Annotated in this window: 34 protein-coding genes and 1 pseudogene; 19 read left to right on the top strand and 16 right to left on the bottom strand. The window is 71.2% G+C overall.

The genetic code is table 11. The annotated features are described in order from the left end of the window. The first annotated feature begins 269 nt into the window (after positions 1-269). The gene (locus tag CIK71_RS13895; RefSeq protein ID WP_009883830.1) at positions 270-569 is read left to right on the top strand and encodes an antibiotic biosynthesis monooxygenase family protein; all 300 of its coding nucleotides are present in this window, start codon (positions 270-272) and stop codon (positions 567-569) included. A 145-nt stretch (positions 570-714) separates the two neighbouring features. On the opposite strand, the pseudogene CIK71_RS13890 reads toward CIK71_RS13895, so the two are convergent. The 4 genes and pseudogenes from CIK71_RS13890 to CIK71_RS13875 form a co-directional block, all read right to left on the bottom strand. Further along, positions 715-1,194: pseudogene (locus tag CIK71_RS13890) on the bottom strand (ABC transporter ATP-binding protein); the annotation flags it as partial. Next, positions 1,191-1,406 carry an MbtH family protein gene (locus CIK71_RS13885; RefSeq protein WP_096166273.1) on the bottom strand — a complete coding sequence of 72 codons (216 nt, stop codon included), beginning with the start codon at positions 1,404-1,406 and terminating at the stop codon, positions 1,191-1,193. The pseudogene CIK71_RS13890 and the gene CIK71_RS13885, both read right to left, overlap by 4 nt. A 56-nt stretch (positions 1,407-1,462) precedes the next feature. Continuing rightward, a complete protein-coding gene (locus CIK71_RS13880; protein ID WP_096166272.1) occupies positions 1,463-11,923 on the bottom strand; it encodes a non-ribosomal peptide synthetase in 10,461 nt (3,486 codons plus the stop codon). 57 nt (positions 11,924-11,980) lie between these two features. Next, positions 11,981-12,190, bottom strand: a complete 210-nt coding sequence (locus CIK71_RS13875; RefSeq protein WP_096166271.1) for a hypothetical protein — start codon at positions 12,188-12,190, stop codon at positions 11,981-11,983. 353 nt (positions 12,191-12,543) lie between these two features. On the opposite strand from CIK71_RS13875, the gene CIK71_RS13870 reads away from it, so the two are divergent. Further along, entirely contained in the window at positions 12,544-13,866 is a 1,323-nt protein-coding gene (locus tag CIK71_RS13870) for a CoA transferase (RefSeq protein WP_096166270.1), read from the top strand. A gap of 79 nt (positions 13,867-13,945) precedes the next feature. Here the strand turns inward: CIK71_RS13870 and CIK71_RS13865 are convergent, their stop codons facing one another. Further along, entirely contained in the window at positions 13,946-17,320 is a 3,375-nt protein-coding gene (locus CIK71_RS13865) for a DEAD/DEAH box helicase (protein ID WP_096166269.1), read from the bottom strand. Between the two features lie 147 nt (positions 17,321-17,467). Here CIK71_RS13865 and glmM point away from each other — a divergent pair, with 147 nt between their 5' ends. After that, the gene (gene glmM, locus CIK71_RS13860; RefSeq protein WP_096166268.1) at positions 17,468-18,814 is read left to right on the top strand and encodes a phosphoglucosamine mutase; all 1,347 of its coding nucleotides are present in this window, start codon (positions 17,468-17,470) and stop codon (positions 18,812-18,814) included. A 543-nt stretch (positions 18,815-19,357) separates the two neighbouring features. Here the strand turns inward: glmM and coaA are convergent. Further along, positions 19,358-20,314 (bottom strand): type I pantothenate kinase, encoded by a 957-nt coding sequence (coaA, locus tag CIK71_RS13855; protein ID WP_096166267.1) that lies wholly within the window; start codon positions 20,312-20,314, stop codon positions 19,358-19,360. A gap of 119 nt (positions 20,315-20,433) precedes the next feature. On the opposite strand from coaA, the gene CIK71_RS17785 reads away from it, so the two are divergent. The 8 genes from CIK71_RS17785 to CIK71_RS13815 all read left to right on the top strand — a co-directional run bounded on the left by CIK71_RS17785 (position 20,434) and on the right by CIK71_RS13815 (position 28,031). Further along, complete coding sequence (locus CIK71_RS17785; RefSeq protein ID WP_176485655.1) at positions 20,434-20,727, top strand: hypothetical protein; 294 nt, start codon at positions 20,434-20,436, stop codon at positions 20,725-20,727. 124 nt (positions 20,728-20,851) lie between these two features. Next, positions 20,852-22,729, top strand: a complete 1,878-nt coding sequence (gene glmS, locus CIK71_RS13845; protein ID WP_096166266.1) for a glutamine--fructose-6-phosphate transaminase (isomerizing) — start codon at positions 20,852-20,854, stop codon at positions 22,727-22,729. Positions 22,730-22,947: 218 nt separating this feature from the next. Then, the gene (locus CIK71_RS13840) at positions 22,948-23,553 is read left to right on the top strand and encodes a holo-ACP synthase (RefSeq protein WP_096166265.1); all 606 of its coding nucleotides are present in this window, start codon (positions 22,948-22,950) and stop codon (positions 23,551-23,553) included. Further along, positions 23,550-25,037, top strand: coding sequence for an NAD(P)H-hydrate dehydratase (locus CIK71_RS13835; RefSeq protein WP_096166264.1), 1,488 nt, complete (start codon positions 23,550-23,552; stop codon positions 25,035-25,037). Before CIK71_RS13840 ends, CIK71_RS13835 begins: the two co-directional genes overlap by 4 nt. A gap of 13 nt (positions 25,038-25,050) precedes the next feature. Continuing rightward, positions 25,051-26,223: an alanine racemase gene (gene alr, locus CIK71_RS13830; protein WP_096166263.1), complete on the top strand. Its 1,173-nt coding sequence runs from the start codon at positions 25,051-25,053 to the stop codon at positions 26,221-26,223. After that, the gene (gene tsaE, locus CIK71_RS13825; protein WP_096166262.1) at positions 26,220-26,786 is read left to right on the top strand and encodes a tRNA (adenosine(37)-N6)-threonylcarbamoyltransferase complex ATPase subunit type 1 TsaE; all 567 of its coding nucleotides are present in this window, start codon (positions 26,220-26,222) and stop codon (positions 26,784-26,786) included. The genes alr and tsaE overlap by 4 nt, the downstream gene beginning before the upstream one ends. Further along, positions 26,786-27,478, top strand: coding sequence for a tRNA (adenosine(37)-N6)-threonylcarbamoyltransferase complex dimerization subunit type 1 TsaB (tsaB, locus tag CIK71_RS13820; protein ID WP_096166261.1), 693 nt, complete (start codon positions 26,786-26,788; stop codon positions 27,476-27,478). The genes tsaE and tsaB overlap by 1 nt, the downstream gene beginning before the upstream one ends. Before the next feature lies 1 nt (position 27,479). After that, entirely contained in the window at positions 27,480-28,031 is a 552-nt protein-coding gene (locus CIK71_RS13815) for a GNAT family N-acetyltransferase (protein WP_096166260.1), read from the top strand. 201 nt (positions 28,032-28,232) lie between these two features. Here CIK71_RS13815 and CIK71_RS13810 read toward each other — a convergent pair whose 3' ends face one another. After that, complete coding sequence (locus CIK71_RS13810) at positions 28,233-29,945, bottom strand: hypothetical protein (protein ID WP_096166259.1); 1,713 nt, start codon at positions 29,943-29,945, stop codon at positions 28,233-28,235. Beyond that, positions 29,930-30,826, bottom strand: coding sequence for an ABC transporter ATP-binding protein (locus tag CIK71_RS13805; RefSeq protein ID WP_096166258.1), 897 nt, complete (start codon positions 30,824-30,826; stop codon positions 29,930-29,932). The genes CIK71_RS13810 and CIK71_RS13805 overlap by 16 nt, the downstream gene beginning before the upstream one ends. A 146-nt stretch (positions 30,827-30,972) precedes the next feature. On the opposite strand from CIK71_RS13805, the gene CIK71_RS13800 reads away from it, so the two are divergent. After that, positions 30,973-32,487 carry an AI-2E family transporter gene (locus CIK71_RS13800; protein ID WP_096166257.1) on the top strand — a complete coding sequence of 505 codons (1,515 nt, stop codon included), beginning with the start codon at positions 30,973-30,975 and terminating at the stop codon, positions 32,485-32,487. A gap of 229 nt (positions 32,488-32,716) precedes the next feature. On the opposite strand, the gene greA is transcribed toward CIK71_RS13800, so the two are convergent. Together greA and CIK71_RS13790 are read right to left on the bottom strand one after the other, a co-directional pair. Further along, on the bottom strand, positions 32,717-33,205 hold the full coding sequence (greA, locus tag CIK71_RS13795; RefSeq protein ID WP_096166256.1) for a transcription elongation factor GreA: 489 nt from the start codon (positions 33,203-33,205) through the stop codon (positions 32,717-32,719). 329 nt (positions 33,206-33,534) lie between these two features. After that, positions 33,535-33,927 carry a DUF4307 domain-containing protein gene (locus CIK71_RS13790; RefSeq protein ID WP_096166255.1) on the bottom strand — a complete coding sequence of 131 codons (393 nt, stop codon included), beginning with the start codon at positions 33,925-33,927 and terminating at the stop codon, positions 33,535-33,537. 206 nt (positions 33,928-34,133) lie between these two features. Here CIK71_RS13790 and mca point away from each other — a divergent pair, with 206 nt between their 5' ends. Together mca and CIK71_RS13780 are read left to right on the top strand one after the other, a co-directional pair. Continuing rightward, entirely contained in the window at positions 34,134-35,045 is a 912-nt protein-coding gene (gene mca / locus CIK71_RS13785; protein WP_096166254.1) for a mycothiol conjugate amidase Mca, read from the top strand. Next, a complete protein-coding gene (locus tag CIK71_RS13780; RefSeq protein WP_096166253.1) occupies positions 35,042-35,584 on the top strand; it encodes a hypothetical protein in 543 nt (180 codons plus the stop codon). Before mca ends, CIK71_RS13780 begins: the two co-directional genes overlap by 4 nt. 203 nt (positions 35,585-35,787) lie before the next feature. Here CIK71_RS13780 and trhA read toward each other — a convergent pair whose 3' ends face one another. After that, on the bottom strand, positions 35,788-36,786 hold the full coding sequence (gene trhA, locus CIK71_RS13775; protein WP_338022885.1) for a PAQR family membrane homeostasis protein TrhA: 999 nt from the start codon (positions 36,784-36,786) through the stop codon (positions 35,788-35,790). A gap of 216 nt (positions 36,787-37,002) precedes the next feature. Here trhA and CIK71_RS13770 point away from each other — a divergent pair, with 216 nt between their 5' ends. From CIK71_RS13770 to CIK71_RS13760, 3 genes are all read left to right on the top strand, one after another. Next, positions 37,003-37,761: an isoprenyl transferase gene (locus CIK71_RS13770; protein WP_096166252.1), complete on the top strand. Its 759-nt coding sequence runs from the start codon at positions 37,003-37,005 to the stop codon at positions 37,759-37,761. 231 nt (positions 37,762-37,992) lie between these two features. Beyond that, on the top strand, positions 37,993-39,468 hold the full coding sequence (locus CIK71_RS13765) for a PhoH family protein (protein ID WP_158541967.1): 1,476 nt from the start codon (positions 37,993-37,995) through the stop codon (positions 39,466-39,468). 556 nt (positions 39,469-40,024) lie between these two features. Next, positions 40,025-40,945 carry an endonuclease domain-containing protein gene (locus CIK71_RS13760; protein ID WP_241964073.1) on the top strand — a complete coding sequence of 307 codons (921 nt, stop codon included), beginning with the start codon at positions 40,025-40,027 and terminating at the stop codon, positions 40,943-40,945. Between the two features lie 523 nt (positions 40,946-41,468). On the opposite strand, the gene CIK71_RS13755 is transcribed toward CIK71_RS13760, so the two are convergent. Together CIK71_RS13755 and CIK71_RS13750 are read right to left on the bottom strand one after the other, a co-directional pair. After that, a complete protein-coding gene (locus CIK71_RS13755; protein WP_096166251.1) occupies positions 41,469-42,881 on the bottom strand; it encodes a class II fumarate hydratase in 1,413 nt (470 codons plus the stop codon). 111 nt (positions 42,882-42,992) lie between these two features. After that, entirely contained in the window at positions 42,993-43,904 is a 912-nt protein-coding gene (locus tag CIK71_RS13750) for a carbohydrate kinase family protein (RefSeq protein ID WP_096166250.1), read from the bottom strand. Positions 43,905-44,054: 150 nt separating this feature from the next. On the opposite strand from CIK71_RS13750, the gene CIK71_RS13745 reads away from it, so the two are divergent. Beyond that, positions 44,055-44,801 (top strand): DUF4245 family protein, encoded by a 747-nt coding sequence (locus CIK71_RS13745; protein WP_096166249.1) that lies wholly within the window; start codon positions 44,055-44,057, stop codon positions 44,799-44,801. Between the two features lie 80 nt (positions 44,802-44,881). Here CIK71_RS13745 and CIK71_RS13740 read toward each other — a convergent pair whose 3' ends face one another. Together CIK71_RS13740 and xseA are read right to left on the bottom strand one after the other, a co-directional pair. After that, entirely contained in the window at positions 44,882-45,211 is a 330-nt protein-coding gene (locus CIK71_RS13740) for an exodeoxyribonuclease VII small subunit (RefSeq protein ID WP_338022884.1), read from the bottom strand. A gap of 137 nt (positions 45,212-45,348) precedes the next feature. Continuing rightward, positions 45,349-46,650, bottom strand: a complete 1,302-nt coding sequence (gene xseA / locus CIK71_RS13735) for an exodeoxyribonuclease VII large subunit (RefSeq protein WP_096166248.1) — start codon at positions 46,648-46,650, stop codon at positions 45,349-45,351. 277 nt (positions 46,651-46,927) lie between these two features. Between xseA and CIK71_RS13730 the strand changes: the two genes are divergently transcribed. Next, positions 46,928-47,932, top strand: coding sequence for a 4-hydroxy-3-methylbut-2-enyl diphosphate reductase (locus tag CIK71_RS13730; RefSeq protein ID WP_176485654.1), 1,005 nt, complete (start codon positions 46,928-46,930; stop codon positions 47,930-47,932). Between the two features lie 137 nt (positions 47,933-48,069). Here CIK71_RS13730 and CIK71_RS13725 read toward each other — a convergent pair whose 3' ends face one another. Then, positions 48,070-48,819: an ABC transporter permease gene (locus CIK71_RS13725; protein WP_096166246.1), complete on the bottom strand. Its 750-nt coding sequence runs from the start codon at positions 48,817-48,819 to the stop codon at positions 48,070-48,072. Positions 48,820-48,842: the final 23 nt, after the last annotated feature.

Here is a 48,842-nt window from a genome sequence, read left to right as displayed (position 1 = left end):
CTTCGACGCTATGACACCACCGAGGGTCAAGACTGAGCGCGTTGCCTACAGTCTCGGTCGCACATCCGCGGGCTTCGGGGTGCGTCGTCACTGACGCGCAACGGGGTCGCTCTAGCCCGCTCTGACCGTCGAAGAGCAGCGAGACGTCCTACACGCCTCACACTCTCGTCAGCTAGCTCGCCTGTCTACTAGGCACGGAAGCAGTGCCCCCGGAACTCGGCTCCATGTGAGTCGACTCCGGTCGAACTCGAACCCAACGGAGGATCGCAATGTCCAATCCAGTCACTTTCGTCAACGTCATCGACGTCGAGCCGGAGAAGCAGCCGGAACTCGTCGAGCTGCTGAAGGAGGGTACCGAGAAGGTGATGAAGCACCGGCCCGGTTTCATCTCTGTCACCCTGCTCGCCAGCGCCGACAAGACGCGCGTGCTCAACGTGGCCCAGTGGGAGTCTGCCGATGATGTCAAGGCGACCCAGTCCGACCCGGAGGCGGCTGAGTACGCGAAGAAGACCGCGGGCATCGCGAAGGCGAGCCCTGGTCTTTACCAGGTTGTGGGTGAGTACAAGTAACCCAGCCACCGTCGAACCCGGGGTGTGAGCGACACATCGCTCACACCCCGGGCTTCGCACAGCTCAACTGTCTTCGTCATGCCGCCAGCTTGAAGTCGGTACACTGGAGATACGAAGTACGATACGTATCACCCTTGAGCATGTTCGGCTCGTCGAGGATCACGACCGGGGGCCGGGCGATGATGGCGCCCGCGAGGTCGAGGCGTCGGCGCATCCCGCCGGAGTACTGACCTGCCAGGAGCGTGGCCGGCACGTCCTCGAGGCGGAAGTCGCGCAGCAGCTCGCGGGCTCGGGCTGCGGCGGTCCGCCGCGGCATGCCGTACAGCCGGGCGACCATGCGGAGGTTCTCGAAGCCGGTCAGCTTCTCATCGACGGCCGCGTACTGGCCGGACACCCCGATGCTGCGACGCACGCCGTCAGGATCCGTCCGCACGGAGCGGCCCGCGACCAGGGCGTCCCCGGCATCCGGCTCGAGGAGCGTGGTGAGCACCCGCACGATCGTCGTCTTGCCGGCGCCGTTGGGACCCAGCAGGCCCTGCACGGTGCCCGCGGGCACCTCGAGGTCGATCCCGGCCAGGGCTGTGCGGTCGCCGTAGTGCTTGACGACGCCGCGCAGGGAGATCACGAAGCGGCCCGTGCTCCGTCGTCCAGACGACGGGGAGTGATGTCGGACCACGAGGCGTCGACGTAGCGGAGGCAAGCGGCGTGGTCATCGGGTCCGAAGACGACGACCCACCCGCGCGGCAGGTCCGCGGAGTCCGGCCACAGAGAGTGCTGTCCGCGCTCGTTCACGAGGACGCGGAAGGTGGCGTCGGTGTCGTCGAAGGGGTTCATCATGGTGCGTTCCCGTTTCCGTCGTGGATGCGTTGCTGCCAGTGGTTCGGAACGGACGGTCATTCGGTTTGGTCGGATCTGCGCAGGATCGCAGAGGAGTCCAGCTCGGCGGCGACGGTTCCTGCCGCCGGCTCGTCGAGCAGGTCCGCATGACGGGCGTCGACCCGGTGGACGGTGAGCTCGCCGGTGAGATGCGGGATCCACGCCGCCGGATCCGGACGGTCCGTCGGAGCATCCCTGGTGGCCTCCATAACGATGAGGTCGCCCTCGACGACGGGGGTCTGTGCGGCGTCCAGGAGTGTGCCGAGATGGGCGAAGCGCGAGGCCATGCGCTCGGCGGTCGTCGCAGGGAGCTGGCCGAGCGAATTCCCGGCGGTGCGCAGGGCGGAGACCACCGTCGCGGCGTCGAGGGGGCCAGCGGGCACCGGGATGTCCTGGGCCTCCAGCAGGGACCGCCACCGGGAGCCGTCGTCCTCGGCTCCCTGCAGCGACCCGCTGAGGCGCGGGTAGGAGTCGAGCACGGCGAGGAAGGCGACCACCTCGCCCGCGGCCTGCAGGCGCGCAGCGAGATGGTGAGCGATCCTGCCGCCGAGCGAGTAGCCGAGCAGGTGGTACGGGCCGTGCGGCTGGACGGTGCGCATCGCCTCCAGGTACTGGTCCAGCATCTCGTCGAGCGTCTGCTCCGGGGCGCGGGACGATTCGGAGGTGGAGAGTGTGGAGAGCCCCGGCATCTGCAGGCCGATCAGGGGTCGTCGACTGCGCAGATGGGGGAGCAGGCTCGAGAAGCCCCAGGCGAGGCCGCTCGCGGGGTGAACGGCGAACAGGGGCTCGCCGTGCCCCTCGGGGCGCAGGGGCAGGACGGGGGCGAGAGATTCCTCGAGGTCCCCGTCCGCGGAGCGACTGCCTGCACCTCCGCTCGGTGCTGCACCGGAGGGTCCACGGTCGATCACCGCGGCCAGACCCGCCACCGTCGGCGTTCGGAACAGGAGGTGGATCGGCACCTCCCGGCCGAGGAGCTCGCCGATCTCCGCGACGACGGGGCGGGCCACGAAGGAGTGCCCGCCGAGGGCGAAGAAGGAGTCGTCCGCCCGGACCTCCTCGATGTCGAGCACTGTCGAGAACGCCGCCGCGACGATCGCCTCGGTCCCGTCCCGGGGCGCGCGGCCGGACCCGCCGACGAAGGCGGGGTCGGGCAGCGCTCGGGTGTCGACCTTCCCGTGGGAGGTCAGCGGGATGTCGTCGACGAGGGTGAACGCGGCTGGTCGCATGTACTCCGGCAGGCGGGCAGCAGTCGTCCGCTCGAGCAGCTCCGGGAGCGCCGCGGCGTCGACGCCCTCGGCGGGCACCACCCAGGCGGCGAGGACCATGCCCCGCGGGCTGTCGATCGCACGGACCACGGACCGCGCGACCTCGTCGCGCTCCTCGAGCACCGCCGAGACCTCGCCGGGCTCGATGCGGTGCCCGCGGATCTTCACCTGCTCGTCGCCGCGGCCGAGCGCGACGACGGGCGGCCGGTGGCCGGCGGGCGCATCGCGCACCGCGACGAGGTCGCCGGTGCGATACATCCGTGAGCCATCCCCTGCGAAGGGGTCGGCGACGAACCGGGACGCCGTCGCAGCCGCGTCACCGAGGTAGCCGTCGGCCAGCTGCGGCCCGGCGAGCCAGAGCTCGCCGATGCTGCCCACGGGAACCGGTCGCAGGTTCGCGTCCAGCACGCGTGCGACGGTGGAGCTGGTCGGGGAGCCGAGCACGGGAGACGGGTTCGCGAGAACCGGAGCGACCAGGGTGTCGACGCCGGCCTCGGTCGGGCCGTAGAGGTTCCACCCCCTCACGGCGGGACGCTCATGCATCCACGCCCACAGGGCAGGATCGACGGGCTCCCCGCCGAGCAGGAGCACGAAGGGATCCTCGGGGTCCCGTGCATCGAGGAGGTCGGCGAGCCCTGTCTGCCCGCGCAGCGCGTCGACGTACCCGGGGGTGGTCTCCCAGACGTCGATATCGCGTCGGGCGAGCAGGTCGACCAGGGCCTCCGGGTCGCGGCGCACGTCGTCGCCGACCACATGCACCTCGTGACCTGCCGCCAGCCACAGCACCGGGTCCAGGGAGGCGTCGAAGCCGACGCCCGTGGTGTGGGCCAGACGCCGTCTCCGCAGGCCGGGCTCGGGAAGGAGAGTCGAGCGATGGCTCCTCAGGAGCTGGGTCAGCGCGCGGTGGGGGACCTGGACGCCCTTCGGCGTCCCGGTGGTGCCGGAGGTGAAGAGGATGTAGGCCGCCTCGTCCGGACCCGGCAGCAGCTCGGGTGCGGAGCCCTCCGGGAGGTCCTCGAGGCACCGGACGGACTCGGAGGGGATGCCCGCCTCGAGCGCGGCTCGTACCGCGTCCTCCTCGGAGACGTGCCCGGTGCGGAGCACGAGGCGGGGTGCGGCGGCGTGCAGCATCGCCGTGATCCGCTGAGCAGGAAGAGTGATGTCCACCGGGACGGCGACTGCTCCGGCCCGCCAGATCGCGAGCAGTCCCGCGACGGTTCCCGTGCCTCGACGCACGGCCAGGGCGATGCGATCCCCGGCAACGGCGCCTGCGGCGCACAGACCTCCTGCGATGGTGTCGACCCGTTCGGCGAGCTCTCCGGTGGTGAGGGAGGTGTCATCCCCGACGAGGGCGGGCAGGGCCGATCGGGCCGCGGCGGAGGTCGCGAGGGCATCCAGCAGGCTCTGCGGCCCGGCCGTCGCGGGCCACGGCATCAGAGGTGTCGAGGACGGGCCGGCGGGGATCTCCTGCAGCCTCCGACCCGGATCTGCGGCGATCCCCGCCAGGAAGCCGAGCCAGCGCTCGACCAGCCCTTGAGCGGCGTCCTCGCTGAACAGGTTCGCGTCGTGCTCGAGCACACCGTCCACTCCGCCGTCGGAGCGGGGACGGAGGGTGAAGGAGAGATCCACCTTCGCCGCGCCGGTCGAGCGCGGCTCCACCCGGGACACCTCGACCCCGGGCAGCTCGAGCGCCGGATCGCCGAGCTCCTCCACGGAGAGCATGGTCTGGAACAGCGGATGGCGACCGAACTGCCGATCGGGTGCCACGGCCTCGACGATGCGCTCGAACGGCACGTCGTCGTGCTCCATGGCGTGCAGGACGGACCGACGGGCCCGCCCCACCGCATCGCGGAAGGGGCGGGAGCCGTCGACCTGCAGCCGCACCGGGAGTGTGGTCACGAAGAAGCCGATGAGGTCGGCGAGGTCGGGGTCGCCGCGACCGGCGGACGGGGTGCCGATGACGAGGTCGTCCCCGGCGCCGACCCGCTGCAGATAGGCCGCGAGCGCGGCGAACCAGGTGTGGAAGCTGCTGGCTCCGCTCGTCGCTGCGGAGGCCAGGAGCGGTGTGCTGACCTCTTCGGGGACGGTGAAGGCCAGGGTGCGTGCGGGACGGGTGGTCTCCTCGCTGCGGCGTCCGTCGGCGGGGAGGGCCAGCTCCTCGGGCGCGCCGCGCAGCTGCTCCGTCCAGGCGGCGAGGTGCGGATACTCCTCCTGGGGCCGGTCGTGCCCGACCTGCTGGAACCGTGCGTGGTCGGCGAACTGGACCGCGAGGGGGCGGCGGGCGGACCGGGTCCCCCCGGTGCGGGCGCCGTATGCGGAGGCGAGGTCGCGCACCATCGGCGCGAGCGAGGCGCCATCGGTCGCGATGTGGTGCACGGCCAGTGTGAAGCGCCAGCGCTGGGCGCCGGTCCTCACCAGGCCCGCCCGCAGCGGGATCCGGGAGGAGAGATCGAAGCCGGCGGCGGTGTCGACCGCTTCGTGGCGCAGGATGCCGGAAGGCGGGTCCTGGATGCGCTGCACGGGACGTCCCTCGATCTCGGGGAAGGTGGTCCGCAGGACCTCGTGGCGAGCCACGAGGTCGTCGACCGCGCCGGCGAGCGCGGTGGTGTCGAGGTCGCCCTCGAGATCGGCCTCGAGGACCACCGTGTACTCCGCCGAGCCCGGCGCCAGACGGTGGAGGAACCACAGCCGCGCCTGGTCAGGGGAGAGGGGGAGCTCCTCGTGCGGAGAGCGAGGGTTCTGCACGACCCAGTCGCGCAGGCGCATCGGGGCGGGGTGCCCGAGCTCCCCGGGAGCGCTGTGATCGGCCACCGCACCGACGGGGTCCTCGGCGCGCAGGGCGGCGACGAGCAGTGCGGGGGTGGGACGGTCGAAGACGGTGCGGACCGGCACGGCCACGCCGAACTCGTCCCGGATGCGGCCGACGAGCTCCACCGCGAGCAGGGAATGCCCGCCGAGGGCGAAGAAGTCCTCGTCGGGGCCCGGGACGTTGATCGCGAGGATCTCTCCGACCAGGCTGCACATGCGCTCCTCGGCGTCGTCGACCGGGGAGCGCTCGGCGGACGAGCCGTGCTGCGGATCGGGCAGCGCCGACACATCGACCTTGCCGTTCGAGGTCAGCGGGAATTCCGCGATCACGGCGATCGCGCTGGGGACCATGTACGCCGGCAGCTCCCGGCGCGCCGTGTCCCGCACCGAGGCCTCGTCGGCTTCCCCGGACACCCACGCGAGGACGCGCTCGGTGCCTTCTCCACCGGGGGCCACGATCCGGGCGAGGGCGGTGCGCACGCCCGGTGCGCGCTCCAGGGCGCTCTCGATGTCACCGATCTCGATGCGATACCCCCGGAGCTTGACCTGGTCGTCGGCGCGCCGCAGGAAGTGCAGGTCACCCTCGGCCGTCCGGCGCACGACGTCGCCGGTGCGGTACATCCGCGCACCGTCCGCGGCGGGGTCGGCCACGAAGCGCGCTGCGGTCTCGGCGGCACGTCCGCGATAGCCGTCGGCGAGGGTGGCGCCGGAGAGGTACAGCTCGCCCTCGACGCCGGGCGGAACCGGTCGCAGGAAGCGGTCGAGCACGCGTGCCCGGACCCCGAGCACGGGGTCACCGAGGACGACGGGCCCGTGGGTGATGGGGGCGACGAGGGCGTCGACGGTGGCTTCGCTCGGGCCGTACAGATTCCATCCGTCCAGGGCGTCCGAGGCGGCGATGCGGTCCCACAGCGCCTGGGGCACCGCCTCCCCGCCCAGGGCCAGCAGGAGCCTGCCGGGCCCTGTGCGGACGGCGTCCTCGAGGCCGACGGCCTCCAGCTGCGAGGCGTAGGAAGGCGTGGTCTCGACGACGTCGATGCGCTGCTCCTGGACAAGGCGCACGACGGCCTCGGCATCGGCCTGCACGGTCTCGTCGGCGATCAGGAGCGTGCTGCCCGAGGCGAGCCACAGGATCGGGTCCCATGCGGCGTCGAAGGCGAGGCCGGAGAGGTGAAGCATCCGCGGTGGACGCTCCAGTTGCTCGCGCAGGGGGCCGATCAGCGTGCGCTCGTGCTGGGCGAGCACGGTGCCGAGGGCCGCGTGGGAGACCTGGACGCCCTTGGGGGCTCCGGTCGTGCCCGAGGTGTGCACGAGATATGCGGTGTCCTCGGGTCCCGGAGCAGCCGGGGCCGGGCCGCCCGTGGGGAGGTCGTCCGGAGCGATCACCTCGGTGCGGGGTGCATCCCGCGGCGTCGGCAGGAGGGGGCGGAAACGGGCGGGATCGGTGGTGACCACCACGCGGGGCCCGGCGGACGTGAGCACCCGCTCGAGCCGCGCGTCGGGATGGGTGGAGTCCACGGGGACCGCGATGGCACCGGCGCGCAGTGCGCCGAGCACGACCGTGACCGCATCGGCGGTGCGGGGCAGGGCGATGACCACCCGGTCCCCGCGCCGGACCCCGACCTTTGCGAGGCCCGCAGCGAGTGTGCGGACGCGGGCGAGGAGCTCGGCCGCGGTGAGCTCGCCCTGGGCATCGACGAGTGCGAGGGCTCCCGGATGCTCACGCGCCGTGCGCTCGAGCCGATCCAGCATCGTGCCGGGCGCAGGCGCCTCGGGCCCTCGGGCCCGGTCCTCGAGCTCGCGCAGTGCGTCGGGAGCTGCGGTGGGCAGATCCCCCAGCCGCGCCCGGGGATCAGCGACGACCTGCTCGAGCACGCGATCCAGGGAGTCGCGCAGACGGGCCGCGGTGGCGCCGTCGAACAGGGCACGGTCGTAGCCCAGCACGATGCGGAGACCGCCGTCGTCGCCGTCCTCGGGGGTGACGTCGATCAGCAGATCCGCCTTGACCCCCGAGCTCGCGGCGGGGGCGGGGACATGCACCCGCACGCCGGGGAGGTCGAGCCGGGCGGGCGGGGCGTTCTGCAGGCTCAGCATCACCTGGATGACCGGTGGCCGGTCCACGTGCCGCGGGGGACGCACCGCCTCGACGACGAGGTCGAAGGGGAGATCCTGGTGCGCGTAGGCCTCGGTGTTCGCGAGGCGGACCCGCTCGAGGAGGTCCGTGAGGGTCGGGTCGCCGCTCAGCGACGTGCGCAGGGCGACGGTGTTGACGAAGAAGCCGACGAGGTCGTCCAGCCGCGGATCGGGGCGACCGGCGACCGGGGTGCCGATCACCACGTCGTCGCCGGTCCCGTGCTGGTGCAGGGCGGCGGCGAGGGCTGTGTGCAGCACGATGAACAGGCTGGTGCGATGCGCGGACGCGACGGAGCGCAGGGCGGCGTGCCGCTGCGGGTCGAGATCGAGCCGGAGCTCGCCGACCCCGTGCTGATCGGCGTCGTCAGGGTCAGCCGTGCCGCGTGGGCGATCACGGGGCAGGGAGATCTCGGCGGGCGCGTCCGCGAGGGTGCGCCGCCAGAACGCGCTCTGGCGCGACAGCTCGCTCTCGGGGTCGTCCGCGGAGCCGAGCAGATCTCGCTGCCACGTCGCCGCGTCCGCGAAGTCCACGGGCAGCGGTGCGGGCTGCGGCGCACGACCGGCGGCACGGGCCGTGTAGGCCTCGCCCAGGTCGCGGGCCAGCGGTGCGAGCGACCAGCCGTCGGTCGCGACATGATGCATCGTGATCACGAGCACGGCGCGCTGCGCACCGGTGCGCAGCAGCACGGCGCGCAGAGGGATCTCCCGGGTGATGTCGAGGGGCCGATGCACCTCTGCGGCGATCACGGCCTCGAGGCGCTCGGCGGGCACGTCGACGGCCAGGAGCGGGGAGGGGACCTCCGCGGCGGGCACGATGTGCTGGACCGGTTCGCCGTCCACTGCGGGAAGGATGGTGCGCAGCGGCTCGTGACGGGCCAGGACGTCATCGAGCGCGGAACGCAGCGCGGCGGGGTCGAGATCGCCCTCGAGCTCGAGGATCGCCGGGACCGCATAGGCGGCGGAATCCGGCTCGAGGCGGTGGAGGAACCACAGGCGGCGCTGGTTCAGCGAGGCGGGGACGGGATCAGGGCGCTCGCTGCGCTCGGGTCGCGCCGAGGCGCTGTCGGCGGGGGCGTCGTCGAGGACGGCGGCCAGGGCGGCGACGCTCGGGTGCTCGAACACGTCGCGCACGGCGACGGCACGTCCGAGGCGGTCCGTCAGCCGCGCGGCGAGGCGGGTGGCCAGCAGCGAGTGGCCGCCCGCTGCGAAGAAGTCCTCGTCGGCCCCGATGCCGTCGCGGTCGAGCACTGCGACGAAGGCGCCCGCCACCGCGCGCTCCATGTCGGTCTCCGGCTGCCGGGCGGTGGCGTCCGCGGCCGTGGTCGCCGGATCGGGCAGCGCGGCGCGATCGAGCTTCCCGTTGGCGGTCGCCGGGAGTCGCTCGAGCGCGACGATCGCCGACGGCACCATGTACTCGGGCAGCTCATCGCGCAGACCGTCGCGGACAGCGCCGGGGACGTCACTCGCGTCCGTGGCCCCGCTCGCCGTGGCGACGTAGCCGACGAGACGGGCCGTCGCTCCCTCGCCGCGCACGACCACGGCAGCTGAGACGACCCCGTCGAGACGACGCATGGCGGTCTCGACCTCGTCGGTCTCGATGCGGTATCCCCGGATCTTCACCTGATCGTCCAGTCGCCCGAGGAACCTCAGCGTGCCGTCGGAACGCCGGCGCACCCGGTCACCCGTGCGGTACATGCGCGAACCGTCGGCCGCGAAGGGGTCGGCGACGAAGCGCTGCGCGTTCAGGCCCGGCTGGCCGATGTACCCCCGGGCCACCCCGTGTCCCGCGAGGTACAGCTCTCCGATCCCGCGGTCCGGGACCGGTGCGAGCCCGGCATCGAGCACGTAGTGACGGCTGCCGAGCACGGAGGCGCCGAGATGCGGTCGGCGGTCCTCGCGGATGGGGGCGACCAGACTGTCCACGGTCGTCTCGGTCGGCCCGTAGAGGTTCACGGCATGGACCCCCTCCCGCGCGGCGAGCGCGGCCCAGAGGTCGTCGCCGACGGCCTCCCCGCCGAGGGCGATCTCGGTGGGATGGTGCGGGCCGGTCAGGAGTCCCGCCGTGAGCAGGACCTCGGCGAAGGAGGGCGTGGTCTCGAGGGCGTCGATGCGCTGCTCGGCGAGATGCGCGACGAGGCGTTCGGGGTCGCGTCGCACCTCGTCGGAGACGATGTGGAGCTCGTGCCCCGAGACGAGCCACAGCAGCGGATCCCACGAGGCGTCGAAGGACAGGCCGGCCGTATGGGCGGCGCGCAGCGGGCGCCCGAGCCGGGTCGCGGCGGGGTCATGGAGCGTCCTGCGGTGCTGCTCGAGAAGGGCATGGAGCGAGCCGTGCTCGACAGCGACGCCCTTGGGTCGGCCGGTGCTCCCGGAGGTGAAGATGACGTAGGCGAGGTCGTCGGGACCCACCCGGGGCAGATGGACCGGAACGCTCTCGGGACGGCGCCAGGCAGCGGTCTCGGTGTCGACCAGCAGGGTCGGCAGGGTCCAGACGGCGCCGTCCTCCCGGTCGGCCTCCTGCTGCTCGACGGTGGTCAGCAGCGCGGCGGGCCCCGCATCCTCCAGCATGTGCGCGACGCGGCCGACGGGGTAGGCAGGGTCCAGCGGCACGTAGGCGGCGCCGGCCCGAAGGATCCCGAGGACCAGTGCAGGGAGGTGGACCGTGCGGCCCACGCGGACGGCGACGCGGTCGCCGGGCCTCACGCCCCCGCGCACGAGGGACTGGGCGAGGCGGGTCGACTCGGCGTCGAGCTCCTCGAAGCTGCGTTCGCCATCGGGCGCGACGACGGCCCGGGCGCTCCCGCGCCGTTCCACGGACGCTGCGACGGCCTCGAGGACGGTCCCCGGGACGTCGTCCGACGGAGCGCCGCGGCCGGTGGCGAGCAGCGCCTCCTGCTCGGCCCTGTGCATCAGCGAAGGCGAGACCACGCTCGTGCCGGCCGGGGAGTCGAGCAGCGAGTCGAGAAGTCGGAGCAGCCGCTCGCCGTGCTCCTGCAGCGACTGCTCGGAGTGCAGCGCGGCATCGCCCTCGAGCCGCAGCACGGGGTCGACGGCGTGGCTGCGGAGGTCGCCGAGGACGATCGAGAGGTCGCGCACGGGGCCCGTGGACAGGATGTGCACCGTCCCCCGGGCAGCACCCAGGCGCAGGTCGTCGATGACCGGGAGCAGGTTGACCGAGGGGCCGGGGTGGGAGGAGGCGCCCTCGAGCTCCTCGACGCGGAACCGCTGATGCCCGACAGCGGCGCGGACGGCGTCCCCGGTCCTGCCGATCACGTCGGCGAACGAGTCGGTGGGACCGACCTTCACCCGCAGCGGGAGGACGCTGGAGAGCATGGACGGTGTCGTCTTCGCGACCCGGCCACGGCGGGCGGTGACCGGCAGGCCGATGGGCACGACGTCGGTGCCCGTCATCCGGGCCATGTAGACGGCGACCGCTGCGATGACGGTCTTGGGCAGGTCGCGCTCGAGGGCGGCGAGCCGGGCGGTGCGCTGGGCGCCGAGAGGGACCCGGGCACGGATCACCCGGCTCGCGATGCCGTGGGATCGGCCCTCGAGGCCCTCGGAGGAGACCTCGCCGGCCAAGGCCCGTCGCCAGTGCGCAGCGTCCGCGGTGTGCTGGGGGGAGCTCTCGTAGGCCTCCAGGTCGCGCTGGAGGGCGGCGAGCGAGGGGAGGGGCGAGGGCAGCCGTGCCAGCACATGGGCGACGCCGGGTGCGAGGCGGCGGGGCAGCCGTGAGCCCGGGAGGACGCGGGCCAGGCGGGAGTACGTCTCGGCGATGTAGCGCAGGGCGATGACGGCTGAGTAGCCGTCGATCTGGATGTGGTGGACGCGCAGGAAGAACAGCGAGCGGTCCTCGTCGACGAGGTAGAGCGTCGCTCCGAGGAGGTCGTCCCCGTGCATGTCCCGCGGCGTGGACATCTCCTGATCCATGTCGAGGTGCGCGGCGTCCTCGGCCGCGTCGGGTCCCAGGTGGCGCAGGTCGCGCACCCGTACCAGGTCCGCCGTGGGCCGCGGGCGGTGAATCTCCGCGTAGGGCCCGGCGGCGTCCTCGCCGATGCGCAGGCTCAGCGCGTCCAGATCTGTGGCGGCCTTGGTCAGGGCCAGGTTCAGCAGAGCGGGGTCGATCGGGCCCCGCAGATCCAGGAACTGCCCGATCTGATAGGTCGGGTTGTCCGGATCCAGATGCTGCGCGTACCAGATGCCGCGTTGAGCCGCGGTCAGCGGGAGGTGGCCGGTGGGTGCTGACGTGGCCGAGGGCATGCGCATCCTCATGAAGGGGAGGTCTCCTCTATGCGGTGGTGACGGGGAACGACGATGCGTGCGCCTCGGTCACTGCTGGAACTGGCCGAGCTGCAGCGTCCCGAGCAGTCCGTCGGCGTCGACGAGCGGACCGTCGACGAGCGGTCCCTGGATGAGCGTGCTGTCCGAGCCGATGTTCGTGGAGGTGTCGCTGGCAGCGCTCGCCGGGGCGACGAGGGCGATGCCCGCGACTCCGAGCACAGCGGTGGTGATGGTGATACGGCGGAAGCGATGGGACATGATCGACGACTCCTCGGTCGGTGGAACGGCTGTCGGCGCCCGGGCGGCGGAAGCCGCGCCGGACTGAGGAGGTTCGACGCCGACGCCGCATCGGATTGGTCCGCGGTCGGCATCTGCTCGATCCGTCACACACCGGGCGGCGTCCGAGCCCGCCGACGGGGCCCGGCACCCCTCCCGGAGAGAGGACCGGGAGACGGACCCGGCAGACGGGAGAGCGCGGCGCAGGGCGTCCGGGTGCCCCGGTGCCCCGGTGTCCGGGTGTCCGGGTGCCCCGGTGCCCCGGTGTCCGGGCGTCCGGCCGTGCGGGCGCGTGAAGGCTTCCGCCGGGGACGCGGGGTGTCTATGCTCCGGGGATGGACGAACGCGTTCCCCGGCGGTGGTGGACCGGGCCCTTCGACGTCGAGCGGCTCGCCCGGACGACGGTGGAGGGCCTGTGCGGGGCGGCCGACGAACTCGCCACCTCGCGCGGGTTCGAGGTGACTGTCGGAACCACTCCGGAGCTGATCGCCGCCTCCTTTGCCGCGTACGAGAATCTGAGACGGGACGGCCGTGCCCCCGCCGTATGGGCGGAGCTGTCAGGATTCGTCGCCGCCCGGGACGGCTGGGTGCGCCTGCATGGCAACTATCCGCACCATGCCGCCGTGATCCGTGAGGTGCTCGGTGTCGACGGGCGGCGAGGGCTCGAGCGCGCCGCCTCGCGCTGGAACGCCTCGGACTTGGAGGAGGCCATCACCGCGGCCGGCGGCGTCGCTGTGGCCGTTCGCACCCGCACGCACTGGGAGGCGCATCCTCAGGCGCGGGCGGCGTCCGATGCGCCGTGGTCCGAGGTGAGCGATCGCGGCGATCGCCCCGGACCGGGCGGACCTGCGGACCGACGCCCTGGACGCGGAGCGGGGCACGGGGGCTTCGAGGCGGCCGACGGACACGAGCGCGGGGGAAGGAATCTGCTCGAGGGTGTGCGAGTGCTCGATCTGACCCGGGTCATCGCAGGGCCCACCTGCTCGCAGGTGCTCGCCTGCCTGGGGGCGGACGTGCTGCGCATCGATCCGCCGCAGCGACCGGAGATCCTCGAGCAGCACCTCTCCACCGGCATGGGGAAGCGCTCCGCGGAGGTCGATCTGCGCCGTGACGCTGATCGGGTGCGGACTCTCGCTGCAGACGCCGACGTCATCCTGACCGGGTACCGTCCCGGTGCTCTGGAGCGATTCGGCCTGGGGACGGAGGCGCTCGAGGCGATCGCCCCGCAGGCCGTCATCGTCTCGCTCTCCGCCTGGGGCGAGGGCGGGCCCTGGGGGAGACGCATCGGTTTCGACTCCATCGTGCAGGCGGCCACCGGCATCGCCGTCGACTGCGGCACGGCGGACCGTCCCGGCGCGCTGCCGGTGCAAGCGCTGGACCATGCGAGCGGTCATCTCATGGCCGCACGGGTCCTCGAAGCCCTGGCCCGTTCCCGTGCGTGCACGATCCGGATCAGCCTGCTCGGTGCTGCTCACCAGCTGCTTTCCGGGCCTCCTCCGCCCGAGGTGGAACCGGCAGCCCTCGGGATCCCGCGTGTGCGGCTCGACTCCGCCGTCGGGACGCTCGACCTCGTGCCGCCTCCCCTCCTGATCGACGGTCGCACGATCGAACGACCCGTCGGGGACTACGGCGCCGCGGACGCGTCCTGGCGAGGATGATCGCCCGACGATCCCGGGAGAGCAGCCGTCGAGCCCGGCCGAGCATCGAACGGAGAGGGTCGTCCGGCCCGGCGCAGGCTCAGCCGAGCAGCTCGCGGATGTCGTCGGCCGTCATCGCGGAGCGGAAGGCGTCCCCACCGTCGGTGAAGGCGTCGAACAGCTCGGCCTTGCGGCGCTGCAGCGCGAGCACCTTCTCCTCGATCGTGTCCTCGGCGACCATCCGATAGACCATGACCTGGCGCTCCTGACCGATGCGGTGGGCACGGTCCACGGCCTGGTTCTCAGCCGCCGGGTTCCACCACGGGTCCAGCAGGAACACGTAGTCCGCCTCGGTGAGGGTGAGGCCGAAGCCGCCCGCCTTCAGCGAGATGAGGAACACCGGGGCGTCGCCCTCGCGGAAGCCGGCCACGGCGCCGTCGCGGTCCCGGGTGGAGCCGTCGAGGTGCGCATAGCCGATGCCGCGTGCGGAGAGCTCGTCGGCCACGCGGTCCAGGTACGAGGTGAACTGGCTGAACAGCAGCACCCGGTGACCCCCGCCGATGACCTCCTCGAGCCGGTCGAACAGAGCCTCCAGCTTGGAGCTGGGCACATCGGCGTAGGCCTCGGCATCGACCAGGCCGGGATCGATCGCCATCATCCGCAGCAGGGTGAGGGAGCGGAACACGATGAACCGCTGCCGGTCCAGGTCGGTGTCCAGGATGCCTAGCACCTTCTTGCGCTCGCGCTGCAGCACCGAGTCGTACGCCGCCCGGTGCTCCTCGCCGAGGGTCACGGTGAGCACCTCCTCGTGCTTCGGAGGCAGCTCGGTGGCCACCAGCTCCTTGGTGCGGCGCAGCAGGAACGGACGCACCCGTCGGCGCAGGAGCTCCATCCGGTCGGGATGCTCGCCGGTCTCGATCGGCAGCGTGTAGCGCTGGCGGAAGCCGTTCGCGCCGCCGAGCAGACCGGGGGTGACCAGGTCGAGGATCGACCAGAGGTCGTCCAGCGAGTTCTCCATCGGGGTGCCGGTGATCGCGAGCCGGAAATCGGCGCGCACGCCCTTGGCGGCACGGTGCGTGCGGGAGCGACGGTTCTTCACGAACTGCGCCTCGTCGAGCACGAAGCCCTGGAACGGGCGGGCGGCGAAGTCCTCCTCATCGATGCGCAGCACGGCGTAGCTGGTGACCACCACGTCGGCGCCGGCGATCTCGGAGGCCAGGTCCGCGCCACGAGCGGCGCGGGTGCGGTCCAGGACGCGCACGTCCAGACCCGGAGTGAAGCGCTCCGCCTCGCGCCGCCAGACGGGCAGCACGGAGGAGGGCGCCACGACGAGGAACGGGGGAGCGGAGGCGGCGCCCGCAGCACCCGCAGCACCCACAGCGTCTGCTGCGCCCGCGGCACCCGAAGCGCCTGCCCGTTCCCGGGCGTGGGCGATGAGGGCGAGGGTCTGGACGGTCTTGCCCAGGCCCATGTCGTCGGCCAGCACGCCGCCCAGGCCGTGGGCGAACAGGAAGGCCAGCCAGGAGTAGCCCTCGAGTTGGTAGGGGCGCAGCTCGGCATGCAGTGCGTCGGGCAGAGCCGGCGCGGAGGTCTCCGCGAGCTCCTTTGCGCGGCCGACGGTGCGATCCCACTCGGCGCTGGCATCCGTCTCGTCGGCCATCTCCTCGAGGTCGTTCCACATCTCGACCTGGAAGCGGCTGAGGCTCTGGCGCTCGGGCTCCCACTCCGCGAGCGCCTCGCCCTCACGGATCAGCTCGCGCAGCGTGTCGAAGGCCGGATGGTCCAGCGAGAAGTAGGTCTTGTCCGGGAGCAGGAGCTTGCTGCGGCCGCGGGCGAGCGCGACGAACAGCGAGGGGAAGGGGATCGAACGCCCCTCGATCGTGATCTCGAAGCCGAGGTCGAACCAGTCGTGCTTGCCGGGGGACGCCTGCTGGGTGACCCGCACCTTCGGCGCGCCGTCGAGCTCGCGGTAGCTGTGGCGGGTGCCGACGACTTCCGTCTCGACATGGTCCATCGCGTCGAGCGCGTCGAGCACGTGCTCGGAGAACAGGGCGGTGTCGGGACCGCTGAGCAGCTCGGGCGTCTCCGAGCCCGCCTGGGGCCACAGCGTCATCGCCTCGGCGACCACCGCCTCCTCATGGGCGATGTCCCGGTGCGCCCCCTGGCGCTGGTCGATCGGCAGCACCCGGTCGGGGTCGTGATAGTGCCACGACCACCGCAGCGTGAGCCGGTCGCCGGAGGCATAGGACGCCGTCAGACGCAGGCTGGGGCGCCGCGCCGCCGGGAGCGGGACGCTGCCGTCCACGCTGGTCACCGAGGTGAGGGAGCGCAGCTTCGGGTACGCGACCTCGAGGAACGACTCGCGATCGGCCGCGGGGACCCGCAGCGGCCGACGGCGCTGCAGCAGCGGCCGCAGGGTGCGCGGAACCGGTGAGGGCAGGGGAGCGATCCGGGCGGCGAGGGCGTCCTCGCCGTGCGGTGCGACGTCGAGCACCCCGGCGGCGCCCATCAGCCGGGCATGCGGTGCGTGCTCGCCCTCGAGGTCCACGCGCGGCGTCACGTCGAGGTCGCCGGACTCGTCGACGACCTGCAGGTCGAGACCCGCATCGGCACTGCTCAGCAGGGTGATCGAGGTCAGACCGCTGCCGGGGAGGAACTCCACGCCGGCGTCGCGAGCATGGACCAGGGACTGCCACAGCAGGGGCGAGGTGATCGTGTTCAGCCACAGATGATCGATCGCCCCGCTGGAATAGGAGCGCTCGGCGGAGGCGGAGGCGAACACGCGGGTGAGGGCCTCGGACTGCACGGCGTCGTACTCGCGGCCGCCCAGGCGGCCCTCGAAGGTCCGCCAGGACAGCTCCCCCTTGATCCAGGTGCCCTTACGGCCGCGGGTCAGGGGACGCACTCCCAGCCAGAGGTCGGCGTCGGAGTCGAGATCCGCCGCCGTGGCGGGCTCGCGGTTCTGACGGGACGCTCCGGCGCCGCCGGTGCCGGCCTCGAGATCGAAACGGATCGCCAGCGGACGCGGAGCGGTCGCCGGAGCGCCGGTGCGTGAGCTGGTGCCGGCCAGCAGGGGGCGCAGCACGCTGCGCCATTCGGCCGGCGGCGCGGACTTCTCGGCCCGGTCCCCGAGGTCGTTGAGCCGGTACAGGAGCGCGGCGACGTGCTCGCAGCTCCCCTCCGACGGGCAGCTGCACTGGGAGCCGCGCGGGCGCCAGAGCCCTCCGGGGGCCGACGGCAGGAACCGCCGGGAGACGGAGTCGTCGGCATATTCCTCGAGCAGGACCCGGGCGTGCTGGACGGTTCCGCCGTCATCGGTGACGTCCGCGGTGACCGTCGAGGACTCGCCGTCCCAGACGAGATCCTCGACGCGCCCGCCGCGGGCTCGCGCGAGTCCTCGGCCCGCGGAGCGGTCGCCCACGTGGTGGCTGATCGCCGACGGCAGCAGACGGGGGAGGAGGACTGGATCAGGCATACCTACCAAAGTAACTGCGCCGCGGCCTTCATGCCGGGACGGCGGCGTCTCAGCGGGTAGTCTCACAGCGAACTCCTGGCCCGGGCCGTGCTCCACGGCGGGCCCCGCCGGGACGATGACATCCCCGTCCTCGTGAGGAGAACACCTGTGGCACGACTGTTCGGAACCGATGGAGTGCGCGGCCGCGCGAACGTCGACATCACCGCTGAGCTCGCGGTCGAGCTGTCCGTGGGCGCCGCTCACGTGCTGGGCACCCTGGGAGCCTTCGGCGGCACGCGCCCCCGGGCGATCGTCGCGCGCGATCCGCGCCCGTCGGGGGACTTCCTCTCCGCGGCGGTCTGCGCCGGACTCGCCGCCGCCGGGGTCGACGTGCTCGACGCCGAGGTGCTGCCCACCCCGGGCCTGGCCTACCTGGTCCAGTCCACCGGGGCGGACCTGGGCGTGATGATCTCCGCATCGCACAACCCTGCGCCGGACAACGGCATCAAGTTCTTCGCGCGCGGCGGCGTCAAGCTGCCCGACGAGGTCGAGGACGCCATCGAGGCCCGCCTCGGCGAGGAGTGGGACCGTCCGCAGGGCACCGAGGTCGGCTCGATCTCCCGCTACGAGGGTGCCGTCGAGGCGTACGTCGAGCATCTCGTCTCCACCCTGGACCGCTCCCTCGAGGGCCTCACGGTCGTGGCGGACTGCGCGAACGGCGCCGCGAGCGTCACCGGACCGCTGGCCCTGCGCGCGGCCGGCGCGACCGTGCACGTGATCGGCGATCGCAGCGACGACGGACTGATCAACGACGGCGTCGGCTCCACCCACCTCGAGCCCCTCCAGGCGGCGGTGCGCGAATACGGTGCGGACATCGGCGTCGCGTTCGACGGCGACGCGGACCGCTGCCTCGCGGTCGACGCCGACGGCGCGGTCATCGACGGCGACCAGATCATGGGGATCCTCGCCCTGGACCTCAAGGAGCGGGGCAAGCTCCACGACAGCACCCTCGTGGTGACGGTCATGAGCAACCTCGGCCTGAAGCTCGCCATGCGTGAGCACGGCATCATCCTGGGTCAGACGGGTGTGGGCGACCGCTACGTGCTGGAGGAGATGAACCTCGGCGGCTTCTCCATCGGCGGCGAGCAGTCCGGCCACGTCATCATCGCCGAGCACGCCACCACCGGGGACGGCGAGCTGACCGCTCTGCACCTGCTGCAGCGCATGGCCGAGACCGGCCGCACCTCCCGCGAGCTGGCCGACGTCATGACCCGCCTCCCGCAGGCGCTCCTCAACGTCAAGAACGTCGACAAGGCGCGCGCCACGATCGACCGCGGCGTGCTCGACGCCGTCGCCGCCGCCGAGACGGAGCTGGGCGAGACCGGTCGCGTGCTGCTGCGCCCGTCCGGCACCGAGCCCGTCGTGCGGGTGATGGTCGAAGCACCGTCCGACGAGGTCGCCACCGAGATGGCCGAGCGCCTGGCCACGATCGTCCGCGACCGCGTCGGCCTCTGACTGCGCTGGCGCCTGACTGCGCTGGCGTCTGACTGCGCTGGCGTCTGATCGCGCTGGCGTCTGCGTCCGCCCCTGATCGTGCCGACCTCTGACCGCGCTGGCCTCTGGCACTGCGGCCCACATCCGGCCGCTGACTCCCCGCGCCCCGGCTCCTGCAGGCGGCCCGGCACCCCACGTCGCCCCGACACTGCACGGCGCCGGGGCCTCGCGGCGTTCCGGCCCTTGCAAGCCGCCCGGGTCCAGCCCACGGCCGGAACCTCACGGCGTTCCGGCTCGCCGAGGTGCCCAGGGCGGGCCGTGGCGCCTCTGCCACCGAGTTATGTACCGCTACGACCGATGCTCGGCCCGGCATCGGTCGTAGCGGTACATTTCTCGCCGCTTGCCGCTTGCCGCTTGCCGCTCGCCGATTGCCACTTGCCACTCGCCGCTCGTCGCTCGCCGATTGCCACTTGCCACTCGCTCCTCGCCGCTCGCTCGTTGCGGGTGGATGCAGGTCGCGCGCGGTGCGGCGCACCCTGCAGGGTGCGAAGGGAGCAGGCGGGCTCAGACCTTGCGCATGAGGACCGAGTGCACGTGGTGGCTGCCGTCCTTGCGCAGCACGAGGTCCGCGCGGCCGCGGGTGGGGAGCACGTTCTCGGTGAGGTTCGGGCCGTTGATGGTGCGCCAGATCCGCTGCGCCGTCTGCACGGCCTGCTCATCGGAGAGGTCGGCGTAGCGCCGGAAGTAGGAGCGGGGGTCGGAGAACGCGGTGCGTCGCAGCTGGAGGAAGCGGTCGACGTACCAGCGCTGGACGTCCTCGACCCGAGCGTCGACGTAGACGGAGAAGTCGAAGAAGTCCGAGACCGCCATGCCCAGGCGTCCGTCGCGACGGGGGCGGGCCGGCTGCAGCACGTTCAGGCCTTCGAGGATCAGCACGTCGGGCTGCTCGACCACCACGCGCTCGTCCTCGAGGATGTCGTAGGTCAGGTGGGAGTACACCGGAGCCTCCACGCGGTCATGACCGGACTTCACGTCGGCCACGAAGCGCAGCAGGCCGCGGCGGTCATAGCTCTCCGGGAAGCCCTTGCGGTCCATGATCCCGCGTGCTTCGAGCTCGGCGTTGGGCAGCAGGAACCCGTCGGTCGTCACCAGCTGCACCTGCGGGGTCTCGGGCCAGCGGGCCATCAGCTCGCGCAGGAGGCGGGCGGTGGTCGACTTGCCGACGGCCACGGAACCGGCGACGCCGATGATGTACGGGGTGCGCTGCTGGGGCTGGGCGAGGAAGTCCTCGCGTGCGCGCCGCAGGGTCTGCGCCGCGGCGACCTGGATGTTCAGCAGGCGCGAGATCGGTCGGTAGACGGCATCGACCTCCTGGAGGTCGATGCGCTCGCCGAGACCGCGCAGACGGGTGACGTCCGCTTCGACCAGCGGCAGGGGGGTCTGTCGGGACAGCCGTGCCCAGTCCTCCCGCGGGATCTCCTCGAACGGGGTGACGGTGCTCGACGCTGAACCGGCCTTCATGTCGGCAATTCTCCCAGCATCGGGGACCGTTTCTCGCCATCTGGCTGTGAGAAGCGACCCGGAAGCGCAGGAAAAGTGCGCCGACAGCGTGCCGAGCCCGCGCCGAAGGAGCGTCGGCGGTGCGCCCAGGGCACCGTCGCGAGTGCGCCGAGTGCGCCGAGTGCGCCGAGGACGCCGTCGCGGGCGCGCTGGGGTCGCCCTCGTCGGCCGATACCGACCCTGATGCCTATGCCGAGCCCAATCCCGATCCCGATCCCGATCCTGAGCCCGATCCCAATCCCGATCCCGAGCCCAATCCCGACCCCGATCCTGATGCCGACCCCGAGCCCGAGCCCGATGCCGACCCCGATCCCGGACCGGCGAGGCGGGAGGGCGCGTCGACAAGTCAGTGCATGGACGAGGCCCGTGCATGAACGTGACCGACCGTGCTCACGTTCGACCATCCCCGGGCAGGGGACCCGGCAGAGGTGAGGAAGGCCTCGCGGCAGAACGGCCCTGGGCCCGAGAATCGGGGCGCTGATCATTAGCGTGAGCAGCATGTGTGGAATCGTCGGATACGCAGGCCCGAAGGCCTCAGCCCCCTCCTCCCGTCCCGTGGACGTCGCCCTCCAGGGCCTCGCCCGCCTCGAGTACCGCGGATACGACTCCGCCGGTGTCGCCGTGATCGATGACGACGCCGTGCGCGTCACCAAGCGCGCCGGCAAGCTCGCCAACCTCCGCGAGGCGCTCGCCAAGAGCTCCGGCAGCACCGAGACCACCGGGCGCGTCGCGATCGCCCATACCCGCTGGGCGACCCACGGCGGCCCCACCGACACCAACGCCCATCCCCACCTCGGCGGCCACGACCACGAGCTCGCCGTCGTGCACAACGGGATCATCGAGAACTTCGCGACCCTGCGCGCCGACCTCGAGGCTGACGGCTTCCGCTTCGCCTCCGAGACCGACTCCGAAGCCGCCGCCCACCTGGTGGCGCGCGAGATGACGCAGACCGGCGACCTCACCGAGGCGATGCGCCGCGCCGCCGCCTCCCTCGAGGGCGCCTTCACCCTCCTGGCCGTGCACCGCGATGCCCCGGACACCGTGGTCGCCGCCCGCCGCAACTCCCCGCTGGTGGTCGGTCTCGGTGACGGCGAGAACTTCCTCGGCTCGGACGTCGCCGCCTTCGTCGACTCCACCAAGGAGGCGCTCGAGATCGGTCAGGACCAGGTCGTCACCGTCACCGCGGACGACGTGCGGATCATCGGCTTCGATGGCGCGGAGGTCACCGACGCCGCGCGCTACACGATCGAGTGGGACGCCGCGGCCGCCCAGAAGGGCGGCTACCCCTCCTTCATGGCCAAGGAGATCCACGAGCAGGCCGGCGCCGTGGCCGACACCTTGCTGGGACGCCTGGAGAACGGCTCCCTCAAGCTCGACGAGATGGACATCGACCCCTCCGTGCTGCGCAGCGTCGACAAGATCGTCGTCGTCGCCTGCGGCACCGCCGCCAATGCCGGTGCCGTCGCGAAGTACGCGATCGAGCATTGGTGCCGTATCCCCACCGAGGTGGAGCTCGCCCATGAGTTCCGCTATCGCGATCCCGTCGTCACCGAGAAGACCCTCGTGGTGGCCATCTCGCAGTCCGGCGAGACCATGGACACCCTGATGGCCGTGCGCCACGCCCGTGAGCAGGGCGCCAAGGTCATCGCCCTGTGCAACACCCGTGGCTCGACCATCCCGCGAGAATCCGACGCCGCGCTGTACCTGCACGTCGGCCCCGAGATCGCCGTCGCCTCGACGAAGGCCTATCTCGGCCAGATCGCTGCCTGCTACCTGCTGGGCCTGTTCCTGGCCCAGGTGCGCGGCAACCTCTACCCCGACGAGATCGCGGCGCTCATGAGCGATCTCGAGCAGATCCCCGACCAGATCCAGCAGGTGCTGGACAGCTCCTCCCAGGTCGAGCGGCTCGCCCAGGACATGAAGGACGCCACGAGCGTGCTGTTCCTGGGCCGCCACGTCGGCTACCCGACCGCCATGGAGGGCGCGCTCAAGCTCAAGGAGATCGCCTACATCCACGCCGAGGGCTTCGCCGCCGGCGAGCTCAAGCACGGTCCGATCGCACTGGTCGAGGAGGGGCAGCCGGTGTTCGTCATCGTGCCCTCCCCGAACGGTCGCCACTCGCTGCACTCCAAGGTGGTCTCGAACATTCAGGAGGTGCGCGCCCGCGGTGCCCGCACCCTGGTGATCGCCGAGGAGGGCGACGACGCGGTGGTGCCCTACGCCGACGAGGTGATCCGGGTGCCCGCCACCCGCACCCTGTTCGCCGCGCTGCTCACCGTGATCCCGCTGCAGATCTTCTCGTGCGAGCTCGCGACCGCGAAGGGCCTGGACGTGGACCAGCCGCGCAACCTCGCGAAGTCGGTCACCGTCGAGTGATCGATCGCGATCGACCCTGAGTGAGCGTCCGTGAGCGACTCCCAGGAGCAGCTCTCACGAACGCTCCCCGAACGACCCTCACGAGCGACCCTCACGAGCGACGCCCGCAAGCGACTGCCGCGAGTGATGCCCGGCGGCCAGAGATGCTCGCAGCGGCGGGCACGAGCCTGTGACCTGCGCTCTCACCGACTCCCTGGTCCGAGTGTGATACTGCGAGGATGAGCAGTTTCCCGACCGCGACGCCGATGCCCGGCCCCGATGACGACTTCGGGGGCCGGGCGTTCGCGCCCCGTGAGGACGGCACCGTGGTGGGCGTGGGCATCGACGTCGTGGAGATCCCGCGGCTGTCGGCGATGCTCGAGCGCACCCCGGCACTGCTGGCGCGCCTGTTCACCCCGCGCGAGCGTGACCTCTCCGACGCCTCCCGCGCCGCCCGCGTTGCCGCGAAGGAGGCCGTGGGCAAGGCGCTCGGTGCCCCCGGGGACTTCTCCTGGCAGGACGTCACCGTCGAGCGCACGACGGTCCGCCGACCTTTCCTGCGACTGCGCGGGGCGACCCTGCGCGCGGCCGAGGCAGCGGGCGTGGAGCATCTGCACCTGTCGCTCTCGCACGACGGGCACATCGCCACGGCGATCGTCGTCGCCGAGCGCGGTGCCGGCACCGCAGGGTCGTCGCCGACCGGGCTCGCCGGGCCCGGGCTGCTCGACGCGACGCGAGCAGCCCGACCTGACGCGACCGGTTCTGCGGACGGAGGATCCACCGATGAAGGATCCGCCGACGCAGGATCTGCGGACGAAGGACCTGCCGACGAGGGGGAGTCATGATCACCGGATACACCGCCCAGGCCATCCGCTCTGCCGAGGAGCCGCTGCTCGCGGCCGGTGAGGCTCTCATGCAGCGTGCGGCCCGTGCCCTCGCCGGGCGCATCGCGGAACGCCTGCGCACTCGGGAGGAGCCCCGTCTGCTCGTGCTCGCAGGGCGCGGAGCGAACGGCGGCGACGCTCTCCACGCCGCGGCGATCCTGCGTCGCGAGGGCACAGGGATCGACGTGATCGCCACCGGGGACGACCTGCATGTCGAGGGTGAGGATGCGCTCCGCGCTGCCGGTGGCACCGTCCATGCCCTCTCCGATCTCGGCCCCGAGGATCTGCATGAGCGCCTCGCCGACGCCGATCTGGTGCTCGACGCGATGGTCGGCCTCGGAGGGCGCCCCGAGATCCCCGCACGCCTCGCCCCGCTGCTCGAGACGGTGCGACGCAGCGGCGTCCCCGTGCTCGCCGTCGACCTGCCCAGTTTCGTGGATGCGACCACCGGCCGCGCCGCGTCCGGAGCGCTCCCGGCCGTGGAGACCGTGACCTTCGGGGCCGTGAAGGCAGGGCTGCTGCTGCCCGGCGGCGCCGAGCTCGCGGGCGACCTCCACCTGGTCGGCATCGGCGTGGAGGACCAGCTGCCGGTGCAGCCCGCCGTGCAGCGCCTGGAGAGCGCCGACGTCGCCGCGCTGTGGCCGCATCCCGGGCGCGAGGCCAGCAAGTACACGCGCGGGGTGGTCGCGATCGCCGCCGGCAGTCCGCGCTTTCCCGGTGCCGCCGTGCTCGCCGCCTCCGGGGCCGCACGCTCCGGCGCCGGGATGGTGCGACTCATCGCCCCTCAGGAGGTCCTCGACCTCGTGCTGCATACCCGCCCCGAAGTGATCGGGCATCCGAGCACGCATATCGATCTCGAGGAGATCGGGCGCACGCAGGCCCTCGTCGTCGGCCCCGGACTGTCGGGTGAGGATCCTCGCACCCGGGACGGCGTCGACATCCTGGCGGTGGGCGGCGACCTCGAGCGCGGAGTGATCGACGCCGGAGGCCTCGACGCCCTCACGGCGGATCATCGTTTCGGGCAGCACGTCGTCCTCACCCCGCACCGCGGCGAGGCCGAGCGGATCGCCGCCCGGCTCGACGTGGACCCCGGTCTGCCCGGGGCCGACCTCGCCCCCGCTCTCGCGGCCGTGACCGGCGCGACCGTGCTGCTCAAGGGGGCGATCACGCTCATCGCCCCGGGCGACGGCGGACCGCTGCGGGCGCAGGACGACGCCACCTCGCAGCTCGCCACCGCCGGCACGGGGGACGTCCTCGCCGGAGCGCTCGGGACCCTGCTCGCCGCGGGCCTGGACGGTCCCGATGCGGCGGCGGCCGCGGCGATCCTCCACGGCCGCGCCGGCCTCCTCGCGTCCTCCGGGGGCCGCCTGCCCCTGGTCGCCCTGGACGTCGCCGACCGCCTCCCGGCCGCGCTCGGGGCTATCCTGACGGACGCCCTGTCGTGATCCAAGGAGCCCGATGACCATTCCGATCCCCGCCGAGGACCCTCGGCACGTGCCCAACCGGGCCGTGATCGACCCGTCCGCGATCACGCAGAACACGCGTGCGCTGACGGGGCTGCTCGAGGAGCACACCGCCCTGATGGCCGTGGTGAAGGCCGACGGCTACGGCCACGGCATGCTCACCGCGGCCCGCGCCGCCCTCGAGGGCGGCGCCACCTGGCTGGGCGTCGCCCATCCCGCCAGCGCCCTGGCACTGTCCCGCGCCGGTCTCGACGTGAACATCCTGACCTGGCTGTACGAGCCGCACACGGCCGAGACGGTGCTCCCCGAGGTGATCAGCTCGGGGATCAATGTGTCCGTCGGCTCCTCCGCGATGCTCGAGCTGGTCTCCGCCGCCGCCCGCCAGGCGGATCGCCGTGCCCGTGTGCACCTGAAGATCGACACCGGCATGGGACGCAACGGCGTGCTCCCGGAGCAGGTCCGCGAGATCGGTGCGGCCATGCGCGAGGACGACTTCATCGAGATCGCCGCCGCCTGGACCCATCTCACCGATGCGGATGATCCGTCGGACCCCTCCACCGATCAGGAGGTCGCGCGCTTCGACTCCGCCTGCGAGGCGCTCGAAGAGGAGGTGGGGCCGATCCCGCTGCAGCACCTCGCGAACTCCGCAGCCCTGCTCACCCGGCCCGATCTGCACCGCGACCTCGTGCGTCCCGGGATCGCCCTGTACGGCTACCCTCCGGTGCCGACCGACGTGCCGCTGCGCCCGGCGATGACTCTCACCAGCCGGCTCGCGCTGGTCAAGGAGGTCCCGGAGGGGACGACCATCGGCTACGGGCGGATCCGGACCACGGACCGCCGCACTCGACTGGGCCTGGTTCCCATCGGCTACGCCGACGGCCTGCACCGCGTGGCCAGCGACCGCTGCGAGGTGCTCGTGCGCACCGCCTCGGCGGACAGCCGTGCCCTGCAGGTGGGCCGCATCAGCATGGATCAGATCGTCATCGACCTCGGCCCGGACTCCGATGCCTGTGCCGGTGACGAGGTGTTCCTCTTCGGCGACGCCGAGGGAGCGCCTACGGGGCCCGCGGCGACCACGGCCGATGACTGGGCTCGCGCCGCCGGGACCATCCCCTACGAGATCCTCACCTCCGTCGCCGGTCGGGTCTCGCGGGAGGTCCGCGCATGACCGGGAGCGGGAACGGCACCCTCGAGATCCGCACGGTCGACGCCGACGGCACGCGCGCTGTCGCGGTCGCCCTGGCCGCGGTGCTCCGCGCCGGTGACCTGCTCGTCATGGACGGTCCGCTGGGCGCCGGGAAGACCACCTTCACCCAGGGCCTCGGGGACGGCCTGGGCGTGCGCGGCCCCGTCGCCTCCCCGACCTTCGTCATCGAGCGCGTGCACCCCAGCCTCGCCGGCGGCCCCGCCCTCGTGCACGTGGACGCCTACCGCCTCGGTGGGGGAGGGGACATCGACGATCTCGACCTCGACGCCGACCTCGACCAGGCGGTGACCGTCGTCGAATGGGGCCGCGATCGCGTCGAGCACCTCGTGGACTCGTATCTGCTGCTCGAGCTGGAGCGCCCCGACCAGGTCGACGACCCCGACGATCCCGACGAGCCCCGGACCCTGCGGATCACCCCGAGCGGACAGCGCTGGGACGAGGCCGCCCGTGACCAGCTGGCCGCCGCGCTGACACCCGTGGGAGCGCGTCTCACGGAGAGCCCGACCCCTGAGGAGAACCGCTGATGCTGCTGGGAATCGACACCTCCGGTGCGGTGAGCGTCGCCGTCGCCTCGGGCTCCGTCGACGGCGAGCCGACGATCCGTGCTGTGCGCGGGGACGAACGCTCCCGCCATCACGACGAGGTGCTGCTGGCCCTGATCGACGAGGCGATGGCCGCTGCCGGCGCGCAGCGCAGCGACCTCACCGGCATCGTGGTGGGTCGCGGGCCGGGCCCCTTCACCGGACTGCGGGTGGGGCTCGTCGTCGCGCGGAGCATCGCGAGCGTCCTGGACGTGCCGCTGCACGGGCTCAGCTCGCTGGACGCCCTGGCCCATCAGGCGCTCGCCGGAGCCGGCACCGAGAGTGCGAGCGTCGGCGTGGCGCTCGATGCGCGTCGGCGCGAGGTGTACTTCGCGCGATACCGCCGCGACGCCGACGGGCGCGTGACCCGCGAGGCGGAGCCCGCTGTCGCCGCCCCCGCATCGATCGCGGACGAGCTCGCGGCCTGCGACCTGCTGGTCGGCTCCGGCGCCGCGCTCTACCCGGAGCTCCTCCCGGCGACCGCCGAGCTGGTGCATGCGGACGCCGGGCATCTGATCCTCGCCGCCGCGCAGCTGACCGCCCAGGGCACCGACCTCTCCAGCACGGAACCGATGTACCTGCGCGAGCCCGACGCCGCGAAGCCCACAGCTCGCAAGAGCGCGCTGGGCCGCTGAGATGGCGATCCGACCGCAGCAGCCCGGCCGCCGAGCCGACGACCCGGACGCCTCGGGCCCCGGGGAGGCGCCCACGGGCGGACAGATCTCGGGGGAGTGGTCCCTGCGGTCGGCGACGCTCGCCGACGTCGAGGAGATCGCCGTCGCCGAGCTCGACCTGTTCCCCGACGAAGCCTGGAACGTGTTCCAGCTGGCGGAGGAGATCGCGCATCCCGACCGGCGCTACGTGGTCGCCGCCCAGGGGGCCGACGCGACGGGCGAGCTGCTCGGCTACGCCGGGATCATGCTCACCGGCGACCTGGCGGATCTGCACACCATCGGCACCCGCCGCGAGGGAGCAGGAATCGGCCGCGCCCTCCTCGCCTGGTGCGAGGAGCAGGCACGGCGCGGTGGGGCGGAGCGAATGCTGCTCGAGGTGCGGGAGGACAACGACCGCGCGCGAGCCTTCTATGCACGGGCCGGCTACCAGGAGATCGACCGTCGCCGCGGCTACTACCGGATCCGGGGCCGACGCATCGATGCCCTGGTCATGCAGCGTTCACTGACTGCCTGACTGCCTGACTGCCTGACTGCCTGACTGTGTGACCGGGTGAATGCGTGGCTGCCGACTTCCTGCCGCCTGCCTGGCTGAGAGCCTGAGCGATCGCGTGCCAGGCGGTTCGCCCGTCGGCCGGACCATCGGGCGTCCTGACCGGTCGGCTGCTCCATCGCAAGCCCGGCCGCCTGTCGAATGCGCAAGCGGCCGGGCACTGCCTCACAGGTAGTCGCGGACCTTCTGGAACAGGTCGGGGTAGTGCGCCTGGAGCCGCACCACGCTGAGCCGGAGGCCGACGAGGAAGGCGACCACACCGACGACGACCGAGACCAGACCGGCCACCAGCAGCAGCATCTCGCTGCCCACGACGAGTCCCCAGATCGCCAGGATGATCGTCGGGATCTGCGGCACGAACACCGCGGCCATGGCGATGGCCATGGTGAGCATCGCATTCGCGCTCGAGGCGGACTTGTCCTTCATCGGGTTGGTGCCGGGGGAGGAGGCCGGATAGGGCAGGATCGCGGCGACCGCGACCGCGGCACCCCATCCGGTGATCATCGTGCCCAGGGATGCCAGCACCACCAGCGGGACCAGGTGCCCCATGCCGTACAGCAGCGGCATCGCCACGGTGACCACGACCACCGCGGGCACCATGATCACGGCGATGGCCGCGACGCGCCCCAGCATGTTCGCGCGCGCCGGCAGGTTCGCGGTGATGTTCACCCAGCCTGACGGGCCGTCGAAGCCGATCTCGTTGCACAGGGAGATGCCGCTGAGACCGCACATGAACACGGTCATCGCGAGCATCATCGGGCGGGACTCGGGGAGCATCAGGCCCATCGCCACGAAGAACACGATGATCAGCGGATAGATGCCGACGGCGGCGAGATAGCGGGTGTCGCGCCGCCAGTAGCGCAGCGACTTCCCCAGCACTGCGCCGAAAGCGGAGGGCTTCACGAACCGCGGCACCAGGGAGGAGACCTTGGTGGTGCCCGAGGAGGCATCACCGGTCAGGGCCGAGGTGAGCGAGGCATCCAGCGAGCGACGCCACCACTGCCACATCACTGCGAACGTGGCGATGCCGATCACCGCGCGCAGCAGAGCCCGCAGCGCGTGCCCCTCGGCGAGATCCATCGGCACCGCGAAGAAGGCGCCGAAGGGTGTCCAGGCCAGCACGTCCACCACCCCGGGCAGCCAGCGCTGCACGAAGTCGACGTCGATCTCCGCGACCTTCTGCATGCTCAGCGAGAAGCCGTAGATCGCGGCGAACATGACCAGCATGCCGATGATGCCGCCGATCTCGCGGCCGCTGCGGGAGGAGGCGCGGCTCGCCGAATGGGCGAACCAGGCGCGCGGCAGCAGCAGGCACAGGGCGATGCCGGCGAGGTTGGCGGGGATCAGCAGCACCACGGCGGCGACGATCCAACCCGCACCCTGGCCGAACACGACCAGCCACAGCACCTCGAAGGCCGTGGCGATCGCGACGGCGAGCACCGTGAAGATGCTCGGCAGGCTCAGCGCGGCCGCGGCGAACATGCCCGGCTGGAGCTCCTTGGCGGAGCGCGGATACAGGGCGAAACGACGGGGGTCCAGGGTGTCGTCGAGACCGAAGGCCAGCACCGGGAGCAGGAACCACACCAGCACCGTCAGCGCCCCGAGACCGCGGATGATCATCGGGAACAGGTCGCCCTCGCCGCTCCACAGCGTGGCACCGAGGAAGGCGAAGACGAGGCCCACCATGCCTCCGAGGCCGTACAGCACCCCGATCAGGGTGCCGATGAGCTTGCCGATGTTCTTGCGGTAGGAGCGCTTCCACAGCGTCCACTTGAGCGTCAGCAGCAGGCGGACCAGGGACTTCTGGGAGATCGCGCCGTGGCGGACGTCCGTCGCCGAGGCGGTCGCGACGTGCTCGCTGCTCAGGACTCCAGCCATGACAGGCTCCCCTCCGCGACGTCGCCGCCGCCGACGAGATCGATGAACGTCTGGACGAGGCTGCCGCCCTGGCGGACCTCGTCGAGCGTGCCGTCCGCCAGCAGCTGGCCGTCGGCGATGATCGCGACGTGGCTGCACAGCCCCTCGACCAGCTCCATCACGTGGCTGGAGAGCACCACGGTGCCGCCGCCGTCCACATAGGCGGTGAGGATCTTCCGGATCACCTGTGCGGAGACCGGGTCCACCGCCTCCAGGGGCTCATCGAGCACGAGCAGCCGGGGCGCGTGCAGCAGCGCGCAGGCCAGCAGGATCTTCTTCGTCATGCCGGCCGAGTAGTCGACCACGAGCTTGCCGTCCTCGCCGGCGAGGTCCAGCGCTGTCAGCAGGGACAGGCTGCGCTCCTCGACGACATCGGCCTCCATCCCGCGGATCAGACCCACATAGGTGAGCAGCTCGCGTCCGGTGAGGCGGTCGAAGGTCTGCAGACCGTCCGCGAGCACGCCGATCTGGGCCTTCGCCGTGGTGGGATCCGCCCACATGTCCGTGCCGAGGATGTGGGCGGTGCCGCCGTTGGGTCGCAGCAGACCGGTCGCCATGGAGAGCGTGGTGGTCTTGCCGGCGCCGTTGGGGCCGACCATCCCGTAGAACGAGCCGCGGGGCACGTCCAGGGAGATCCCGTGGACCACCTCGGCCGAGCCGAAGGATTTGCGCAGCCCGCGGATCGACAGGGCCGACTGCGCGGAGACCGCGGCGTCGGCCGAGACCGGGGCGGCGACGCCGGTGACCGCTGCCGGATCGGCGGCAGGCCGCTCACCCGACTGCGGCGTGCTGGGATCGGGGTATCCGGGGGAGGCCGAGGAGGAGGGGTCGACGGTGTGCATGGGAACACGCTACCGAGACGAGCACCTCACGCTCTCCATCGGTCGGTCACGGGGCCCCCGACCTTCGTCGAATGGGTGACCTGCACGCCAGGGGGCGGAGCCGATTAGGATGCGCAGAGCCGCACTGGCCCGATGGAAGGAATCCCATGTCGAAGCTGAGCCCCACCTCGCGGGCACCGAGCCTCGCACCGGAGGTCGAGGAGATCCCGCTCGGGGTCCGACGGCTTGCGTCCTGGTCATGGCGGATCATCGTGATCGTCGCCGCGGCCGCACTGCTCCTGTGGGGTCTGCTACAGGTCACGACGATCGTGATCCCGGTGCTCCTGGCCGTCCTGCTGGCCTGCCTGCTGACTCCGGTGGTCAAGCTGCTGACCCGCTACACGTTCCTGGGTCGCACAGCGGCCAGCGGCATCGCGCTGTTGGGGCTGCTCCTGGTCATCTCGGGCATGTTCACCCTCGCGGGGCGGCAGCTGATCACCCAGTTGGCCGACATCCAGGACAAGGCCGTCACCGGTTTCCAGTCCGTCATGACCTGGGCGACGACGACGTTCCAGATCGATGCGCCGATGATCGACTCGGCGATCGACGAGGGCCTCGCCAAGCTGCAGGACAACGCGGACACGGTGCTGAACTCGGCCGTCAGCACCGCAGCGGTCCTCGGCAACCTCGCCACCGGCGTCGTGGTGCTGCTGTTCACCCTGTTCTTCCTGCTCTCCAGCGGTTCGTCGATCTGGAGCTGGACGGTGGGTCTGCTGCCCCCGGCGGCTCGCGTCCCCACCCATGAGGCGTTCCGTCGCGGCTGGAAGGCGCTGTCGGCCTACGTCCGCACCCAGATCCTGGTCGCTGCGGTCGATGCGACGGGAATCGCGATAGGCATGGTCTTCCTCGGTCTCGGCTCCTATGCCGTGCCGATCTGGCTGCTCGTCTTCCTGTTCTCCTTCGTCCCGCTGGTGGGTGCGATCGCCTCGGGGGCGATCGCCATCCTCATCGTCCTGGTGCTGCAGAACTGGATCTTCGCTCTGATCATGCTCGGCATCGTGCTGGTGGTTCAGCAGCTCGAGAGCAACATCCTGCAGCCGATCCTGATGGGCAAGGCCGTCGAGCTGCATCCGCTCGCGGTGTTCCTCGGCGTCGCCGGCGGCGCGATGATCGCCGGCATCCCCGGCGCTCTGTTCGCGATCCCGCTGATCGCGTTCGTCAACGCGACCCTGCTGTACCTCGTCGGCCGCGACTCGAGCCCGGAGCTGGGCGTGGACACGATCGCCGCAGACCACTTCGCCTCGCTCGGAGGCAATCGCCCCGCCCACGTCACCGCGGGTGCCGACGCCTCGGACGACGGCGACGCGTCGGAGGGCACAGCCGCGTCGGACGCTCCTGATGCGTCGGAGGGCGCAGCCGCGTCGGACGATGCGTCCACCTCGCAGGGTGTGCAGACCGCACCGGCTCCGCTTCCTGCGGGGGCTCGTGAGGGTCTCGCGGCCGAGGGTGCCACCGCGCCGCTCCAGGGTCGGCGCCGTTCCGACGGGGCCGACGGCACCGGCCGCGAGGACGGACCTGACGGCGCGGACCGTCCGGCCGGAACCGGCGACGGCCAGGCCCCCGCGCAGGACCGCCAGAGCCCGTCGTCCCCCTCCGATCAGGACTCAGCGGACGGGAGATGAGCCAGAATCCGTCGGCCTCGTCCGGTCGGGGACTGAGCGGGCGGAGACACTGAGCGGACGGAGACACCGAGCGGACGGAGACGCCTTCGGGCGGCCCGCACGGACGACATGAGAGAGGCCCCCGATCCGGCTGATGCCGGGTTCGGGGGCCTCTCTCATGCGCTGCGGGGCGGCGCTGCGCTCGCTCGGGCGTCGGAACGCTCAGGCGCTGATGCTCAAGCGCCGATGCTCACGGGGTGTACGGCTTGGCCTTGACGATCGAGATCGGGAAGGACTTCCCGTTCGGTGCGGTGTAATCCACCGTGTCGCCGACCTTCGAGCCGTGGATCGCGCTGCCCAGCGGCGACTGCGTGGAATAGACCTCGAGGTCGTCGTTGTCCGCGATCTCGCGGTTGCCCAGGAGGAACGTGCGCTCCTTGCCGGCCATCTCGATCACGACGACCATGCCGGGCTCGACGACGCCGTCGTCCTTCGGCGCTTCGCCCACCACGGCGTTCTTCAGGAGCCGCTGGAGATCGGCGATGCGCGCCTCCATCTTCCCCTGCTCCTCGCGGGCGGCATGGTATCCGCCGTTCTCCTTGAGGTCGCCCTCATCGCGCGCAAGAGCAACGGTCTCTGCGATCTCGGAACGTCCGGGGCCTTCGAGCTCCTCGAGCTCCTTGGCCAGGCGGTCGTACGCGTCCTGGGTGAGCCAGGCGCCATTCGGCTGGCTGCTCATGGGTTCACTCCTGTCGTCTTCGGTCGGCGCGCATCGGGACGTCGAAAGGGCCCCTATACGCGAATCACGGGGCACATGTCCTCATGCGCCCCGTGCTGCGGGTGATGAACACCGGCTCAATGCCGGTTTCGGAGTACCTTACACCGGACGATTCATGATTCCGGGGAACCCGGGAAGGATTTCGCGGTGCGAGGAACCCGCTGGTCCCGGGTGCGCAGACCGATCGATGAGGGGCCTGCCGTGCGAGCCGGCAGCTCCCGCGACAGGCCCGCGTTGCGTCCCCGGGTGGGATCGCGCGGGCCGGTCTCACGCGGGATCGCGCGGGCCGGTCACGCGGGATCGCAGCCCAGGACTTCGGCGGAGACCGCGGCGCCCTGGGTGGAGATCTCGACCCGCTGCACGCTGTGGCGGGAGCTCTGCGCCGGAACGTGGGTCTCGACGAAGCCGACCTGTGCCCGACCGGAGTTCAGGGCCTGGATCCGGCAGGTGGCCTCAGTGCCCGGTTTCATCGTGAGCTGGTAGTCCACGGCGATGACGTCGTCGGCGACGTGGTCGTAGCCGACCATCTCGGCGCGGATCGGGGCGCTCACCGACCAGTAGCCCACCAGGGCGACCACGGCGACGAACACCGCCGCGGCCACCGCGATCAGCACACGCGCCGTGCGCTTCGAGATGCGCGGAGCGCCGTACCGTTCCGCCGAGCGCTGCTGGGTGCCGTTCATGGTCTCAGTGTCCCAGACCCGGGCCGACAGGTCTCCCAGGTCGGCAGGCGCGAGGAGTGACCTGTCACGCCTGTGTTCGCGGGCCGTACCACCCCGTGAACCCGCAGGCGCAGTGGCGTACGATCGGACGCTGGTGCGAACCTTTCGCGAGCTCGCACCGGTTCTCGGGGAACCTCGTCCCCGTCCAGCTGATTGCGAGGAGAACCGTGACCGTCGAGATGCCCACCCCCGATGAGACGCTGCGGATGGTGGCCGTCCACGCACACCCGGATGATGAGTCCTCCAAGGGTGCGGGATCGACCGCGCGCTATGCCCGCGAGGGAGCTCAGGTCACCGTGATCACCTGCACCGGGGGTGAGCGCGGGGACGTGCTGAACCCGCGCCTTCGCGATGACCCCAGCCTGACGCGCGACGTCCTGCCGTCGGTGCGCCGTCAGGAGATGGCCAACGCCCAGGAGATCCTGGGGGTGGACCACGAGTGGCTCGGCTTCGTCGACTCCGGCCTGCCCGAGGGCGACCCGCTGCCGCCGCTGCCGGAGGGCTGCTTCGCGGCGCTGCCCATCGAGGAGGCAGCCCGACCGCTGGTCGAGGCCGTGCGCCGCCTGCGCCCGCACGTGATGACCACGTACGACGAGAACGGCGGGTACCCGCATCCGGACCACATCCAGGTCAACCGGATCAGCGTGGCGGCCTTCGACCTCGCCGCCGATCCCGAGTTCGCCCCGGAGCTCGGCGCGCCCTGGGCGATCGCCAAGCTCTACTACATCAACGGTTTCCATCGTCAGCGGTTCTCCGCCGTCGCCCGTCACCTGCGTGCCTCCGGGGCTCCTAACGAGGAGCTCGAGCAGATGATGGCCCGCTTCGACGAATCCACCGACCGCCTGCTGACGACGCGCATCGATGTGCGCGACTACCTCGGCGTGCGCGACGATGCGCTGCGTGCGCACGCCACCCAGGTGGACCCCGACGGCCCGTTCTTCCGGATCACGCACGACGCCGAGATCTCCGCGTGGGGCACCGAGGACTACGAGCTGCACATCTCGCGTATTGGGGTGAAGCTCCCGGAGAACGATCTGTTCGCCGGCCTGCGCCATGAGCGGATCGAGGCTCGCGCATGAGCGGCGCCGAGCTCGCCGAGGCAGTGGGGAGCCGGGGCGTCGTGCTGGCGGATCCGTTCCCCTCGGACGACGGCGGCTTCACCTCCGCGACCGTCACGCCAGGACTGCCCGGCTTCGTCGCGATGTTCATCCTGGCGGTGGTCGTGGTCCTGCTGGTGCTCGACATGACCCGCCGCACCCGTCGCGTGTCCGCGCGCGCCGCGGCTCGTGAGCGCGTCGATGCCGAAGAGGCCGAGAAGGCCGAGAAGGCCGAAGAGGCCGACAGGGCTGCGAAGTCGGAGTTGGAGACGGACGTGGACGACGAGGAGGAGGCCGAGCACGCGGAGGAGGCCGCGAGGGCGACCGAGGGAGCGGCATCGGCGGATGACGCGTCGACCGACGGGACGGCATCGGCCCGTGGCGAGGCCTCTCCTGACCGCGCGGATGAGCGCAGCAGCCTCGAGGACCCGGATCCCGCGGAGGGCATCGCCCCGCACGGCGGGGTGTCCGGCGAGCACGGGACCACGCTGGAGGACGACCCGGACGACGACCGTCGGTGAGCGCGGCGGGCTCGGACACCCCGTTGCCCAGCGTCCGTCGCCCGTCATCGGTGGCACGTCCCGCGTTGCCCAGGACCCGAGGCTCGGTGCAAAGTGCTCGTAGCTCGTAGCTCGTAGCTCGTAGCTCGTGCTCCGTCGCCCGTCGAGCCCGTCGGCTGTCGGCCGTCGGCCGCTGCCGGGCGTCCGGTTCGTCGGGCCCCGCGTCAGATGACGGCGGTCGCGACCGCGGCGAAGTGGCAGCCGAAGCCGATCAGCGTCCCCGCATGGAAGATCTCGTGGAAGCCGAACCACGCCGGTGACGGGTTCGGCTTCTTGAGGGCGTAGACGACCGCGCCGACCGTGTAGGCCAGGCCGCCGATCGAGAGCAGCCAGACCACGATCCAGCCGCCTCCCGCCTGGAGCGCGGGCATGTAGAACACCGCCACCCAGCCGAGCGCGACATAGGCCGGCACGTAGAGCCAGCGCGGGGCCCCGGTCCAGAACAGCCGGAAGCACACGCCGATCAGGGCACCGCCCCAGGCGATCGCGAGCAGGGTGGCCGCCTGGCGCGGCTCGAGCATGGCGACCGCGATCGGGGTATAGGTGCCCGCGATGATGAGGAAGATGTTCGCGTGGTCGAATCGGCGCAGCATGATCGCCCGCTGGGGCGTCCAGGTACCGCGGTGATAGACCGCGCTGACCCCGAACAGCAGCCCGGCGGTGAGCACGAAGACCGCGCAGGCGAGGCGGATCGCGAAGGTCTCTCCGAAAGCCACCAGCAGCAGCCCTGCCACGAGCGAGGTCGGGAAGGCGATGAGGTGCAGCACGCCGCGCAGGCGCGGCTTGGGCAGCTGGATGCCGAGCGACTTGGCGCGCGCCGCCATGGCGCGGGTGAGGGTCCGCGGAGCGAAGGGGTGGGTCTGCGCGGTGGGGATGTCCCCGTCGGCCATCGCGGGGGACGCTCCGGACTCGGATGCTGCCGGGGAGGCGCCGGTTCCCGAGCCTGTCGGGGCCGCTCCGGCTCCGGACGCTGCTGGGGGAGCGCCGGATTCGGAGACCGCCGTGACGGCCTCGTGCAGAGCGGGGTCCCGAGCCTCTGCGGGGGACAGGAGGTCTGCCGGGTCGGTCAGGGGTGCAGTCGTCGTATCGGGGCCGTGGGCGGATGGATCGGACGTGGGCTCCGAGATGCCCTGGGGATCCTCACGGCGAGAGCCGGTCATCATCCTGAAATCGTAACCTACGGTGACGTAACCTCGGGTGGCCGGCACTGTGACGATCCGGTGAGGATTGCCCCGAAGCGTCGGACCCCGGGCGCGGGATCGTCGATAATGGGACGGTGCGACCTGGCGGATTCGGTCGCGCGATGCGGGACGCCAGCCGGGAACCGGCTCGATCGGCGCCTCGCACACATCGTTCAGACCCGAGGAGCGGAGGCTGCAATGGACGACGACGGCCTTCTCTACCGTGTCTACGAACGTCGGCTCACCCGTGAGCTCGAAGCGTTCTCCCTCCCGCAGCATCTCGGCGTCATCGTCGACGGCAACCGTCGCTGGGCGAAGGAGGCGGGGGAGACCACCGAGCACGGCCACCGCGCCGGCGCGGCGAAGATCGTCGAATTCCTCTCCTGGTGCGAGGACCTGAAGATCCCCCTGGTGACCGTGTGGATGCTGTCCACCGACAACTTCAGTCGCCCGCCGGAGGAGCTGGTCGCGCTCTACGAGATCATCGCCTCCACCGTCGGCCAGATCGCCGAGGCGGGCTACTGCGTGCGCTTGACCGGTACCACCGATGCGCTGCCGGAGTCCGTTCGGGAGAACATCGCCCGGATCAAGGAGCAGGCGGCCCCCGAGTCGGAGCTGACGGTCAATGTGGCGATCGGCTACGGCGGTCGCGAGGAGATCGTCGACGCAGTGCAGGAGCTGGTGCGTGATCTCGGCTCCCAGGGGCGCACCCCGGAGGAGATCGCCGATGCGATCAGCATCGACTCCATCGCCGAGCACCTCTACACCCGAGGCCAGCCCGATCCGGATCTGATCATCCGCACCTCCGGCGAGCAGCGGTTGTCCGGATTCCTGCTCTGGCAGTCCGTGCACTCCGAATACTGGTTCTGCGAGACGTTCTGGCCCGGGTTCCGACGGGTCGATCTGCTGCGTGCGCTGCGCGAATTCTGCCGTCGCGAACGCCGCTACGGCGCCTGAGCGAACTCGCCCCGACCAAGACGCTGTCGAGGCGCTCGGGGCACGCCGACATCGTTCTCGAGTCCTCCCGCGCCGCTGGTGTGAGCGGTGGCACACTGACGTCATCGGCGGTTCGTCAGAACTTCCGGTGACGATCGGGTGAACGTCGCACCCGCCGACGGCGGGACTCGCCCGACACCGTGTGCCAGCAGGGCTAAGGTCCAGGCATCCACGCGAATTCGGGAGGCTCCGATGGACGACACCACCATTGCCCGCGAGACGATGTCCGCCGGCTCAGGGACGGAGACGGGGAGCCAGGGGGTGGGCGCCGCGAATCCGGATGGTTCGGGGGTGGGCGCCGCGAATCCGGATGGTTCGCCCGTCGTCCCCTCGTTGCGGCCCGGAGCCGCCCAGCAGTTCCTCCCCGACCTCGAGACCGGAGTGCTCACCTACGTGCTGGACACGTCGGTGCTGCTGTCCGACCCGCTGTCGCTGCACCGCTTCGCCGAGCACGACATCGTGCTGCCGATCGTGGTGATCACCGAGCTCGAGGCCAAGCGGCACCATCCGGACCTCGGCTACTTCGCCCGACAGGCCCTGCGGATCCTCGACGACCTGCGCGAACAGCACGGGAACCTCTCGCTCCCGCTGCCCATCGGCAAGGACGGCGGCCACGTCCACGTCGAGCTGAACCACATGAGCACAGCGTCGCTGCCCGACGGCTTCCGGCTCGGCGACAACGACACCCGGATCCTCGCCGTCGCGAAGAACCTGCAGCTCGAGGGCAATAACGTCGTGCTCGTCTCGAAGGATCTGCCGATGCGCATCAAGGCGTCGGCCTCCGGGATCCACGCCGAGGAGTACCGGGCCGAGCTGGCCCGCGACCGCGGCTACACCGGCATGGTCACCGCCGAGGTCGACGAGCAGACGATGAGCGATCTCTACGACGGTCAGAACGTCACGATCCCCGCGGTCGCCCATCAGCCAGTCCACACAGGACTCACGATCACCAGCCCGCGGGGCTCGGCCCTGGGCCGCGTGCGCAAGGACGGCGACGTCCAGCTCGTCCAGGGCGACCAGACCGTCTTCGGGGTCTCCGGGCGCTCCGCGGAACAGAGGGTCGCGATCGACCTGCTGCAGGACGAGTCCATCGGCATCGTCTCCCTCGGCGGACGCGCCGGCACCGGCAAGAGCGCGCTGGCCCTGTGCGCAGGCCTCGAGGCCGTTCTCGAACGACGCACGCAGCGCAAGATCATGGTCTTCCGCCCGCTGTTCGCCGTGGGTGGCCAGGAGCTCGGCTACCTGCCCGGCGACCAGGGCGAGAAGATGGGTCCGTGGGGTCAGGCAGTGTTCGACACGCTCGGCTCGATGGTCTCCTCGAACGTCATCGACGAGGTGCTCTCGCGCGGCATGCTCGAAGTGCTCCCGCTCACCCACATCCGCGGACGCTCGTTGCACGACGCCTTCGTGATCGTCGACGAGGCGCAGTCCCTGGAGCGCAACGTGCTGCTCACGATGCTCTCCCGGATCGGCCAGAACTCCCGCGTGGTCCTCACCCACGACGTGGCCCAGCGCGACAACCTGCGCATCGGTCGCTACGACGGCATCGCCTCGGTAGTCGAGGCGCTCAAGGAGAAGGACCTGTTCGCCCACGTCACGCTGCAGCGCTCCGAGCGGTCCAAGGTCGCCGAGCTGGTCACCCACGTGCTCGACGAACCTGTGCCGTGAGGGGGCGACGGGGACGGAATGGTGCCGTGAGCGGTGAGGGGGCGAGCCGGTGCTGTGAGGGGGACGAGGAGGTGCCGTGAGCGGTGAGGCGGCCGGCGATGGGCCATTAGACGTGACCGCGCGTCACCGACGGGCCGCTGGTGAGGTGGTCTGGCGATATCGCCAGTGCTCGTCACCCACGGCCCTTCGGTGACATCGGCCCGTCGTGCTCGTGCTCGTGCCCTGTGCCCTGTGTGCGAGACCGAGACCGAGATCCTTGCCGGGGTCCCCATGTTCCGTGCCGCGTGCCGCGTGCCGCGTGCCGCGTGCCGCGTGCCGAGTGCCGAGTGCCGGCGCGGGATGCCTAGCGCTGGACAGGGTTCCGGGTGCGGGACACGGGAAGTCTGGCGACGAGCGACAGGGCGGGCAGGAGCCCCGAGTAGGTCCGGGTTCAGAGCACGGCGGACCATCTTCGGGTGGGCTCAACTCGTCCGGGACGCGTCCTCCCCAATGCTGCGCCATCCACATCGACGATTCTCCCCTCCGGGAGGGTCTCCAGGTCTGGTCAGATCACCGTATGCAGATCCCCGGGGTCCTTCTCAAGACAGAGCTGTCGCGGATCAAGCCTGATCTGAGCCGCCGTCGAACGTGGCTGCGCGAGGGAGCGATCCGCTCGGCAGGCCAGTGGTATGTGACCCCGGAAGCGCCGGCAGATCTGGTGGCGCTGCTCGAGCAGGGTGTGCGGCCCACGTGTCTCGACGCGGCAGCGCTTCATGGCCTGTGGATTCCGCGGGGGAGCGGAGTCCATGTGTATCGGCCTCGCGTCATTGACGCTCCGGAGCCGGGGCCACATATGCTCCCTCTGCGGCGCTGGGTCGACCCCATGACGAACGAGCTCGTTCCGTTCCCTGAACCCGACAACGGGTGGCCGCGCAGCCGGCTTCAGCCTCTCGTGTTCCATGGTCCACGGATGCGCGCCTGGCCTGGAACGGACCCCGTTCCCGGCATCATGCAGACGCTGGACCATGCAGCCCGCTGTCTGCCCACGGTCAAGGCGGCCATCCTCATCGAGTCCGCTCTCAACAAGAGTGCTCTGCACAGGCCGGAGCTCGAGGCCCTCCTGGCCGGGCTTCCGGAACGGTTTCGGACCCCGCTGTCTCGTGTGCGTTCCGATGCGCAGTCCGGCACCGAGACCGCGGTGCGCTGGTGGCTGGAGGGGCTCCGCGTACGGGTCCGCAGTCAGGTGCAGCTGCTTCCCGACACCCGGGTCGACCTGCTGGTGGGGACCAATTGGGTGATCGAATGCGACAGCCGCCAGTTCCACGATGCGCCCGATCAGTATCGTGAGGACCGTCGTCGAGATCTGGCCCTGGCATCGCGCGGCTACCGCGTCACAAGGCTGACCTGGGAGCAGGTGTTCCTCGAGTGGGCCGTGACCGAGCAGACGCTGCTGACCATGCTTCATCGGCGGGAGCACCGCCGTGCTCTGCCCGCCTGACCTCGCCTGGCCCGTCTGGCCCGCCTGAACATGGCTGGCCCCGTCTGTCCCGCCTGAACACGTCTGGCCCGCCCGGCCCCAGCTGGCTGACCTGGCTGCGCCTGGCCCGCTTGACCCCGCCTACACGACTGCGTCGAGTGCGAGTGCGAGTGCGAGGGCACGTGAGGCGTGGGCTGACGATCGCCAGACGCGTGTCGGTGTTGGGCCTCGTGCGGGTGTGCCGTGGTGGGGGAATCCCCGGCCACGTGTCACGGACGGGCCGCTGGTGAGGTGGTCTGGCGATATCGCCAGTGCTCGTCACCAGCGGCCCGTCCAAGACATGGGCCATGGCGTGCTGCTCGAGCGACCGCTACACGGCGGGGCGGCTACCCGGAAGGGCTGCTACTCGGCGGGGCGGCTACCCGGAAGGGCTGCTACCCGGAGGGCAGCCCTACCGATGGGCGGCCCCTGCGAGGGTGGCCGCGCCGCACCTCCGCGCGGTGGCTGCGCGTACGGTCAGCCGACCGCGCGGCCAGCCGCCTGATCAGGCCTTCGGTGCAGTCATCGAGAGCACGTCCAGGGCGGAATCGAGCTGCTCCTCGGTGAGCTCGCCGCGCTCGACGAAGCCCAGCGCGATGACGGCGTCGCGCACGGGGATGCGCTCTGCGACGGCGTGCTTGGCGATCTTGGCGGCGCTCTCGTAGCCGATGATCTTGTTCAGCGGGGTCACGATCGAGGGAGAGGCCTCGGCGTAGAAGCGAGCCTTCTCCTCGTTGGCGACAAGACCGTCGACGGTCTTGTCGGCCAGCACCGTGGAGGCGTTGGCGAGCAGACGGATCGACTCCAGCAGGCTCGTGCCCATCAGCGGGATCTGGACGTTGAGCTCGAAGGCGCCCTGCGCACCGCCCCAGGCGATGGCGGCGTCGTTGCCCACGATCTTCGCGCACACCATGAGCACGGCCTCCGGGACCACCGGGTTCACCTTGCCGGGCATGATCGAGGAGCCGGGCTGCAGGTCGGGGATCGCGATCTCGCCGAGACCGGTGTTGGGGCCCGAGCCCATCCAGCGCAGGTCGTTGCAGATCTTCGTGACGGACACGGCGATCGTGCGCAGCGCGCCGGACATCTCGACCAGGCCGTCCCGCGCGGACTGGGCCTCGAAGTGGTTGCGGGCTTCGGTCAGCGGCAGGGAGGTCTGCTCGGCGAGGTTCGCGATGACCTTCTGCGGGAAGCCCACCGGGGTATTGATGCCGGTGCCCACGGCGGTGCCGCCCTGGGGGACCTCGGCCGTGCGGGGCAGAGCGGCCTCGACGCGCTCGATGCCGTAGCGGATCGCGGCCGCGTAGCCGCCGAACTCCTGGCCGAGGGTCACCGGGGTGGCGTCCATGAGGTGGGTGCGGCCGGACTTCACGACGGACTTCCATGCCTCGGCCTTGGCCTCGAGCGACTCGGCGAGGTGGGCGAGCGCCGGCAGCAGCTTCTCGACGACGCCGCCGGTGACGGCGACGTGCACGGAGGTGGGGAAGACGTCGTTGGAGGACTGTGAGCAGTTCACATGGTCGTTGGGGTGGACCTCGAGATCGCTGCTGGAGGCGAGGGTCGCGAGGACCTCGTTCATGTTCATGTTCGAGCTGGTGCCGGAACCGGTCTGATAGGTGTCGACCGGGAACTGATGGTCGTGCTCACCGGAGATGACGGCGTCGGCGGCGGTGACGATCGCGTCGGCGATGGCGCCGTCCAGCACGCCGAGATCCTTGTTGGCGCGGGCGGCGGCCTTCTTCACCTCGGCGAGAGCGTGGATGTGTGCGGGCTCCAGGCCCTGGCCGGAGATCGGGAAGTTCTCGACCGCGCGCTGGGTCTGCGCTCGGTACAGCGCAGAGGCGGGGACGCGCACCTCGCCCATGGTGTCGTGCTCGATGCGGTAGCCGTCCTGCGAGGGCGTGGTCTGCTCTGACATTGATGCCTCCTGAGGAATTGTCGTGCGGTGATGAGGGCTGGGAACGTGCAGGGGAGCCGGGCCGCGTGGGCGAGGAGCCGGGCTGAGCGTCGCGGTTCAGCGAGCCGCTGCTCAGTCGAGCTCGTGGCTCCACGGGGGGTTGGCGCCGGCTCGGGAGACGGTGATCGCCGCCAGTGCGGAGGCCCGCCGCAGCACGGAGGCGACTTCGTTCGACGGGATCGCCTCCAGCTCGAGACGGTGCTCCGCACCGAGCAGGCTCTTGTCGGCGAGCGCGTCGAGGACACCGGCGGAGAAGGTGTCCCCGGCACCGACGGAATCGACTGCGTCGACGACGACGGGGGAGACCTGCACCCGGCCGGAGCGGGCGAAGGCGACCGCTCCCTCGCTGCCGCGCGTGAGGATGGTCAGCAGCGGTCCGTGGTCGAGCCACGAGGCGACGGCGTCCTCGACGTCATCGGTGCCGTACAGCCAGGCCACGTCCTCGTCCGACGCCTTCACGACGTCGCTGAGAGCAATGTTCGCCTCGATCAGCCCGCGCACTGAGGCTGGGTCGCCCATCAGGGTGGGGCGGGCGTTGGGGTCGTAGCTGATCGTGGAGCGGTCGCGGTAGCGGCGCAGCACGTCCTCGACGGTCGAGGCGCCGGGGGCCTGGACAGCTGCGATCGACGAGGTATGCACGGCGTCGACCTGCTCAGGCAGACCCGAGGCGTCAGGGTCCCAGACCAGGTCGAAGGTGTACGTCGCCGCGCCTTGGGCGTCCAGCGTCGCCTCCGCGGTGGAGGTGGGCTGATCCAACGAGCTGCCGGGCGTCAGGACGACCCCGGACTCGGCCAGGTGGGCACGGATCTCGTCGCCTCGGGCATCCGAGCCGATACGGGTGAGCAGGTGGGCATCGTGGCCGAGGCGGCTGAGCGCCACGGCCACGTTCAGGGGGGATCCGCCTGGATGCTCACGACGAGTGCCATCGGCTTCGATGACGATATCGGTGAGGGCTTCTCCGGCGATCAGGATTCTCACGGTCACCTCCCGATCATCGCAGGTTTGGCGGATCGGAGCGAATGGAGCGCACGCCACGCGAACACGACGGGCGGCACCGGGTGCGGACAGCGAGGCGGGTGTGCCCTCGCCGACACCCTGGGAGCGCGCCGACGGGCCACCGGGGACAATAGCCGTATGCACGCCCCTGATGACCGCGCTCCCGACGCGCCCGCTGGTGACCGCAGCCCTGACGCGCCCGCTGGTGTCCCCAGCCCTGACGCGCCCGCTGGTCGCGCCGCTGATGCGCCCGGTGCTGACCCCGCGCCCGCTACCTCCGCTGACGGTGCCGCCGACGGGCCCGCGCTCGCCCCCCAGCAGCCCAAGTCGGCGTATGAGCTCCCGTCGAGGAAGAACACCGTGCTGCGCAACATGGTGTGGGCGCTCGCGCTGACGATAGCGGTGGTCGTGGTCATCGGGATCGCGTTCTTCGGCGTGGGCAGCACGGATGAGCGCCAGACGCTCGAGAACTCCGAGGTCGACGTCGCCGGCAGCGCCGAGCGCGCGCAGGCCGTGGCGGACTTCCCGGTGGCGGTGCCGACGATGGAGGACGGATGGGCCGAGCGCTCGGCGCGCTTCACCGATGGAGACAGCCCGCGGTGGAAGGCGGAGTACACCTCGCCCGACAGCTCGTTGGTCACGCTCATCGAGGAATCCGACGTGAGCGCCCCGATGCTGTCCGCAGCGCTGCCGGGAACGCTCGTCGAGGAGGAGCTGACCCTCCAGGGCGTGCCGTGCCAGGCTCTGCGCAGTGGAGAGGACGGCTCGGAGAAGACGGGCATCTCCTGCGAAGGCGAGGACTTCGGTCTGCTGGTGTACGGGGCGGTCTCCTCGGAGGAGATCAGGTCGCTGACCGAGGCCGCACTCGCCGACATCCAGGCGTGACGCAGGGATGATCCGGTTCTGGTCGTGACCCACGCAGGAGTGACGTGCGTGCGGCCAGGGGCCGGGCGGGAGCGGGAGGCTCAGCCGTCCTGACGCCGGGCGCCGACGGCCTCGTCCAGGCGTTCGCGCGCACCGTCGAGCCACTGCTGGCAGCGACGGGCGAGCATCTCGCCGCGCTCCCACAGTCCGATCGAGTCCTCCAGCCCGCCCTGCCCCGACTCCAGACGGCGCACCACCTCCACCAGCTGGTCGCGAGCGGCTTCATAGGACAGCTCGGCGATGTCGGGTGGCAGCTGCACGTCCTCGGCCGGGGTGGCCTCAGGGGTGGTCGATGCGCTGCCCGCAGCGTCGGCGGCTTCGACGGTGTCTGCGGGGTCGACGGGGGAGCTCTCGGCGGGGGACTGGGGCATGGGTGACTCCTCGTGGGGATGAACGATCAGGGGGATATGAGCCCGATCAGGATTGATCAGTGGTGAGCAGGGCGTTCAGGACGATCAGAGTGATCGGAGCGACCAGGGCGAACGGGACGATCTGGCCCGCGGCGGGATCACGTGGTCGGTGGGGTGTACGGGTCGGAGTCGACGTGGACGACGCCGAAGCGGCCGCCCGCCACCCGGACGGAAAGCTGATCCCCCTCGGCAGAGGACTCCGGGGTGCGGATGATGGTCCCGTCAGGGGCCTGGACCACGGCGTACCCCCTCTCGAGGGTTGCCAGCGGGCTGAGGGAGCGCACCTGGCGAGCCAGATGATCGGCCTCGTCGGCCGCCCGATCCAGACGCGCGCCGACCAGGGTGCGAGCCAGCGCGATCCGGGACCGGATCTCGTCGGCCCGACCGCTGAGAATGGTCGCGGGATTCTCCAGGACGGGGCGTGAGCGCATCGCGTCCAGTGCGGACTGCTCCCGCTCGAGCCGGGCGCGGATCGCCGAGCGCAGACGGGTACGGCCCAGGTCCAGCTGGTCGAACTCGGCCTGGATGTCCGGCACGACGCGCTTGGCGGCGTCGGTGGGCGTCGAAGCGCGCACGTCCGCGGCGAGGTCGATGAGCGGTGTGTCGACCTCATGGCCGATCGCGGAGACGATGGGCGTGGTCGCTGCGGCGACCAGGCGGGTCAGCTGCTCGTCGGAGAACGGCAGCAGGTCCTCGAGGGATCCGCCGCCGCGGGAGATGATGATGACGTCCACCTCCTCGTGATCGTCGAGCTCTCGCAGGGCGGCGGAGACCTCGCGCACCGCCTTGGTGCCCTGCACGGCGACCTCGCGGATCTCGAACTGCACAGCGGGCCAGCGCCGCCGGGCGTTGACCACCACATCGCGCTCCGCGGCGGACTCCCGGCCGCAGATCAGCCCCACCACGCGCGGCATGAAGGGGAGTTCCTGCTTGCGGGAGGCGGCGAAGATCCCCTCGGCGGCCAGCACCCGCTTGAGCTGTTCGAGCTGGGCGAGCAGCTCGCCGAGGCCCACTGGCCGGATGTCATCGGCCTCGAGCTGAAGGCTGCCGCGCTTGGTCCAGAAGGTGGGTTTGGCATGGACCACCACGCGGGCCCCGGCGACCGGCTCGGTCGGCAGCCCGCGCAGCACGTGCTCACGGATCGGGACCGAGAACGACATGTCCACGTCGACGTCACGCAGGGTCATGAAGCTGAGACCGGCTCCGGGACGGCGGTTGAGCTGCACGATCTGTCCCTCGACCCAGAGCGGGGACATGCGTGCCACGTATTCGCCGACCTTCACCGACAGCTGCCGCAGCGGCCAGGGATTCTCCGCAGTGGTCTGGGCAGCAGTGGCGGCAGGCGCCGGACGCGGCTGCGGGGCCCCACCGGTGCCCTGTTCGGGAGTCGTCTCGGTCATGGGGCCACTCTGGCACGACGGTGGGACAGCTCGCTCGCAGTCGCCGACACGGGGGATGACGACCGAATGGGGAGGAGAGATCTCCTCGCAGCCTCTGCTCCCTCTGCAGCCCCTCCTCGTCTGTCCCTCTCCTGCGCTGCCGGCGGCGCCCTCCCCAGCACGATCGACCGGACTGCTCTCATCAGGTCGCTTGCGCTGATGAGCAGCCTGTGGAGGTGTGGTGAGTCTTGCGCCACGGGACTGCCGTGCCGGAGCGGGCGCCTCCTACGATGGTGGCGTGAGCAACGGAACCGTCCTTCTTGCCGAACCGCGCGGCTACTGCGCGGGTGTCGACCGGGCTGTGGTCGCCGTCGAACGCGCCCTCGAGCATTTCGACGAGACCGTGTACGTGCGCCACGAGATCGTGCACAACAAGTTCGTCGTCGACCGCTTGCGCGAGCAGGGCGCCGTCTTCGTCGACGAGGTCGACGAGGTCCCCGAGGGGGCACTCGTGATCTTCTCCGCCCACGGCATCTCCCCGAAGGTGCGCGAGATGGCCGAGCAGCGCAGCCTGCGCACCATCGACGCCACGTGCCCTCTGGTGACCAAGGTCCACAAGGAGGCGGTGCGCTTCGCCCGCGAGGACTACGACATCCTGCTGGTGGGCCACGAGGGTCATGAAGAGGTCGAGGGCACGGCGGGCGAAGCGCCCGAGCACATCCAGGTCGTCAACTCGCCCGACGACGCCGTCAACGTGACCGTGCGCGATCCCGACAAGGTCGTGTGGCTCTCGCAGACCACGCTCAGCGTCGACGAGACCATGGAGACCGTGGATCGTCTGCGCGAGCGCTTCCCGACGCTGCAGGCGCCGCCCAGCGACGACATCTGCTACGCCACCCAGAATCGTCAGGTCGCGATCAAGAAGATCGCTCCGGACGCGGATCTGGTGCTGGTGGTGGGTTCGCCGAACTCCTCGAACTCCGTGCGTCTGATGGAGGTCGCGCTGGAAGCCGGAGCGAAGAGTTCCCATCGCATCGACTCCGTCGCGGAGCTGCGCGAGGAGTGGTTCGAGGGTGTGGGGACCGTCGGCGTCACCTCCGGCGCCTCCGTCCCGGACGTGCTCGTGCAGGACCTGCTGGTCGAACTCTCCGCACGCGGATTCGGCGATGTGAAGCCGGTCCGCACGGCCACCGAGGACCTCATGTTCTCTCTCCCGCGCGAGCTCCGCCAGGAGATGAAGGTGCGCGGCGCGAGCGATGACCGCACCAAGCCCACGGGTGAGCGCGCCACCGCGGAGTCCTGACCGCGCCATCGCGAAGTCCGGAACCCGCCGTTGCGGAGTCCCGAGCCGGCCGCCGGCGCCGATGCCCACCCCTCGGGGCCTCCGGCCGACGGCGCAGATGAAGCGCCGGTACTAGGCCGGCGGGGGCCCTGATCGGGTCAGCGAGCCGTGCGGCGGGGGAACACGTAGGCGGCGACCGCGACCGCCAGCAGAATGAACCCGGCGCACCACCCGATCGCCACGAGCGCATCGCCACGGGCGTCCTGCCCGTTCATCAAGGCGCGGGAGGCGTCGATCAGCGGGGTCATCGGCTGATGGGCCGCGAAGCCCTTCAGCCATCCCGGCATGCTCTCCACTGGCGCGAATCCGCTGGAGACGTAGGGCAGGAACAGCAGCACAAAACCGTACCCGCTGGCCGCCTCCGCGGAGCCGGCGAGCATCCCGAGGGTCGCGAAGACCAGAGTGATCACGAGGATCCACAGCGCGATCAGGCCAAGTGATCCGAGCAGCTGGAGCGCCGAGGCGTCGCTGCGGAACCCGACGGCGAGGGCGATGAGGACGACCACGGCGGTGGCCAGCAGATTGCGGACCATCGAGGCAACGGCGTGTCCCAGCAGTACGGTCACGGCGGGGAACGGCATGGTGCGAAGTCGATCGATGAGCCCGGTGGCCATGTCGTTGCTGACGACCACCGCGGTGTACGAGGCCCCGAAGCCCGCGGTGGTCAGCGCGATCGCCGGCAGCACGTAGGAGAGGTAGTCGGCACGCGCCGGCGGGCTGCCGTCCACGCTCATGGCTCCGCCGAGCACGTACACGAAGATCAGCATCATCATCGCCGGCAGCAGCACGGCCATGAGCACGGATTCGGGGTCGCGGAACGAGTGGCGCAGACTGCGGCGCGAAAGCACGACTAGGGCATGTCTCTAAAATA

This window comes from Brachybacterium alimentarium, from assembly GCF_002332425.1.
Lineage (GTDB): Bacteria > Actinomycetota > Actinomycetes > Actinomycetales > Dermabacteraceae > Brachybacterium > Brachybacterium alimentarium.
The sequence above is the reverse complement of the archived record's forward strand: the minus strand, read 5'-3'. Positions and strand labels throughout refer to the sequence as shown.

Excerpts from the sequence above, each read along its gene's own strand:
- CIK71_RS13895 (WP_009883830.1), top strand. The coding sequence starts at position 270 with ATGTCCAATCCAGTCACTTTCGTCAACGTCATCGACGTCGAGCCGGAG.
- CIK71_RS13885 (WP_096166273.1), bottom strand. The coding sequence starts at position 1,406 with ATGATGAACCCCTTCGACGACACCGACGCCACCTTCCGCGTCCTCGTG.
- CIK71_RS13880 (WP_096166272.1), bottom strand. The coding sequence starts at position 11,923 with ATGAGGATGCGCATGCCCTCGGCCACGTCAGCACCCACCGGCCACCTC.
- CIK71_RS13875 (WP_096166271.1), bottom strand. The coding sequence starts at position 12,190 with ATGTCCCATCGCTTCCGCCGTATCACCATCACCACCGCTGTGCTCGGA.
- CIK71_RS13870 (WP_096166270.1), top strand. The coding sequence starts at position 12,544 with ATGGACGAACGCGTTCCCCGGCGGTGGTGGACCGGGCCCTTCGACGTC.
- CIK71_RS13865 (WP_096166269.1), bottom strand. The coding sequence starts at position 17,320 with ATGCCTGATCCAGTCCTCCTCCCCCGTCTGCTGCCGTCGGCGATCAGC.
- coaA (WP_096166267.1), bottom strand. The coding sequence starts at position 20,314 with ATGAAGGCCGGTTCAGCGTCGAGCACCGTCACCCCGTTCGAGGAGATC.
- glmS (WP_096166266.1), top strand. The coding sequence starts at position 20,852 with ATGTGTGGAATCGTCGGATACGCAGGCCCGAAGGCCTCAGCCCCCTCC.
- CIK71_RS13840 (WP_096166265.1), top strand. The coding sequence starts at position 22,948 with ATGAGCAGTTTCCCGACCGCGACGCCGATGCCCGGCCCCGATGACGAC.
- CIK71_RS13835 (WP_096166264.1), top strand. The coding sequence starts at position 23,550 with ATGATCACCGGATACACCGCCCAGGCCATCCGCTCTGCCGAGGAGCCG.
- alr (WP_096166263.1), top strand. The coding sequence starts at position 25,051 with ATGACCATTCCGATCCCCGCCGAGGACCCTCGGCACGTGCCCAACCGG.
- tsaE (WP_096166262.1), top strand. The coding sequence starts at position 26,220 with ATGACCGGGAGCGGGAACGGCACCCTCGAGATCCGCACGGTCGACGCC.
- tsaB (WP_096166261.1), top strand. The coding sequence starts at position 26,786 with ATGCTGCTGGGAATCGACACCTCCGGTGCGGTGAGCGTCGCCGTCGCC.
- CIK71_RS13815 (WP_096166260.1), top strand. The coding sequence starts at position 27,480 with ATGGCGATCCGACCGCAGCAGCCCGGCCGCCGAGCCGACGACCCGGAC.
- CIK71_RS13810 (WP_096166259.1), bottom strand. The coding sequence starts at position 29,945 with ATGGCTGGAGTCCTGAGCAGCGAGCACGTCGCGACCGCCTCGGCGACG.
- CIK71_RS13805 (WP_096166258.1), bottom strand. The coding sequence starts at position 30,826 with ATGCACACCGTCGACCCCTCCTCCTCGGCCTCCCCCGGATACCCCGAT.
- CIK71_RS13800 (WP_096166257.1), top strand. The coding sequence starts at position 30,973 with ATGTCGAAGCTGAGCCCCACCTCGCGGGCACCGAGCCTCGCACCGGAG.
- greA (WP_096166256.1), bottom strand. The coding sequence starts at position 33,205 with ATGAGCAGCCAGCCGAATGGCGCCTGGCTCACCCAGGACGCGTACGAC.
- CIK71_RS13790 (WP_096166255.1), bottom strand. The coding sequence starts at position 33,927 with ATGAACGGCACCCAGCAGCGCTCGGCGGAACGGTACGGCGCTCCGCGC.
- CIK71_RS13780 (WP_096166253.1), top strand. The coding sequence starts at position 35,042 with ATGAGCGGCGCCGAGCTCGCCGAGGCAGTGGGGAGCCGGGGCGTCGTG.
- trhA (WP_338022885.1), bottom strand. The coding sequence starts at position 36,786 with ATGATGACCGGCTCTCGCCGTGAGGATCCCCAGGGCATCTCGGAGCCC.
- CIK71_RS13770 (WP_096166252.1), top strand. The coding sequence starts at position 37,003 with ATGGACGACGACGGCCTTCTCTACCGTGTCTACGAACGTCGGCTCACC.
- CIK71_RS13765 (WP_158541967.1), top strand. The coding sequence starts at position 37,993 with ATGGACGACACCACCATTGCCCGCGAGACGATGTCCGCCGGCTCAGGG.
- CIK71_RS13760 (WP_241964073.1), top strand. The coding sequence starts at position 40,025 with ATGCAGATCCCCGGGGTCCTTCTCAAGACAGAGCTGTCGCGGATCAAG.
- CIK71_RS13755 (WP_096166251.1), bottom strand. The coding sequence starts at position 42,881 with ATGTCAGAGCAGACCACGCCCTCGCAGGACGGCTACCGCATCGAGCAC.
- CIK71_RS13745 (WP_096166249.1), top strand. The coding sequence starts at position 44,055 with ATGCACGCCCCTGATGACCGCGCTCCCGACGCGCCCGCTGGTGACCGC.
- CIK71_RS13740 (WP_338022884.1), bottom strand. The coding sequence starts at position 45,211 with ATGCCCCAGTCCCCCGCCGAGAGCTCCCCCGTCGACCCCGCAGACACC.
- xseA (WP_096166248.1), bottom strand. The coding sequence starts at position 46,650 with ATGACCGAGACGACTCCCGAACAGGGCACCGGTGGGGCCCCGCAGCCG.